The organism is Nostoc sp. FACHB-280 (genome assembly GCF_014697615.1).
In the GTDB taxonomy this organism is placed as follows: domain Bacteria; phylum Cyanobacteriota; class Cyanobacteriia; order Cyanobacteriales; family Nostocaceae; genus Nostoc_B.
On record NZ_JACJSD010000049.1, the window covers coordinates 1 to 50,733 of the forward strand.

Here is a 50,733-nt window from a genome sequence, read left to right on the forward strand (position 1 = left end):
GGTGTTTTTATGTCCATTCGAGTCAACAGTGATTTCTTGCTTTATCTGTTCGATGATTTGAGCGATTTCAATCTGTGACATAGTTTTATTTGTGTGATGAGTACAAAGTGTTGAGTGTGGACTTAGACATTCACTCGCACTAAGTCTTCTTCCCGCACCAAAGAAAAGCGATTGGTGGTGATGAGTGGTTGTTCAAAAGTGGGTAATGCCAACTCGACTAAATAGAACCAGGACTTCTCGATTAACTCAATCCCCAGAATTAACCTTTGCTTTGTACCGTGATTGGGAATTTTCAACAGTACGCGCTCTCCCAACACGAAAGAAGGTTTTTTCACAGTTCTGGGTTGTATATTACCAGTGGCAATAATTTGATGTTTGGTTGCATAGATGAAATCATTTTTGACCTCAATAATGTAATTCCAGCAATCGCCATACCACTGCACACCCAAGCAGTAGCCGAATGTCCGATTGGGTTTGAGGTAAACTTTCTCTAACACATTGACTTCTACAGCTGGTATGGCTTGTTCCCAAGGTGGGGATAAAAACCAACATCTTTCTAAATCTGTGATTTGTTCTGTCATACTGTTTTACCCAACAAATAATTAATAGCTTCGGAATCTAAAGATGCAATTCGTTTTCTAATTTGATGTGGATGATTTTCTAGAAATTGTTTGAGGTGTCCAATCCCGATTTCATAATGCTTGGGAGTATGTTTGTTAGCTTTCAGCCAACCACGCTGAATCCAAAAGCGAACTATTGATAAATTCAGAGATAGAATACTAGCGATTTGATGACAGGTATAGTTGTCTGAATCAATCAAGACTTTAGCCATAAATACCTCTCTTAAATTTGATGCCCCTTAAGATTTAGAAATAGAAGAAAGTGGTCAGAAGAAACTTTGAGATTCTTTGTCTACTTCCAGCCCCTGACTTATTTCCTTAGTCAAGCCACTCCTGCTTTTACTCCTTGTAACTGCTGCATCCATGAACGAATTGCCGTCACTTCATCAACCTCACTTGCAATCGCGTCAAGAACTTGCTTTTGATACGAAGATTCAGCATCATTGGGGTTTTCAAACTTATCAACAGCCCATCCCAAGCACATAGTTTTTACCAGTGAATCAATCTTGTTAACAGGCAGTAAACTTGGGCGGTCAACATCTTGAAATTGCAAATACTCTTTGACCAAATCCAGAGGATAATTCAACAAAGTCCGAATCTGTTTCACTCGTAAATCTTGGGGATGTGGTTGTTCTGTTGTTAAGGGAACAGATGAAGATGTTCCAAGCCGTGATTGAATTTCAGTGATGAGTGATGCCCAGTCAGCATTAGGATTCCATTCCCTGCGGATTCTGACTTTGGTAGCTGCATCATATAATCGACAGAACACCGTATTTTCTTCACCAGCAGTAACAGCAATAATCAAGGGTTTGGAAAAGTCTTGTACAAGTGATGCTGATAATAAAAATGTCTTAGCAAAGTTCGTGTCTATGCCAGTTCGGATGACATAAACCTCATCAGCCGCAACAACAATATCTAATTTAATATTGTCCTTGCCCTTGAATTCTTTGGCTGTGACTCGTAGTTCGGATAAATAACCTATTAATCCACGTTGTTGAACTGGAATGGTTTTATCTTGGTCAATGATGAAGTGATACCAAAGATATGATTCACCGTTTGATTCACCATTTTTGACATAAAGATAAACTGGTTCTGGTGGATTGCAAAAGCCTAGTTTGATTTCATTACTCATCCTTAACCTCTGCATTTATTGAGTGTGCAATAATAATTTTTCTGTGACACATACCTGAAATAATTGGCGAACACCTGAAAAGGCTGGTTCAGGTGTTCGTCTTTTTATGATGAAGTCTCTAAGTTAATAGAAAGCTGTTGATTTACTTCTAGTTCACATTTCAAGTAAGAAAGTGCTGTTCGAGCATCCCCAATTGTTAGATCAGGATGATAATCAAGTGCTTGGTAATCAGGATGTTTTTCGATTTGAGTTATCAAGTATTGGGCAGATTCAACTAATAGCAATAAATCTGGTAAATCCATTTTGATTTGCTCCTTCTATCTGCAACTAAAACTGCTTAATAACTGACAGTACAAATCCATGTCCGGTGTTCTTGATTTGTGCCTGTTTTTTGTCCAACAAATGTTGAATAATCGTCTGTGAAAACTGAACACGATGTAGGGGCATAGAACCACCAGAACCTTTGAGAGAACGCAACAATCTAGCAGCAGTTCTTTCAACGTAAGGATCGAAAACTTTAAGCATCTGTTGAACCTCCAATTGCCTTCAACTGCTGTTGAAGTGCTTTGATTTGCTGTTGATGTTCGTCAATCTCGGCTTGCAATTGCTCTTGTATTTCTGCAATGGAAAGCGTTTGAATCTGGTCATCAGAGTAATGCCGAACTTCATCTGAATGCTTGTCAGGAAGTACTGTATAACGCCAACCGTGACCGTATTGATATGCGAATTGGGTATTAGCAGGCTTATACTCCATGCCAATGATTAAACCCTGCTGTGTCTGTTGTCCAAATGTGAATCTGGGGTATTTCCAATCTTTTGGAATGCTGATGGTGGGTTGCATAAATTTGCTGATGAATGAGGGGATTGGTGAGCAATTGGGACAGAATCACAGAGGTCTTTCCCAATTGCAGGCGGTTATATTTGGGCAATTGAACAAGAGAAATCTAGGGTGGGCATCAAGCCCACTTTTTCCTAAGCCGCGACCAGTTCTCGCACTGGCTCAAATTCCATCAAAAGCCGCCATTCCTGTTTACTGAGTTGGTCGAACGGCTTATCTAACAAGTCATCCCAATCCCCAGCTTTTACTACCAACAGCATTCGCACGGCTTCATCGGGTGAACCACACGCCATCTTGTGCTGTCCTGAAGCAGCGCGGATGACCCACCAGTGGCCATCAGTACAGCCAACTTCGCCTAATTTCACATCATCCTGGTAGATTCCATCGTCAAGCAGTTCCAAACCGTGCTGTTCACAAGCATTGAAAATCTGCGCCATGATTTCATTTCCGGTTGCGGGAGAAGAAACAGAGCAAGAATTTTTCTCCCCTGCCCCCTTGCTCCCTTGCCCCCCTGCTTCTTCCTGCACTGGTAATGTGCCGTCCTTGTAATGTATACGAATGTAGCGATCGCACATCATTGGGGTGGCAGCACGAAATACTTCTGCGTTGTTGATCATGATTACCCACCGTTGCGTTACAAAATCGTCATCATCGTGGGTTACGGTGGCAATCAGCTTGTCGTCTGCGTAATATTCTTTGTCGAAGAAAGATATGTCAACTATTCTCAGTTCTTCCGGTGCTACCGCCTGGGCTTGGTCTGTGATGTGGCGGTTGAGTTCGGCTTGGGCTTGGGTTTTCTGGTCAACTTTCTTAAGCTGGGCAGACTGGTGGGCAGTGATTGCGTTGATCCAGGATTTTTTGTAGCGTTTATCTGTTACTTCAACGGCAGAGGCAAGCTGACTATAAATGACTTTGAGTTGGCTGAGAGATTTACGTTGCAGCTGTTGTGCTGTGTAAATGTTGTGCGTCATAATGGAAATTCCTGTAATAGGGTCAAAGGGTGATCGCAGAGCCTAGGAAACTTGCGCGGTCGCCTTTTGTTTTATGTCCCTATTTTACCGTTGTTAACGGTAAAATGTCAAGCAACAACAGTAACTATTTTAGCTGTGTCAAAGAAATCAGTTATGTCAGCATTAAGTGCTTGGCATAAAACATTAACAACTTCCGTTGATACCGTAAGGGTTCCACTTTTGAGGCGAGTAGCGTAATAATCTGGTTGCTCTAATTGCTGAATATATTGATGTGCAACCTTTTGTCCAAGCTCTACAGTTTTTTGCTCAAGCTGACGGCGAGACATATTACCTCTTAATTGAGCTAGTTTTTCAGCTTGAAAATTTCCCCATTTAAATGTGGCAATATGTTCAATATCTATCATAGTAATAATTTTTCTACCGTTGTTACTTGCCAGCATAGCATTTTAGGTTTATTGTTGTAAGCAGTAATAACGTAGCTTACAGAGGGGTGATATGAGCAGTCATACCATCAAAATTGTGCTGCTGGACAGTAACTATAGTGAGCGATATATCTGCAAAGATTTAGGAACTCATAGAGTTTGTTAAGCATGGTGGCAGTCCACAAGCTCTACAAAAGCGATCACAGGCATAGCTAATGCCCACAGTGGAAAGCATCAAGCCATTCTTGAACTGAAGTATTGTTTTACGGCGATCGCAGGCACACCCAATGCCCACACTCTGAATCACCAAGCCGTTTTTGAACTGAAGCATGGTTTTACAGACAGCGATCGCAGGGGGGCTAATGCTGGCAGTGGGTTGCATTAGGCTGTCTATCAATTGAGGCATAGTTTAGTACAGAAGTAAAACAACTGATAGGGCAGCACAGGTGGACTGGTGAATATGCTGATGTTGCTGTAGGGGCGCAAATATAGCAGGATGATCGAGAACGCTGTGAGTTAGGTTGTCGTTTTCCTTGCTGTGAATAATACGGTCTTCAATGTTCAAAAATAGAATCAAATATTGTCTTTTCTTAAGTCCAAAGATTTAAAATAATAAGTAGCATCACTGAGTCCTTTATCTAGAATTTAAGTTACATATAGTACGTGACATAGCAACTGCTACTTATTCACGGACACTCTTTAAGTATTAAAGATTAAATTGGTAACTTATGAATAATGATTAAAAAAACCTTGGCAAGAAATCAGCCAGAGGTTGGAAACTTCCTACGGGAACTAAGAATTTTGGCTGGATTAACACAAGAGCAATTAGCTTCCTCTATTGGGGTAACATACAGCACAATCAATCGTTGGGAAAATGGACATACAAGGCCAATGCCTTTAGCCATGCAAAAAATTGAAGAAATGGCAAAAGATATGGGCGAACTTGGAGAAAGATTATTAGCAAAATATTATAATAAATGAAACAAGTCGTTATTGAAAATCCTATTATTAATTCTGCCTTTTCTGAGCCTCAAAAACATTTTCGCTTTGATGATGATGGCATTACTAGCGATATTATAAATACTAGGCGCAAAAGTCATTACTTCATCCCTATAGCTAAACCGAAAAAGCAAGAAAAACAGCTTGAGCTTGATTTAGGTTTATGGACGCAAGACAGAATAGAAGAAAATAAGTTTATTAATGATATTCGAGAAAAGGTTTCATGGTGGAGGCGAGGTGGCTATCGTAGCCCAGTTAATATTACACCCATAACACGACGACTATTAGAACACTGGACAAATCCAGAAAGAGAAAGAAGACTCTTCTTTTGCCAGATTGAAGCTTTAGAAACAATTATTTATATAACTGAGGTTGCGGAGAAAGCTGGAAATACTTGGATTAAAAATCTGTTAAATAATTTTAAAGATGATGCTAACCCATTGCTATTTCGTCAAGCATTAAAGATGGCTACGGGTAGCGGTAAAACCGTTGTAATGTCAATGCTAATTGCTTGGCATTCCCTAAATAAAATTGCTAATCCCCAACGTCGAGAGTTTAGTGATGCTTTTTTAGTGGTTGCACCAGGGATCACAGTTCGTGATCGCTTGCGCGTACTATTACCTAATGACCCAGAAAACTATTACAAAAAATTGGATTTAGTCCCCTCAGATTTATTAGCAGAATTAGAGAAAGCCAAAATAGTTGTCACCAATTATCATGCTTTCAAACTCAAGGAGCATACTAATGCTGCTGCACTAACCAAAAGTATTTTAACTCAAGGTAAAGAAAATATATTTACTGAAACCCCATCTCAGATGGTAAATCGGATATGTCGGGGGCTGGGAACTAAGAAAAATATCATTGTTATTAATGATGAGGCACACCACTGTTATCGCCGTCGTGTTGGTGGTGATGAAGAAAAATATAAAGGCGATGATCTAAAAGAGGCCAAAAAGAACGAAGAGGAAGCGCGAGTTTGGATTTCTGGTTTAGAAGCTATCCAACAAAAATTAGGAGTAAAGGTAGTTTATGACCTTTCTGCTACACCATTTTTCTTAAAAGGTTCAGGCTATAAAGAAGGTACTTTGTTTCCTTGGGTAGTATCAGATTTTTCTCTAATTGATGCCATTGAATCGGGCATTGTCAAAATCCCTCGTGTACCTGTATCTGATGACAGTATGAAGGGAGAACTGCCTACTTATCGCAACATTTGGACGTTAATTCGTGATCATCTGCCCACAAAAGGTAGAGGTGCTAAAGATAACACTCCTTCAACTTCAGAACCCAAGTTACCCAAAGAATTAGAAGGTGCGTTGCGGACGCTCTATGGTAACTATGAGAAGGCTTACAGATCGTGGGAACAAAACTTTGATGCTCAAACTAAAGGGCTAACACCGCCAGTTTTTATTGTAGTTTGCAATAATACCAGCGTCTCGAAGATAGTTTATGACTACATCTGCGGTTGGGATACTGGCAAAACTTACCCTGATGGCAGACCTGTTTTAGCCCCTGGTCAGTTACCAGTATTTAGCAATGTTAAAGATGGTAACTGGATAGCTCGACCTAACACCATTCTGGTTGACAGTGAGCAGTTAGAGACTGGGGAAAGTATGACTGCTGAGTTTAAGCAGTTAGCAGCACGGGAAATAGAAGAGTTTAAAGCTGAGTACCGCAATAGATATCCAGGTCAAGACCCAGACAAAATTACTAACGAAGACTTATTACGTGAGGTATTAAACACTGTAGGTAAAGCTGGCAAGCTGGGTGAACATATCCGTTGTGTTGTTTCAGTTTCTATGCTAACTGAAGGTTGGGATGCTAATACCGTTACCCATATTTTAGGAGTAAGGGCATTTGGTACTCAGCTTTTGTGCGAACAAGTAGTAGGGAGAGGATTAAGACGAATTAGCTATACCAGCAATGACCAAGGGATGTTTGAGCCAGAGTATGCTGAAGTTTATGGTATTCCCTTTGCCTTTATACCTTGTGCTGGTTCTAACAAAGCACCAAAACCAGGCCCTCTACCTACTCGTGTTCGCGCTCTACCTGAGCGAATTGATTGTGAAATTACTTTCCCGAAGTTGTTAGGTTATCGCTACGAAGTCAGCAGCAAGAAACTGACACCAGACTTTAATAAGCCTGGGTGTCATTATCCTTTATCCACATCTGACTTACCCACTATCACAGTCAATGCACCTATCATTGGTCAGTCTAGTATTCATACCCTCGATGATCTGAAATTGCACCGCGAACAAGAGGTAGTTTTTTTACTAGCAAAATTTACCTTAGAAAAATATTTTCGCTGTAGTGAGTTTGAGTCAGAAGTCCAAGCTTGGTTATTTCCCCAGGTACTGCAAATAGCAAAGCAGTGGATAAGAGAATGCGTTACCTACAAATCTGGAACATATCCTCAACTGCTGCTACTCAATGAATTGGCTCATCATGCCTCTGATTGCATTTATCAGGCAATAGTTGCTGGCGAAAGCGAAACATCTCTCAAACCTATATTACGACCTTATGATCCAATGGGTTCAACGCAATACATAGACTTCAGTACTGCTCGTCCTGTTTATGTAACTAACCCAAACAAATGTCATATTTCCCATGTGGTTGCTGACACCAATAGTTGGGAGCAAAAGATGGCACAAGTTTTAGAAGGCATGGATGAAGTGGTCTGCTATGTCAAAAATCAAGGACTTGGTTTTTTAATTCCCTATACCTTCAACGGGCAACAAAAAAATTATATGCCAGACTTCATTGTGAGAATAAAAGATGGGCAGACTGATTTATTGAACTTGATTGTTGAGGTATCAGGAGAAGCAAGAGTAGATAAAGCAGTAAAAGTATCCACTACACACAATCTTTGGATACCAGCAATCAACCAACACGGTGGTTTTGGCAGATGGAATTTTATCGAAATTACTGATCCGTGGGATGGAGAGGATATTATTCGAGCTTTTATTAACAGTGGTTGCGGTAAGCAATACAATCTCAGCAATCTTCAATCTGCTTAATAATGATTGCTGAAAATTTATTTACTAGTTTTGTAATTAATAATTAGGTAATTAATGATGGCTAAGAGAACAGCAATTAATACTGTTAAGCACAAGGATAAAAGAGCAAATATCCCTACAGAAGAGCTGCGGGATTTTTTGTCTGATGAAGAGAAACAACCACAACCTTTACTTTATCCTCGTGATACAGCTTTAGACCCTCAGCTAGTTTGGAAAGATAAAGATCAACAAAACAATGCAGATTTAGAAGTTCACGCACTGCCAATTTATATTCAAGAAAAAATTCATCCTCAAGCCATCATTGAAGACTTTCGTACTCATGCTAAAAAAGAACAATTTGATCAGTTAAGTTTATTTAGCGACTTCAATGGATTGGTATTTGAGAAATTAATTGATTTTTATCAACATAAAGAAGGGGTGAGTTGGACTAATCGCATGATTCTTGGTGATTCCTTGCTCGTTATGGGTTCTTTAGCTGAGAAGGAAGGATTAAAAGGTAAAGTCCAAATGATTTACATTGATCCGCCTTATGGTATTAAATTTGGTTCAAATTGGCAGGTATCAACTAGAAAGCGAGATGTTAAGGATGGTAAACTTGAAGAAGTTACAAGGCAACCAGAACAGGTAAAAGCCTTTCGGGATACCTGGGAATTAGGCATACATTCTTATCTAGCTTATCTACGCGATCGTTTGATGGTAGCGAGGGAGTTATTGACTGAAACTGGTAGTATATTTGTACAGATTGGTGATGAGAATGTTCATTTAATTAGGTGTTTAATGGATGAGGTGTTTGGCAGTGGTAACTTTATAGGTCAGATCACTTTTAGAACAGGAAGTGGCTTTGTAGCGCGTTATATCAAAACAACAAACGATTATCTCATCTGGTATTCTAAGGATGCAAGTCAAGCAAAGTTTCGTCGTTTATTCGTAGAAAAGAACACAGGAAATGAAACATATTTCGATAAAATACAACTAATAGATGGTCAATTATTTAACTTTGAAGAATTCGATGATATGCCTACAGGTGCTACGCCTATTGCCTTGAGACCATTAGTATCAGCTTACTCAGAAAATACAAATTATACATATAATTTTGAGGGGAAAAACTATTACTGTGGAACTAATAGATGTTGGAAGACAACTTCTGAGGGAATGAATCGCTTGGCGGCTAATAATCGTATAAATGCTAGTAAGAACACTCTGAAATGGATAGCTCGCCACAGTGATTTTCCCTGTAGTGAAGTAACTCATGTTTGGGACGACACAATGGAATTACTTTCTAAAAATTATGTTGTTCAAACATCTACTAAAGTAATTGAGCGTTGTATTTTAATGACCACAGATCCTGGCGATTTAATTTTAGATCCCACCTGTGGAAGTGGTACTACAGCCTATATTGCCGAACAATGGGGAAGACGCTGGATTACCATTGATACCAGCCGCGTTGCCTTAGCACTAGCAAGAACCCGTCTCATGTCAGCCCAATTCCCCTACTACCTTCTAGCTGACTCCCCTGAAGGTATCAATAAAGAAGCAGAAATTGCCGGACAATTGCTACCCACTAGCCCCAAAACTGAAGGTGACATCAAAAAAGGCTTTGTCTACAAGCGTATCCCTCACATTACTCTAAAAGCGATCGCCAACAATCCCGAAATCGATACTATCCATGATAAGTGGCAGCAAAAACTAGAACCCATTCGCACCCAGTTAAATCAACTCCTCAAACAATCCTGGGAAGAATGGGAAATCCCCCGCGAACCTCAAGATAAATGGTTACAAAAAGGCAAAGACCTATTACAAGAGTGGTGGAAGCTCAGACAGCAACGGCAGCAGGAAATTGACGCATCCATTGCCCGTAACGCAGATTATGAAACACTCTATGACCAACCTTATGAAGATAAAAAACGTTTGCGGGTCACTGGCCCCTTTACTGTGGAAAGTCTCTCTCCTCACCGTGTTCTTGCCGCCGATAATGAACAGCCAGCCTCAGAAGTTGAAGGTACTCAACACGCTTCTGACCAATTTGAAATCAGAATGATTGAGAATTTGAGGAAAGCGGGAGTTCAAAACACTAAAAAAGATGAACGCCTTAAATTTGACTCCCTTGAACCTCATCCTGGCACTTGGATACAAGCTCAGGGAGAGTACACTGATAAAGATGGCAATGTAAAACGAGTTGCAGTTTCTATTGGCCCTGAATATGGCACTGTTGGTTCAGACCAAATTAAAGAAGCTGCTAAAGAAGCTGTGCAAGGTTTAGGGTATGACTTATTGATTGTTTGCGGTTTTACCTTTGACCCTGGTGTTTCAGAAGAGTCTAAACGCTACGGAAAGCTTCAAGTTTTGATAACACGGATGAATACTGATCTACTTCTGGGTGATGAACTGCTCAAAAAAACTGGAGCGGGCAACTTGTTTATGGTGTTTGGGGAGCCAGATATTGAGATTAAACAAGCCCAAGGTAAAGTTACTGTCACCTTGCATGGCTTAGACATTTATGACCCCACCACTGGCGAAATTCGCAGTAGTTCAACTAATGATATCGCCTGTTGGTTTATTGACACCAAATATAACGGCGAAAGCTTCTTTGTACGTCATGCTTATTTTACTGGAGCAGATCATCCCTACGACAAACTCAAGAAAACTTTGAAGGCTGAAATTGATGAAGATGCTTGGTCAGACTTCTACTCTACCACTAGCCGTCCCTTTGACCTGCCGCAAACTAAAGATGGTAAGCCTGGGAAGATTGCGGTTAAGGTGATTAATCACTATGGCGATGAAGTTTTGAAGGTTTATCAAATGTAGTAATGGGTGAATTACAACCATCTGAAAATATTGAAGCTCATACAGCAATCCTATTTTGTTTACAAACTCTTGTGGGTACAGAGAACAAGTAATAAGCAAGAGATTTGTTTAGATCTAATTTATGGTTGCTGTATCCTTAGTTAATTTAAAAGTCCTTCAGCTATCTAGTTCATACCTAATATGAAAAAGTCTTTGGAGATATTAAATGCCTAAAAAGATTCTACCCGATAAAAAAATCTATGTAGCAGTAGAAATGTTAGGTGAGTATATAAATGGAAAAGCTGTAGTTAAAGATGAAAGGAATAATGAACTATTAGATCCAACTATTATAGATAATAAAATTAAAATATATGAAAGAGAAGTAAAAGAATGGTTTTTGAAGCCAGCTAAAAATTTATTGTCTCAAGATAGTTTTGTTAATGCTTTTATTGCATTAATGGTTTGTATGTCATATTTTGAGGGTGTAGAACAGTATAAAACTGGAATGATAAGCAATGGTAGAAGTAAAGACTATTTTAAAAACTCTATTAAACGGATATATCCAGATAAAAGCTTTCAAAATTCAGATTTAAATAAACTTTATTCTAAAACAAGATGTGGTTTATTCCACAATGGAATGGTAAAAGGTGGCGTTATTTTTAATAATAATTATCCTGAGCCAATAGAATTTATTAATGATGGAGAATTAATCAAAGTTAATCCAACACAATTATTGCAAGATATACAAAATGATTTTGAAAATTATATCAATGAGTTAAAGAGTACAGATAGTGATAAATCTCAGATTGCAAGGCAAAATTTTGCTCAAATGTTTTCTGTGTTGTAAACAAGTTAGGATGCTTGTGAAGCACTATTACATACTGCTATCTGTGAGCATACTTGTAAGCTATTTGAGTATCTGCTGGATAGTAATCGAGTAATCGAGCAGTTCCAATCCGTGTTTTTCAAACGTATGGAAAATCTGTCCCATGATTTTATTTCCAGGTGCAGGAGAAGAAACAGGGCAAGAATTTTCCTCCCCTGCCCCCCTTGCTTCCCCTGCTTCCCCTGCCTGCCTCCATGCAGAGTTGTCTTGGTAAATCAGAGCTTGTTCGTCGGGGGCAGCAATTTTTTTGAGGTGCGGTAGGGCGCAACGGACGGGCGGTTGCTGGGCAGGGGTGATCTGTGGCATGATGGGAATCTCCATGAATATGTGGGACAAAAGGCGATCTCTGAGTTTGCGAGACTAGGGCGGTCGCCTTTTGCTTTTGTGTTTGTGTTTGTGTTTAGATAAACGTTGTGGTTTAGCACAACGTTCTCAATCAGATTAAGCGTAGCTTTATATTCCTTGCTCAAAGCTACTGGCTAGGAGCGTAAATTGTGAAGAAAGAGTTTAAGCAGCCACTTTTATTGTCGAAATTTTCAGAATTGAGCGTTTTTCAGTTATTAGTAATTCTTCTCTTGCTTCACAATTAATATACTAGTCTACCTTGGTTGCCACGGTCAACCATTGTAGACAGAAAAAGCATAGATTTTTACTAGTTCCTTGACAGGTATAGATAAAGTTTCACTAATACCACGAGCTATCTCTAAAGAAATAATTGAGTATTTACCGTTTAAAAGCTTACTAAGATTCTGATGACTACAGGAAATATTCATTGCCTGTAAAGCTTGCGCCAACTCTCGTACAGACATACTATTATGTTCTTGCATTGCAGCTTTGACTGTGGCAATTTTTTCGGAATTCCACCGGACGTAAGCCACATCATCAATATCTACGGCCATTATTTGGATTTCCTTACTGCCTACCACGGTTGACAAACCTATTCTAAATGTCTACCATAGTTTACGTCAATGTAGGTAAGTGATCGCTAGAGTAGCGATTGCTCGTTTGCCATGCCCAAGAAAGTTAGTTGTGAAAGAGCCACAAGTTTGTTTAAAAGCGATCGCAAGTATGGTTAAATTCCTTAATTTTCTGATAAATATCTGCAAAGTTTAGTAATGCCCTAATTAGGAATATAAGATCAAACAACAAGACCCACAGTTCTACAAACAGTGATCGCAGACGCAACTAATGGCCCACTCTGGATTGCACCAAGCCATTATTGAACTGAATCATGGTTTTACAGGTGGCGATCGCAGGGGGGCTAATACTCGCAGTGGAAAGTATTAATCTATTTAATAATTGTATAATCTGGTTTGATAACGAACGGAAAATTTCTAATAAACAGAGAAGGATTTTTAAATTTTACTGATAATGAGGTGAAATGTTTTAATCCAGCAAAGTTAATTGGTTAGACTGTTAATCTTTTCGCTCTTGAGACTTTTGATTAGTTATATTAGCAGGCACTTCATTATGTTCAATGTATTCAGTGATTAGTCGTGCTACCACATTCGTCATGTCCTCTCCTCTCAACTTACAAGCGATTTCGAGTTTATTAATGAGTAACTTACTAATTTTGAGTCGCTGTTGCCTCTGCAACGCCAATTGGGATACTGCTAGACTTACAATTGTACCTACCAATGACAATGCTGCCGGAATTAAAGGTATCCAACCGGCCTGTAGCATGAATATTGAGCAGCTTGAAATTAAACATACGAGCAAAAATCCTCCTGTGACTACCACGATAAAAAGACGTTTCAGCCGCCATGCTAGTACACTGCCTATTAAAGACCAACACCATATCCATAAAAATACGCCCCATTCAGGCCAATACCAAATCAATGGTCTGCCATCCAGAACTGTACTGAGAATTTGGCTGGCTATCTGTGCATGAATAAACACAGTTGACATTCTTGCTGGTTGATTTTGGGAAGCACTGTATGGCGTATACACACCAGGATGAACACTAGCAGCAGTAGTGCCAATAATTACTAACTTATCTTTGACCCAGTTGGGATTAACTTGATTGTTGAGGACTTGTGAAAGAGTAACTGCTTGAGCCAGGCGATCGGGAGGACGATAATTTAATAATATTTGATAACCAGCAGCATCTAAGCTAATATAACTCCCAGAATTAGCCGTAAGGATAGGAAAAGTTATATTACCGAGATGAAAACTATATTTATTAGTAAAATCTACATTGATACCTTGTTGTTCTAAATAACTAATAGCAACTAAAGCAGCAAAGGAAAAGTTTGTGTTACATTTACTATCATTGCTAGGTTCGGCAAATAATAAAGCACGGCGAACAATTTGGTCTACCTGATTATCAGAAAGTAAATTGTTATAACCAACATTATCTATAGAAAAATTCGACGGTGGCGGAGTTTCTGGTATACCTGTGCTGCTGAATAAACAAGTGGTAATGATATTATTTTTATTAGCAATCCCAGCCGCCAGATTTTTTTGATTTTGTCGATAAATATTTAGACCAATAACACGGGGTTGATAAGACTCCAGTTTTGTTAATAACTGATTGATTGTGGCATCAGATAACTGCCATTTGAATTTTGCTAAATCTTCTTCCGTAATTGTAACTATTAATAGCCGCGGGTCTGGTGGTTCTGGAGGACGCGATCGCAACATTTGGTCATAAGCTTTTAACTCCCAAGATTGTAGTACGCCCAACTGTCGCATTACAAGACTCAAAAGAGTTATAACCAAGCTTGTCAAAACCACTGTTTGTGCTTTCAATTCCTTAAAACTTGAAGGCAAATTTTCTTTCAGCCACTTATAATTAAAAACTTTGCTGTATATGAGGTTGCTTACAAATAATCTACCTTTATGAGTGCGTACAATACCAGTTAGCTTCAAGTGAGACTTAATTAATGATTGTTCTTCATCATAAATAATATCTTCTTCAAGAAGAATCTCTTTGTAAGTACTCAAAACAGCGAATAGATTAGGCGACCTTTTAATTAGCATATCGCGTACAAACTGTAAGTTGCTATCTTGCTTACTTGCTAAATCAAAAAATATGTTGTGTACTACGCGATCTACTTCGGATTCAGACCATTTACTCTTGCCTATATCTTTTATACTGCGGCAAAGACGCTGTGTTAAGTAAGGATGTCCCCCTGTCCACTTCAAAACCCACCGCAACACTTCCTGTGCTTCATCCTTCTCTACACCCAACCCATTTGCTAAGGGTAGGGCTTCCTCAAAAGTAAAATCAGTCAAATCTACACGTTGTCCAATATTAAATGGTGTACGTTTGGCATCCCGAATTAAATCCCCAGGAGTTGCTACCCCTAATAACACAAATGAGAGGCGTTGAAGCTCAGGATTTGTTGCTCTTGAAGTATAGAGATAGCGAATTGCGATAAAAAAATCATCAGTAAAGTTTAAGCTGAGTGTGGAGTCGATTTCATCGACAAAAATCACTACTTGTCCCTCTACCTCAGCCAGCAAAACTTGCTCGAAAAACAAGGTTAGCCTTTGTGAGACTCCAAGATGTGTGTGTGTTTGCCACCAACTGACCACATCTGTATCTAGCATGAGTTTGTCTTCCAAGTTCACCAAGAAGCCGAAATACCATTGTTCGGCTGTAACTTGCGTCCCCAACTCTTGCAGGTCAACAATGACTGAAGTAACTCCTTCTTGGACAAGGCTTTCTGCCGTACGTACCATTAAACTAGACTTGCCCATCTGACGCGGTGTGAGAACATAGGCAAAAGTTCCTGTTCGGCATAAATTCAACAACTCTATATCTGCCTGACGCGGAATATAAATCCCGCCACCAGCCTGCACAGTTCCGCCAACAGTGTAAACGTTTGGTTCAGTCACGCAGGTTCTCCCGGAAATACTTTGCATAAAGTTGACAACGAGGCATCACTACTCGCCCTTGACGATGCACCAGACCTGCACCCCGCAGACGAAAGAAAACTCGCTCATCCTCACAGGTGTTCTGGTGAATCACTTGCAGCATCCCTTTAATTAATTCAGTTTTGTTATGCAACCTAAAAAGATGATTACGCAAATGATTACCAAACGGGCCATTATCCGCAGTAGCACTAGCAAAAAGCTCATCATTTGATAGTCGCCTACTTGCAACCCAGTAAAGTGCCAGTCTAATTAAATAAGGATGTCCACTCAGTAATGCTATTAATTGCTGTTCTTCGTTGAAGTTTAGGGGTGAACCATGACGATGGTTGAGATCGGCAACCTGCTGGGCTGTAAAATCTTCTAAATCAATAACCACCCCCACATTAAAAGGTGATTGGTTGAGATTATCAATTAACTGATAGGGTTCAGTGGATGTTACCAAAGCTAAATCTAGCTTTTTCCAGATGGGAGTCGTTGCACGGCTATTGTGCCAACTTCGCAGCATTCCAAAGAAATCTGAACGAAATTCGCTATCGAAAACACTTTCCACTTCATCCATTGCTAACACTAAAGGCTGACCCAACTCTTTTAGCAGATAGCGACCTACATAGCGAGTACAACGTTGGCTATTACCCAAAGGCATCTGCCAATACTCATCTACTTTATCTGCCATTTCTAGTTCATCAGTTAGCCAAGAGCAAAACTGCTTAAAAAAGCTGTCAGCATTATTTAAAGTGGATTTGTCAAATAATTGAAAATCAAGAAACGCGACCTGCTTACCTGCTGTGACAGCAGCATTAGTAGTACGAATTAATAACGAACTTTTGCCCATCTGCCGGGGGCCTTTAATAGTAATAGTCACCCCCTGCCGCTTAATTGCGTCTAGAGTAATTGCATCTGATGAGCGTTCGACGTAAAATTTAGATTCACAATCCATTGTCCCTTCTGGCATTTCCAGCGAAACTGGTTGTGCTGAAGGAAAAGGTCGGGGCAGTGGTGTGGGTTGATTTTGGAGAATGTCTGCTTTTGCTTGTACTGCACCTATACTCAACTGACCGCCAGAGATAGCCTGATTCAACTCTGCAATCAGATGTGGTGTATCTTCCATCCCCTGCCAAAATGCCCAGTTAATATTATTTAAATAAGCACTCAAAGGATACTGAAATGGCTCCCGATATGCTATCCGCACTGGAAGAATTACAGGTTTGCCTCCTTGGAATTGCGCTAAATTATGCGCCATTTTAATTTCTGACTCCACCATCTCGCTATGAACTGACTGTGCTGACAAGAAGGTGATCAGAAAATCTGCTTGGCGGATTTCTGTTTCAATACGTTCGACCCAATGTGTACCTACTAGCATCGTTTGGTCAATAAATACTTGATGCTGTCGTGTTAGTGCTTGGAAAACTTGCAGGGCTATTAGTTCATCGGGAGCTACATTACGCTTATAACTGATGAAGACACGTTTAGCCTGTGCTGCTGGCTCAGTATTAACTGGATTATCCCGATACTTGAGAACTGGGGTTACTGATTCTGGGATATTTTCTAAAGCAATAGATACACAACCAAATTTGTAAGCATCCTGATATGATCTTCCCGCACCAAGGGCATCATAAAATCCCAATGCAAACTTAATAGCCGCCCGATCTCCTATTGCTTGATTCATGCCCACAACATAATTAATATGCTGGGAAATTGCTTCTGCTTGCGCCTGACTATAACAGGCATTTAATAATACACACTCAATCCCGTGAAATAAAGAAAATAGCGTTGATAGTGCCTCGCTACTCACTAGTTGCATATTCCCGGCATTATCTTCTAGAGCTAAACCTTGATCTCCTCCTCCATGTCCAGAAAAATGAATAATCTCAGGATTGTGATCTAGGAGGGCGCGACGTAAATCGTCAGGACGCACTGCCCACTTAGTGATAATTTCAAACTGCTCTCTAATTTTGGCACGTTCTAATCCTGCCTGGATTTCTCTAGCTTCTTCATCCAGGCGTAGTCTACTCGAATCTTTAGAATTAGCCGACAAAATCAGGATTTTTTTCACAGTGTATGAATTAATTTAAGTTTGGGATAGGTTAAGTTGAGCAGCTTTAGGTGTATTAGTCATAAATATCATTAAGGGTTACTGAATACAGTGATATTAATTTTCATTTGGACTCAGTTTCATTACTATGCACTTTAAAATTTTAGTTAAAGTATACTACCAACAATTTATAATAGTGTTAACTAGCTTGCAATAATAGTTAATTATGAATATTAAGTAGTAACACTGCAAGTATGCCCATGAGAAACCGGATTAAGGAATTTGTAGACAGTAAGGGAATAAGCGTTTACCAGTTCTGGCAGGAAACTGGTATTAGCCGAACTACTGCATATAACCTGTACAACAATTCCGCTCAGTATCCTGCTAGAGATGTGATGGATGCGATTTGTAGTCGCTACGGAATACAGCCAGATATTTTGTTGAAATGGATACCAGATGAGGAATGAAAGAATGGCAATTAATCCTGCGACTATAGATCCTCTTGCTTTACCTTCAGTATCTCTTCACGAGCGATCGCAGCTACCAACAACGCCTTGTATTTACTTTGCCATTGACTCCCAAGGCGTTATTCAATATGTGGGCAAAGCTAAAAATCTTAGAACAAGATGGAGAGCGCACGATAAAGGTATTGAGTTGAGCATGATGGATAGCGTCACTATTGCTTATCTAGAGGTTGATGCTGAGTTATTGGTTGAGATTGAAAATGCCTTAATCGAGTGGTTTATGCCATCTCTGAATACTCGAAAAAGTATTAAATCGCTACAGAAAAGACCTTTTTGTTTACAAATAGAACGGGTTATACGGGTTGATGCCCCTGGCATTGGGGCAAAAATTAAATACGCCAGAGAGCGAGACCCACGATCAGTTGAGGAATTGGCAAAGGCCGCTGATATGACTCGTGCTAATTGGTATCGAATTGAGCGTGAAGAAAATGATGTTTTGCCAGAACCAACTCTCCGCAAAATCGAGGAAGTTTTGGGTGTAGACTTTGGCGTAACTTTTGATAATTGACCTCGCTAGTACCAATTTTCTGGTTGTGTCAGTCTCTCCTCAAGAGCGATCGCAGCGAAACTCTATTCTTTGAGCAAATACCAATGAACCTAAAGAGGTGGAAGTCACTATGAACAACCCACCCCGTAAGCGTAAAAAATCCCTCTCTGCCCAATCTACCGACAAAATCACATCAAGTAATTCTGAGAAAGATACCTTTGATCCAGAACATCCTGCCACTGCAACTATTACTGTCACATCTGTTGAAGTTCCTGAGCTAACAGAAGATGAACAGCGCGATCGCCTACACTTGGAAAGAAAGGTAGAGCGTGCGTTTTTTGAGGCTGGCAAGGCATTGGCAGAACTCCGCAATCGCAGATTATATCGCTCCACGCATAAAACCTTTGAGGAGTATTGCAGAGACAGGTTTAGTTATACTCACCGCAATGTGAATTATCTAATAGCTGCTTCTTTGATAGTTGACAACATAAAAATGGGAACTAATAGTTCCCAAAATGAAAAAGCAGATGAAATGGGAACTAATAGTTCCCAAATTTTGCCCACATCAGAAGTGCAAGTGCGCCCTCTGGCAAAGCTTGAACCCGAACAGCAGCAAGAAGCATGGCAGGCTGCTGTGAAAGAAGCAGGCGGCAAAATCCCATCCGGTCGCATCGTTAAAGATGTGGTGCAGCGCATCATGGAACGGACTAAAGTACCGAATACTTACCGTGTTGGCGAAGTCTGCCAAATTCTCGCAAAGGATAACCCAGACCTCAGAGGCAAAGGTGGTTGCTGGTGCATCGTTACTCATGTGGGGGAGTTTAGCTGTACGCTGAAAACTTGGGATGGCGAGTTGACGGTTGGGGTGCAGCATTTGAAGTCGTTCGATTATTTGCCTGATGAATGTCAGCAGATGCAGATGATATGCGATCGCATCACGCGGTTGCGGGAGAGTGAAAACTTGGAAGAAGCTGCAAAAGCTGTGTTGAAGTATTTGGGGGAAGTGAAGCGACCGTATTTGACTGATGTAGAGAAGAAGCTGTTGAGTGTGATTGAGCAAGAGTACTGGGTTGCGGATTGATCTAAAGTGTAAAAAAACTCGACAATAGATGGATACTCATCTTATGATTGGGTAATCAGCTTGATAATTGTCGAGTCAAAGCGAGGTCAAAAACCCTGGAGACTCGTCAAAATCGCCAGAACCTTGACAACATAATAATTACAGCGTTTCACCAATCAGGAAAGTTGAGAATGAGTTGCAATAATAGCGGCTGAAATCGACTCTTTTTTGAGGTTCGTCAAATCGCTTAAGAGGAAGCTTGCTCTGTAACAGTTTCAGCTCCGAGCAGTTTCCAAACCCAACTACCCCGCAAGGGGACTGAAACCTCTACCTCTTAAAGTGCTTGCCTTCCCCTAATTCCAAGTTTCCAAACCCAACTACCCCGCAAGGGGACTGAAACCGTTAGATATTGCATAAATTCCTCCGATTGAAAAACAGTTTCCAAACCTGATTACCCCGCAAGGGGACTGAAACCGTAATAGTAAACATTTACCAGTAGAAGCATATTCTAATAGTTTCCAAACCTGATTACCCCGCAAGGGAACTGAAACACTGACATACATGAGCGAAAGGGAAACAAAACGCAGGGGTTCCAAATCTCTTTACTCCCCAAAGGGCTGAAACTATTAACTCTTGCGATCGCCATTAAGTTTTCGCTGATAACTGACAAAAAAGCAGAAACTACTCGTTAGTATTTCTAGTAGGAGAATGAAGTCGTGGTGTTCAAACCATAGAGGTGAAGCAGTCATGTTCATCTTCAAGATTTTGACCGCACTTATCTGGAATATAGTCATCTTCGGTGGTTTACTATTCTTGCCAGCCGGGACATTGAACTGGTGGCGTGCCTGGGTGTTTCTTGGTGTTGTCGTTGTTGGGACTGTAGCGACGATGATTGGTGTGTTTCGAGAGGATGACGAGTTATACAAGGAACGACTCAAACCACCGATTCAAGAGTCACAACCCCTGACTGACAAAATTCTCGCCAGCTTATTAATCGCGTCATTCTTGGGGATAATTACGTTCATTCCCTTAGATGTGTTCCGATTTCACTTGCTGTCCCAACCAAGTGCGATCGCTTCGGCACTGGGATTAGTCGTTTATGTCACTGGTTGGTGGATTATTTCGCTGTCGTTTAAGGTCAATACCTTTGCGGCAACTGCGGTTAAGCATCAGGCAGACCGACAACAAACAGTGATTGATACAGGAGTTTACGGCGTTGTGCGGCATCCGATGTATGCCGGTGCGGTTCTGGTAATGGTTGGTATGTCCTTGTGGTTAGAATCCGTAGCAGCAGCTTTACTGGCGATCATCCCAATTGCAATCCTGGTTGTACGGATTCAATTTGAGGAGCAATTTTTACGGCAAGAACTCCAGGGATACGACACATACACCCAAAAAGTCAGGTATAAGTTGTTGCCATATTTTTGGTAAAAATTGTACAAGGATTGTTAGCAGTGCTGAAAGAAGAAGATCCTTGGGTACGTCTTGATGCAGCTAAAGTTCTAGTAAACTTAGGAAATTTATCAAAAGTTGTACAAACACTGCAAGCATTATTGGATGATGAAGATTCTAAAGTGTGTGAAGAAGCAGCTAAAGTTTTAGAATTGCAGAGTTTACCTTTCGATTCACAAAACTAAAAGTGGCTGTTGGGCGATTGTCGCTCAAGTGAATGACTTTAGTTGCACCGTAAAAACTTGGGATGGAGAATGTACTGTTGGGGTGCAGCATCTCAAGTCATTCAATTACCTGCCCCAGGAATGCCAGCAGATGCAGGAGATGTGCGATCGCCTTGCTCGAATATATTCTGATTCTCTGGAGGATACAGTCAAAAATCTGTTGCAGTCGTTGGGGAAGCCCAAGCGTTCTTATCTTACGGTGGTTGAGGAGAAGCTGTTGAGCTTGATTGAAAAAGAATACGGCAAAATTATGATTTCTACAGATAAACAGCCAAAAACAAATAGTAGAAGATGGAAGGCTATTTGTTTATCTGCTTACTTCTTGCTATCGTTAGTATCGACATTCATTTTTGTGACTGTTCCACCTATTGTCACAGTATCTTATGCAGTTGAACTTAATCCAGAAGTCCGTTTAAAAGATTTATTAGAACAGGGAAAAGCATTGTATGAAGCAGGAAGATTAGTAGAAGCACAAGATATTTTGCAGAAAGTCTTGGAAAAGTATAAGGCTTTAGGAAACAAGTTGCGGCAAGCTTTAACGTTGAGTAACCTCGCTTTAGTTTATCAACAGCAGGGAATGTTTGCTCAAGCGAACACAACCATTAATCAGAGTTTGCAATTGTTAGGTAATCATAATTCTCAACAATACTTGCACGTTCTGGCTCAAACGTTAAAAATTCAAGGAAGTATAAAATTGGAGCAAGGGCAATCTCAACAAGCATTACAAATTTGGCAACAAGCTGAAGCAATATATACTAAAATTAGCGATCGCACTGGCATCACTCATACTCGCATTAATCAAGCACAAGCATTGCAAGTATTAGGATTTTACCGTCGTGCTTTGAATATTTTGACAGCAGTCAATGAAGATTTACAATCTCAACCAGATTCTTTGATTAAAGCCATAGAGTTGCGCTCACTTGGTGATGCACTCCAACTAACTGGAGATTTAGCCCAATCACGCCAAGTTCTGCAAGACAGCCTGAAAATTGCCCAAAAATTGCAGTCTAGTCCAGAAATTAGCGCCACGTTCCTCAGTTTGGGAAACACTGCTAGAATTGCCCAAGATGATCAAAATGCTATCACCTTTTATCAACAAGCAATTGCTCAAGCTACTTCACCCCTCACTAAAGTTCAAGCACAAATTAATCTTTTAACTATCCTATTAAATACACAACAATGGGCAACTGCCAAACCTTTATTAACACAAATTACCTCGGAACTAAATAATTTACCCCTATCTCAAATAGCCGTTTATGCCAGAATTAATTTTACTCAAAGTTTGATTAAAAGTGCTGATTTGAAAGACCAACATCTTATCAAAGAGACTGCAAAAATATTAGTTACAGCAGTCAAACTAGCACAAGACCTTGGTGACAAACGTGCTGAATCTTACGCCATAGGAACTCTGGGCAAGCTTTATGAATATGAAAAACAGTGGATAAACGCCCAAAAATTGACGCAACAAGCACTTACCTTAGCTCAATCAGTCAATGCACCAGATATTGCTTACAATTGGTATTGGCAATTAGGACGCTTACTCAAACAACAGGGAGATATTCAAGGCGCGATCTCCGCCTATGATGCAGCTGTAAATGAGTTGCAATCTCTAAGAAATGACCTTGTAGCAGTTAATCGAGATGTGCAATTTTCTTTTAGAGAAAGTGTAGAACCTGTTTATCGTGAATCAGTAGCTTTGCTTTTGAGTTTACCGAAAAATCAGCTAAATCAACAAATATTAGATAAAGCACGCCAGCGAATTGAAGCACTCCAGTTAGCAGATTTAGATAATTTTTTTCGAGAAGCTTGTTTAAATGTTACAAAGGTTATTTTAGACGAAATTGTAGATCAAGATAACCCTACCGCCGCCGTTATTTATCCAATTATTTTACCAGAAAAATTACAAATTATTATTAAGTTGCCTCAGCAACCTCTCCGACATTATGCAATCAATAAATCTCAAATTGAACTAGAAAAAATATTAGGAGAATTGCGGCAATATATAACTGAGCCTGACAGACTTGCAGAGGTTCAATCTCTCTCTCAACAAATATATAGTTGGCTGATTCAACCAATAGAATCTGACTTACAACGTAGCAAGATAAATACTTTAATTTTTGTCCTGGATGGTGCATTGCGAAATGTCCCAATGGCAGCACTCTATGATGGTAAACAATATTTAGTAGAAAAATATGCTGTGGCTTTAAATTTAGGACTGCAATTACAAAATCCCAAGTCTTTAGCAAAAGAAAGGTTGCAAGTTCTGGCAGGAGGTTTGATAAATCCGCCATCTCAATTCGCGCAATTTTCCCCTTTACCAGAAATTCAATCTGAGTTCGACTTGATTGCCAAAGCAGGGGCAAATACTACAAAACTTTTAGATCGAGATTTTACTAGTAAAGCCCTAGAACGACAAATTAGCTCCGTTGGGTTTAATGTAGTTCACTTAGCAACTCATGGACAATTTAGTTCTCGTTCTGAAGATACATTTATTTTGGCTACAGATGGGCCAATTAATGTTACTGACTTTGATTTGCTATTACGTCGTCGAGATGAGACAACCTCGCAAGCTTTAGAACTTTTGGTTTTGAGTGCTTGTCAAACAGCAACCGGGGATAACCGCGCCACATTGGGGTTAGCTGGGGTAGCTGTGCGGGCAGGTGCAAAAAGTACAATGGCCAGTCTGTGGAATGTAGGCGATCGCTCTACTGCTATATTAGTTGGTGAGTTTTATCGTCAGTTAATTTCTGCGAAAGTGACAAAAGCCGAAGCCTTGCGTCGCGCTCAATTAACGCTTTTACAAAAGTATCCAAACTACAGCCGTCCTGGTTATTGGGCGGCTTATGTTTTAGTCGGGAATTGGCTGTGATCACAGTGTCGTAATATATTAAGAAATTTCACAACTGCTGTTCACGTAAAAAGTCGCCTGCATAAACCTCAGTATCACACGTACTAGATAGATGTGACCTACGATTACATGAGGAAAAACTGTATGGTTACTAGATACGGTACTAATTTTAATGACAATGGCACAGTTCAAAACGGAGTATATTACCCTGCACTTGTCGGTACTGATGGCGATGATCGGATTTTTGGATTGGCAGGTAACGATATTATAGAAGGTCGTGCTGGCAATGACTTGATTCGGGGTGGTGATGGAGTCGATTATTTATCAGGTGGTGATGGCAACGATACCATAATTGGCGATCGCGGCAATGACACCTTCGTAGGTGGGTATGGTAACGACCGACTCATCTGGAACAACGGCGATGGTAGCGACAGAATCAGTGGTAATAGTGGGTACGATGTAGTTGAGGTCAATGGTGCAGGTGTAGGTGATAACTTCCGCTTGCAAGCTGATGCTCAAGGTAGAGCTATTTTTGAGCGCCTCAACTTAGTGCCGTTTACCTTAACTGTGGATACGGCGGAGAAGTTTGAAATTAATGGTCAAGGTGGCGATGACATCTTAGATGTCAACAGCTTGGCAGGAACTAGCATCACTAGTGTGCAGTTTACAGGTGGCGCAGGTCATGACTTACTTGATGGTAGAGGTACAGCTACACCATTAATAGGTTATGGCGATGAAGGTAACGACACTCTTTATGGTGGTACTGGCAATGACCGTCTTGATGGTGGTACTGGTAATGACTTAATCCGGGGTGGTGATGGAGTCGATTATTTATCAGGTGGCGATGGTAACGATACCATAATTGGCGATCGCGGCAATGATACCTTTGCAGGTGGCTACGGTAACGACCGACTCATCTGGAATAACGGCGACGGTAGCGACAGAATCAGTGGTAACAGTGGCTACGATGTAGTTGAGGTCAATGGTGCAGGTGTAGGTGATAACTTCCGCTTGCAAGCCGATGCCCAAGGCAGAGCCATTTTTGACCGCCTCAACTTAGTGGCGTTTACCTTAACTGTGGATACGGCGGAGAAGTTTGAAATCAATGGTCAAGGTGGCGATGACATCTTAGATGTCAACAGCTTGGCAGGAACTAGCATCACTAGTGTGCAGTTTACAGGCGGCGCAGGTAATGACTTACTCAATGGTCGTGACACAGCTACACCATTAGTAGGTTATGGCGATGAAGGTAACGACACACTTTATGGTGGTACTGGCAATGACTACCTTTATGGTGGTGCTGGCAACGACTACCTAGCCGGTGGTGCTGGTAACGACTACCTATCTGGTGGTTTAGGCAGTGATGTACTCAATGGTGGATATGGTGCAGATCAATTCTACTTCGCTGCGAAACCTCAGTCTCAGTGGGATGGCATAGACGCTATCAAAGACTTCAGTCGCGCCCAGGGAGATAAAGTGGTCATTAGCAAAGTTGGTTTTGGTGCTAGTAGCCTGAATCAATTTAGCTATGACAACATTACAGGTGGTTTATCTTATCAAGGCCAGGTGTTTGCAACTATCGACAATAAACCTGCTGGTTTCTCAGTTTATACAGATGTTGTTTTAGCTTAAAAAGCTTTTTGCCACCACTTCAATTCTGCATAAATCTCATACCAATTTGGATTTTAGATTTTGGATTGTAAAAAAGTTGTTTTATAAGCTTTTAAACAATTCATCTGTAGCAATCATTTTTCAAATTGGTATCATTTTCAAAAGTCTTCTCATCACTCCCATAGTCTCAAATCCTGAAATTGAATTGCAGGTGATTTTGTTTTGGGCCCAAACAAAAATTTCATCTGCTGATTTCAATTTCACCAAAACCTAATTCACACTCTAATTTAAGGAAACAAAATGTCTAATTATAATCTTGGTACCATAGGCAGCACCCCAGTCGTTAAAAACAACTTTAGTTTAAGTGAAAGCGCGCCTAATGATATCTTTCAGTTTCGGATTAATAGTACTAGCAACGTCAATTTATCTTTAACAGATATCAGTGCTGGTGATGATGCTGACATAATACTTTATCGAGACAATGGTAATGGTGTCTTTGATGCAGGCGACCTATTGAGTAGCCAAGTAGTTGGTCTTGCCAATGCCTCTGGTAATAGAGATGACGCAATTAACCGCCGATTAGATGCAGGTACTTATTTTGCCGAAGTTCGTCGCTTTGGGCTTAGAAGTTCGGGTAGTGTAAGTTACGATTTTGCTGTGTCTGCAACTGCATCTAACTCTACCGCTGGTTTTAGTAATCTCCTACCGAAAGAGTTTGAACTTGGTAATTTATCAGGTGATGTTACTCGCAGTAATAATGTCAGCAATGTTGACACCTCAGATACTTACTCTTTCTCTTTAGGATTGTTTGAAGGTGTAAACATTACACTCAGCAATCTCCTCGCTGATGCTGACATTAGACTGATTCGAGACTCTAACAACAATCGTATTGTTGATGCAGGTGAGGAAGTCGCACGCTCTACTAGGGGTGGTACTACATCAGAGTTAATTTCTAACATTAGGCAATCTGGTGATTACTTCTTGCAGGTCAATCAATTCAGTGGACAGACTGGGTATGCTTTAACGTTTGACCACTTCACTACCCCTGAAGCTTAATTTGTAATTTTGTAGTAACGCACAATCCCAAATTTGCGGTGCGTTATAGACGTTCATCCTATAACGCACCCTACCAATCTTATCAACCAAACTTGATATTACAGGCTCAAACTTTGAAATTAAATTGCAGATGATTTTATTTTCAATCTAAACAAATAATTACATCTGCTAATTTCAACTCGACTAAATTACAATCAACACTCTCATTCAAGAAGAAAACATGGCTACGTTTAATCTTGGGACACTACTAAACAGTACTCCTGTTGTTAGAAGCAACTTCACTGTAAGTGAAACCGCCCCTAATGATGTATTTCAGTTTCGCATTAATAGTACCAGAAACGTTAATCTGACTGTGACAGATATCAGTACTGGTGATGATGTTGATTTAGTGCTGTTTCGGGATAACGGCAACGGTGTGTTTGATTCAGGCGACCTTGAATTAGGCGCGTCTCCTAATCAGATCAACAGAGATGAGTCGATTAATCATCGATTAGATGCAGGTACTTATTTTGCCGAAGTTCACCGCCTTTCTTTTAGTAGTTCAGGTACTGGAATTTACGATTTTGCTGTGTCTGCAACTTTGCCCAATACAACACTTGGTTATAATAACCTTCTGCCGAGAGAATTTGAACTTGGGAACTTGTCGGGTGATGTAACTCGCTTTAATGTTATAACTAATACCAACACCTCAGATACATACTCTTTCTCTTTAGGATCGTTTGAGGGTGTAAACATTACACTTAGCAACCTATTCGCTGATGCTGACATCAGACTAATTCGAGACTCTAATAACAATCGCATTGTTGATTCAGGCGAAATAGTTGCAAGTTCTACTAATGGTGGTAATGTTTCGGATGTGATTTCTAACATTAGAGACTCTGGTAATTACTTCTTGCAAGTCAATCAATTTAGTGGCACTACTGGTTACAGATTGGCTTTTGATCACTTTACGACTCCTGAAGCGTAAATAACAAGATTATGGTGCGTTATTTGGAACGCACCATACCAATTTTGATAATTTTTACTGCACTTTCCACAATATGAATACAGCTTTACAATTAGGCGACGCGATCGCACCTCCAAATATAATTCCTTTATTAGCTAGTTACAACTTAATGCCACAATTTTTATGTGAAAGTATTATCGATGCTGCAATTGCATCAATTAGTTGTACACAAGCAGAAATCAATCATGCCCTTGAGCAATTTTATCAACATTGGGATTTAAAAACTGACAAGAAAATCCAAGATTGGTGCTTACGTTATGGTTTTCATCACCAACAGGTAAAAATTTTAGCAACTCGCAAACTCAGAATTGAGAAATTTAAACAAGCAACTTGGGGAAATCAATTAGAATCTTATTTTCTTCAACGTAAAAGACAGCTAGATAAAGTTATTTACTCTTTAATTCGGATAGAAAATAGAGGAACTGCTAACGAATTATTTTTTCGGATTGCTGAAGGTGAACAGGTTTTTGCTGAATTAGCTAAAGAATATTCTCAAGGATTGGAAGCTGATACAGGTGGAATTATTGGCCCGGTGGAATTTGGTAGTATTACTCCTAATTTTGCTCAGTTGCTTTATACAAGCCAAGTTGGTGTAGTGCAATCACCTGTACCTTGGGGCAATTTATGGGTAATTGTTCGGGTAGAAAAGATAATTCCTGCACAATTAGATGATTTTATGCGCCAAAGATTGTTGCAAGAAAATTTTGAAGCTTGGTTGCAACAGCAAATAAGTCAATTGTCGCCAGAAGAGAAGCTTTGGATGGGAGTTGGTTTGTCTCACGCAGAGACGCATACTTCGACTTCGCTCAGTAACCAGAGGCGCGGAGAGTGAGAGATTTTTCTAATTACTATTATTAAATAATGTGCCAGATATGCTTACAGATACAACAATTGACCTTCTAGAGTTCACAGCAAAGATATTTCCTTTCAATTTTTTACCCCAACATATTAGAGAAAATTTACTCAGCAAAGCACAATTTCTGCGTTATCGCATTGGGCAAGTAATAGTAACTCAACAAGCGATGCCAACTCAGATTAGTATCATCTATCAAGGGCAAGCTCGACTGTTAGGTTATAATGCTGATTCACCTAATCCTGTAACGCTAAAATTACTTTCTGCGGGTGAAGTTTTGGGTTGGATAAGTTATGTGCGGGGGATTGCTTGCGAAACGGCGATCGCCTCTACTGAAGTTATCACTCTTAATTTCCCTATTAGTGATTTTCTGGCATTACTTAAACAGGATTCAGCCTTTACTCAAACGTTACATCAACAAATCACAATCGTCGAAGTATATGAACTACTAAAAGAAGAATTCAACCGTCGGGCTGATGGTAGCAAAAATTTAGTTAAGCTTGCCCAAACTGCAACAGAATCGACAATTATTCAAACATTTCCTGTTAAAAAACTATCCCACAAACAATTAGACTCAAAATATTTGTGGTTAGTTAGCAGCAATTTTGATGTTGAATTTCCTGTTGGTAGTCGTCTAGATATTGATGATGTCGAACACTGGAAATTTAACGCTAATATGCGTTTAGTAGGTTTACCTAAATCGTTATTTCAAGAAAATCCAACACCTACACCACAAGTACCTGCTGAAATTCCTTACGCTACCGAAATTACTGTTAATGCAGAATCAACTACCCAAGGTAAACAAAAGAAATATCCTTATATTCGCGGTAGAGGCCCGTTAGATGGTTCTTTGGCTTGCTTTGCGATGTTAAGCCAGTATTTTAATATTCCTTTGCGCCGTGATGTTTTGCGTCGGGTTTTAACAAAACAACAAGAAAAAACAGGCCGGATATCTCTGCAATTTTGCGCCGCCGCAGCTGAGTTGATGGGATTAACTACACAGATGGTGCAAGTTCCTGCTGTTGCTGTCAGTCGCTTACAACTACCAGTTATGATTGGTTGGCAAGATAGTTTTGCAATTATCTACAAAAACAGTAACCAAGAGTTACTAATTGCAGTTCCAGAAATGGGAATGCTGCGTTACAAACTGCGAGACTTTGCGGAAAACTGGGGACAAACAGGCGAAGTTTTACTATTACAAACTACTAAAAATACACCCAAGGCGCGGTTTAGTTTGAGTTGGTTTGTTCCCGCACTGCGCCGTTATCGTAAGGTACTAATTGAAGTGCTGGTGGCTTCAATTGTGATTCAAGTATTTGGACTGGTAAATCCTTTAGTTACTCAGGTCATTATTGATAAAGTTTTGGTGGGTAATAGTCCTGACACTTTAGAAGTTTTTGGCATCTTTTTGCTGGTGGTTGCCGTAATTGAAGCCGTACTCACCAACATTCGCACCCATTTGTTTACAGATACAACTAATCGTATCGATTTGTCTTTGGGTTCAGAGGTAATTAATCACCTGCTGCGTCTGCCATTATCTTATTTTGAGCGTCATCCTGTAGGGGAATTAGCAACACGCATTCACGAATTAGAAAACATTCGCTCTTTTTTGACTGGTACAGCTTTAACTGTAGTGATGGATGCGGTGTTTTCTGTAGTTTACATCGTAGTTATGGCAATTTATAGCCCAATCCTCACGTTAGTAGCATTAGCAACAGTACCTTTGTTTGGCTTGCTCAACTTAATAGTATCGCCTGTGATGCGGCGACAGTTGCAAGAAAAAGCCGAACGCAACGCTGATACTCAATCCTACCTAGTAGAAGTGATGGGAGGAATGCAGACAGTCAAGGCGCAAAATTTAGAAATGCGATCGCGTTGGCAATGGCAAGAACGTTACGCAAGATACATTAGTGCAGGTTTCAAAACCGTATCTACGCAGACTACAGCCAGTTCTTTTAGCAATTTTCTCAACAAGTTTTCTAGTATGTTGGTGTTGTGGGTGGGTGCTTTCCTCGTTCTCAATCAACAACTCACTTTAGGACAACTTATAGCCTTTCGCATTCTGGCAGGTTATGTCACTAGTCCCTTATTACGCTTAATGCAACTATGGCAGAACTTCCAAGAAACCGCCTTATCTCTGCAACGTATCGCTGATATTTTGGACACTCCCCAAGAAATAGAAACTGACAGCCAAAATATCCTTATGCCGAGTATTCAAGGTAGTGTGCGCTTTGAAAATCTCAGCTTCAGCTTCCGCGAACACGGGCCTTTGCAACTATCTAATATTAATTTAGATTTCCCTGCTGGTTCATTTATCGGCATCGTTGGTCAAAGTGGTTCTGGTAAAAGCACATTGCTCAAATTATTACCTCGCCTTTACGAACCCAAATCTGGCAAAATCTTGATTGATGGCTACGATATCAGCAAAGTTGAACTGTATTCTTTACGCCGTCAAATTGGCATGGTGTTGCAAGATACCTTATTATTCGACGGTACAGTCCGCGAAAATATTGCCCTAGGAAGTTCGGAAGTCAGTGATGAAGAAGTGATTGCTGCTGCCAAGGTTGCCTTCGCCCACGACTTTATTATGAACCTGCCCAACGGTTACAATACCCGTGTTGGTGAACGGGGTTCTGGGTTATCGGGAGGACAACGCCAAAGAATTGCGATCGCTCGCACGGTGTTACAAAATCCCCAACTACTCATTCTTGATGAAGCCACCAGTGCGCTAGATTACAACGCTGAGGCTCAAGTTTGTCGCAATTTAGCCACATCCTTTCAAGATAAAACAGTATTTTTCATCACACACCGCCTCAGCACAATTCGCCACGCTGATGTCATTCTCATGATGGATAAAGGCGCAGTAGTCGAACAAGGCACTCATGAAGAATTAATGGCACGTAAAGGTTATTACTACTGCTTATATCAACAACAGGAAACGCAGATTTAGTTAATGGTCAAGAGTCAATGGTCATTTGTCATTCGTTATTTGTTATTCTTCTCCCCAACTCCCCACTCCCAACTCCCTACTCCCACCCATCATGAATATTCAATTTGATCAGCCAGTTCTTTTACAACAAACTTCTTCTTGGTCGAGAGCGATCGCTTGGACTATTATCGGAGTTAGTACCTTTACAGTAATTTGGGCTTCAGTGTTCCAAATTGAAGAATCAGTTCATGCGACTGGTAAGCTAGAACCAAAAGGTGCAGTTAAAGAAATTCAATCACCTGTTAATGGTGTTGTTAAAGAAATTTTAGTTAAAGATGGTCAACGAGTTAAAAAAGGCGAAATACTTATTAGTTTAGAACAAACTACTTCAACGGCGGAATTAACTTCATTAAAACAAAGTCGTGCGGCTCAATTACTTGCAAAGCAATCTTTGGAATTAGAAAATGAATTTTATCGTCGTCAATTGCAAGGCAATATTTCTCAACAGCAAATAGCCCAACAAACTGCTCTATTAAAAATTAAACCAGAATTAGCATTATTAACAAATAATCGTGCTGCCATCCTTGCCGAAAACCAATTATACCGCGCTCAATTAAACGGTACAACAGCAGGATTAACACTGACAACAGAACAAAGATTACGCTTGCAAAATCGTCAAACAGAATTAGCATCACGCCTAGAAACAGCTAAATTAGATACTCAACAAACACAGCAAAAATTACTCCAAACCCAGGCACAGTTAGCCAGCGCCCAAAAATTACTGGCAATTAATAGCCAAATTTACAAAAATCTCAAAAATCTAGATAAAGAAGGTGCTTACCCCAAAATTCAAACTTTAAGGCAAGAAGAAGAAGTAAATTCCAAACAAGCAGAAGTAATTCAATTAACTCAAGAACAGCAGAGGTTACAATTAGCAATTTCTCAGAATCAGAAAAAATTTATTAATACGGCAGCAGTTTCTCAAGAAGACTTATTAGCCAAAATTACAGATAACGACAAAAAAATTGCAGATATTGATAGTCAGTTAACTAAAGTAATTGTCGAAAATCAAAAACAGATTTATGAAATTAATAGCCGAATTGGCGAAATTGATAGTAAATTAACGCAAGCTCAACAAACTTTGAAATATCAAAAAATCACTTCTCCCGTAGATGGTACAGTTTTTGAACTCAAAGCCAAATCAACAGGATTTGTAGTACAGTCTAGCGAACCAATTCTCAAACTTGTGCCTAATAGTAATTTGGTTGCTAATGTTTATATCACCAACCGCGATATTGGTTTTGTCCGCGAAGGACAGCAGGTAGATGTGAGAATTGATTCCTTTCCTTTTCAAGAATATGGTGATGTCAAAGGCGAATTAATTGAAATTGGTTCTGATGCTTTACCTCCAGACCAAGTTTATAATTTCTGGCGTTTCTCGGCTAAAGTACGGCTAAATGGACAGAATTTACTAATTAATCAACGCCAAATACCCTTGCAATCAGGTATGTCTATTAACGCCAACATTAAATTACGCAAGCGCACAGTTATGAGCATTTTTACAGATTTTTTAGTGCAGAAGACTGAAAGTTTAAAATCTATTCGCTAAATAATATTATTCGTAGCCAAGATATAAGAAAGTATAGAGGATGGGTTGACGGGGGAGCATGATCAATGAGAAACAACTATTGGCTGCAAATATTGGGAATTACTCTTAGTAGCACTACCGTTTTTTGGTCAAATTGCCTACTTGCTCAAATTATCCCAGATGCGACTTTACCAATAAATTCCCGTGTCAGCACAGTAGACAACGCCACCACAATTATCAACGGCGGAACACCAGCCGGAAGCAATCTTTTTCACAGTTTTCAAGAGTTTTCTGTACCTACCAACAGCACAGCTACCTTTAATAATGCGGCAAACGTTCAGAATATCATTACTCGCGTTACAGGTAGCTCAGTTTCTCAGATTGATGGATTAATTCGTGCTAATGGTACAGCTAATCTATTTCTTATTAATCCTCAAGGTATTATCTTTCAACCTCATGCCAAGCTAAATATTGGGGGTTCTTTTTTAGCAACTACAGCTAATAGCTTAAAATTTGCTGATGGCAGAGAATTCAGAGCTAAAGTTAATCAAATTACTCCTTTACTATCGATCAGCATACCAATTGGGTTACAGTTCGCCAGCAAAACTGGACAAATTCAAGTTAATGGTATTGGAGGAATAGATTTAGATACTGATAGGTCAATTGATAGTAATCTTGGTCTACAAGTATTACCAGGAAAATCTTTAATTTTTGTAGGTGGTAATGTCAGTTTAGATGGCGGAATTTTGCAGGCTCCTGGCGGTAGAGTGGAATTAGGTGGACTAGCAGCACCAGGAATAGTAGGACTGAATTTTGATAATAATCTACAGTTGAGTTTTCCGGTTGATGTAGCACGAGCAGATATATCGTTGACTAATGCTTCTACAATCAATGTCGTTGCTGAAAATAGCGGGAGTATTGCTGTTAATGCTCACAATTTAGATTTATTCAGAAAAAGTACCCTTGTTGCTGGTATAGGTACAGAATTGGGTGAAGTTGGCTCTCAAGCAGGTGATATTACTCTTAATGCTACAGGAGCAGTTAAATTTGAAGAGCGATCGCAAATTTTTAACAGTGTTAATACTAACGCTATAGGTGATGGGGGAAACATAACTATTCAAGGTGAATCAGTCTTGTTCAATAATGTTTCTACGTTGTGGTCTGTAACCAATGGTAGAGGAAATGCAGGGAACGTAACACTCAAAGCCAAAGATTCTGTCACCTTTGAAAATAGCAGTGGTACATTCGCTTTTGTCGGAGGTGATGGAATTGGTAATGGAGCAAATATCATTATCCTAGCTCACTCCTCCTCTTTGCTCAATGGTTCTCAATTTTTTTCAGCTTCAATCGGAGAAGGAAATGCAGGGAATGTGACTTTTGATGTCAGTGGCCCTGTAACTTTTGCTGGAGTGGACATTGAGAATCTGCCTAGTGGTGTGTTTACCAACAAGGTAAGTAGTAACATTGGCAAAAGCGGAGATATAACTATTCGTGCTAGTTCATTTACCTTGCGTGATGGCGCTCAAATAGATACTAGTGTCAGCGGTTTTCAATCAGCAGGAGATATAACAATTGAAACTAGTGGTTCTGTCTCATTGACAGGAGTGAATAGCACTGGATCAGTTAGTTTTATCCGTAGCCAGGTTAATGGTGGCACTGGCTCTGGGGGAAATATTACTATCAAAGCTAGTTCACTATCTTTGCAAGGTGGCGCTCAAATCAATTCCAACACACTAGCGCAAGGAAATGCTGGCAATATAAAACTGGAAATTAGCGGTAATGTATCGTTAGCAGGTGTGGATAAAAATGGAGATGCTGGCGGTATATTCAGCAGTGTAGAATCTGAAGCAACAGGCTTGGGGGGCGATATTAACATTCAGGCTAATTCACTTTTTGTCGGTGATGGTGCAAGATTATTTGCCAGCACTTTAGGACAAAACAATGCAGGCAATATAACCGTGAATGTCAGAGATGCGATCGCTTTTGATAGTATGAATAGCATTAGCCCTAGTGGAGCATTTACTAGCGTAGAGCCTAATGCAGTAGGTGATGCAGGCAATATTAATTTAACAGCCCGTTCAATTCGGTTAGATAATCAAGCAGCTATTTCAGCAATTACGACATCGGGTAACGGCGGTGATATTAACTTGCAAGTGCAGGATATATTACTGTTACGCCGCAACAGCAAAATTTCTACCTCAGCAGGTACAGCTAGGCAAGGCGGAGATGGTGGAAACATCACTATTAATGCTCCCAATGGTTTTATCGTTACTATTCCCAACGAAAATAGTGATATTACAGCCAATGCTTTCACTGGTAACGGTGGGAGAGTAAATATTCAAGCCTTTGGGATCTTTGATATTCAACCTCGTGAAAGTTCCACTGTTTTTAATGACATCACCGCCAGTTCAGAATTAGGTGTAGACGGCACCATAGAACTAAATACCCCCAATGTCGACCCCAACCAAGGATTAGTAGAACTACCCGCCAATTTAGTTGATGCTTCGGAGCAAATTACTCAAGGCTGCACTCCTAGACGGGGACGAAGCAATAGTTTTGTCGTGACAGGGCGGGGAGGAGTACCTTTAAGTCCTAGTGAACCGTTGCGCCAAAGGGCTGTGATTACTCAATGGGTAACGCTGGATGAGGCGACGCAAAACAAACCAGACATAATAGCAAAACCAACTAAGGTAGTCGAACATCAACAGCCAATTGTTCCGGCGCAAGGATGGGTTATGGATAAACAAGGTAATGTTCATCTTGTGGCTCAGGCACTTGATGGTTTAATTCAGGACTCAGGAGTTAGGAGTAAAAATAGATTTTGTCAGACTGGCATTTGAATTAAATTGAATTTCAGATATACAACTTGAGTTTTCAGTTTGTTAATTAATAGAAGACTCAGTTTTAAGCTTGTGGGTGAAATTATTGTAATTAAAATCCGGCTATTTAAAAAACAAGATAATTAACAGGTTGTACATTACAAATGATATTTAAAACGCAGAGATTGGCTTTAACTCCTATTTTGGAGAGTGAACTTAGCACACTCCATTTAATTTTTACTGATTCGTATGTGAGAAGGTATCTATGTGACGACCAAATCTTTTCTCTACAACAGGTTAAAGAAATGCTCAAGCAGAGCATAAACTACTTTGAAGAAGAAAAGTTTGGTCTTTGGTTGATCAAGATAGATAGCAATAATGAAGTCATTGGATTTGTTGGTTTATGGTATTTCTTTGATGAAGAACAACCCCAGTTAATCTATGCCTTGTTGCCTAAAGCACTCAAAAAAGGGTACGCTACTGAAGCTGCGACCAAAATCCTAGAGTATTGTTTCGATGAACTTGGCTATAAGTATGTTGTAGCAAGCTGTGATCTGCCAAATCTTGAGTCGCAAAAAGTAGCCCAAAGACTTGGAATGAAGAAGGTGAAAGAAACAATTGTGAATGGAAATCCTATTGTGGTTTTTAGAGTTGACAAGTTTTGACATCCTTTACGGTGTAGACACAAGTTTTGTTTTACCTTGCTTGTAGCAACTTCCACTTTCGTTCCCAGAACTTCTGTCTTCGCGTTTTAGTGTTTCGCGCAAGCTGTAGAAACTTGCGCTTTCGTTGTCAGAACTTCCACAAAAATGAAAATGAGTCGTTCAACCCCAGGGAAAAATCAGTTAATCTTGAATGGCAATTACCGTATCTTCCCTTCAATATTTATTTAAAACTGTAAAATTTCTCTCTCATACCCTTCTGGTGTTGGTTCCACTTCCCAAACAATGCCTTCTCCTGGTTCCATTACTACATCAACGTAAAGTTGAGCGATCACTTCTTGGGCTGTATCCTCGTTATTAGCAAAAGGTTGTAAATCTTCGGTTAACAGTCTCAATTTAAATCCTGCGGGAATTATCTGTTGTGGGTTGGCGTTGCGTAACTCAAACCGCCAGGTATTATCTGCTAAGTCTCCGATGGGAAATACACGCAATTCATAGAAATTTCCTGCTAAGGTTAACTGTCGAGTCAACCCCCCAGACTCTTCAACTTCGCGGCTGCGGACTCCACGGGGCGCTAATTGTAATAGTGTCAAATTCCAACCAAACTGCTGTGCTAAATTTGATACTCCTGATTGCAGCCATTGGGGAATTGACCATTGTTGTAATGTTCCTTGTCTGTGTTCGTATAATTGTTGTCGCCAGCCGCCATGTGCGATGAATGCGCCCCAAATTTCCCAGGGAATTGCTAACCTAGGAAAGACTATTTCGGAATGCCTGAGTCGTTGTAGTAAGTTTTGGGCTTGCGTTAAAGGTAAGTTTGGTAAAGGTGCGACTGATTCGCGTAAAATTTCTGTGGGACAAAGTTGACGGGTAATCCACAGACCATTGATGTCTTTAATCAGGTCATCTGTGTCTAAACTATAGGTGCGATCGCTCGCATCATACACACCCTTGGTTTTTAATTGGCGATGAGTGGTATATCCATAAATCGATACCCAGCCAGCATTGGAGTTAACTTGTATTGCAATATAGTAATCAGCTATCCAATCTGGAATATCCAGCCATTCTTGGGGTACGCGCAATTCTGCTGTATCAATTGCGGTTGTGGGAATTAATACTAATCGTATATCTTGAATGGCGATCACACATCCATTAACAAATTCCCAAAAGCTGGGTAAGGCTGCTAATTGTGTTGCAACTCTCGCACTGGGATTTTGTTCTGCTTTCACCCAAGCTAAAAATGCTTCCAGGCTGATTTGATTGAGGTAAGCTCGCCAACTTGCGCCTGATGTGGAAAAAGCTGGTAATTCCCTTGTTGGTAAAATTTCTAAGGTTAGCTGCGTATCAAAAGTCATTTTTCAAACTCCGTGGGCGACGACAGAACAAGCGGGCGATAGTGAGCAATTAACCATTCTTCTAAAGAATTGCTCATACTGTCGATTACGTCAGATGTCACAGGAATATGCAGTGCTTTTTGACTCCACTGCGCTAACTCCATCAGTAAAGTCTTTTTGATTTTAGTTAACTGCCGAGAAACAGCATATTGTTTGACTCCTAGCTGTTGAGCAATCTGCTGTTGAGTCAATTCTTGCTGATAATATGTTCGCAAAATTACTTGAGATGTAGTGTCTAATTGTGCCAGTGTCTCACTTAAAATTTGACTGACTTCGCTACTCCGCAAGGCTAATGTCTCTGCTTCTTCTTGGAGAATTATTTCCTCTAAACCCGATTCTGAGAAATTATCAGTTAACAAATCAAGCAATTCCCCTGTCTCTTGTCCAGGAACAGGAACATCTAGGGAAACTGAGGTGGGATATTGAAAAAAACGCACGGCTTTGGCACAAGCAAGTAACCAACTTTTTAGACTTTCGGGAGTAGCGACTGGATGAGTAGAAGTTAACTGGCTCAAAGATTGGGTATTGTAAACCTGGGCGATCACCTGTAATTTAACATCATCTGGTTTCACCAATTTGTGAGCAGTTGCCGCATCTTGGGGCGCATAAAGTTGTAAAAAACAATTCCAAGCTAAAACATAACGTTCAATAATTTGACTGTTATAACCTGCCTGTTTGAGAGATTCTATCAATCGTTTTTGACTAACTTTGTGCAGTAATCCCCAATCAGTAGAGATATCAACTTCTTGATGCTTACGTAACAAATCTTTGATGAGATTGCTAAAAGTATATTCAGCGTAAATTTTCAAGTTTGTGCCAAATTGGGGATTAAAGTTTCGCAGAACTTTATCAATCCGCGCGATCGCAGTTTGGAAAAAATCAGCTACAGAATGTTGACTCGATACCTTCATTTTCATTTTTCTTGCTACCCAATAGCAGACTTCTTGCAAGTAGGCGGCAAAATGAGCCACAGCAATTGGGTTAGTTTGCAATTGCCAAATCCGATGCCAATAAATTATCCAAAAGCTTTCTGATTCTTCTCCCAGATTGGCAACACAGTTTTGCATACTCCGCCGCAGCTTGGGATCAGCCACCCAACGATCAAAGGTGTCGCCGTTGAACTGCACGAAGGTAGAAAAGATTTGAATAATATCTTGCCGGGAATACATGATAATTTTGCTTTTATAAAGATAGGGAATTACTTCAAACTACTGTGCGTTACTTTCACTTTACTGAAGGTACAGAGACAAAGAACTAACGAAAAATGACTAAATTGGTAGTTTTAAAATTTGGCAAAGGCAGCTTTGAGGCTGGGTTTCCAGTGACGCTGCAACTTGGTGAGGAAAACAGCCGTCCTGAAAGTGAAGTGATTGGCGAACTGCCTCCAGATATAGAATTACCACTAAATTTTAATTGTTGGCAAGCGATTTACCGGAGTTTAGACTTTTCGGCTCGTCCCAAAGGGCTACCAAAATCAAGCAAACAAATTCCTAGTGACCAAGAATGTTTAGCCGCCGCGCAAAATTTACGCGCTCGCCTTAATTATTGGTTACAATCACCATCTTTTCGCCCTATTCGCGAAAAATGGTTGGAAAAACTGCAAACTTCTGATGTAATTCGCATCATTTTACAGACTGAAGATTATCAATTACAAAAACTTCCTTGGCATCTTTGGGAATTAATCGAGCGATATCCCAATGCCGAAATTGCTTTAAGCGCCCCTAGCTATGAAAAGGTCAGTATTTTGCCCATACCCACTGCCAAGATTAAAATTTTGGCATTATTAGGTGATAGTCAGGGAGTCGATATCAACAAAGATCGTCTACTGTTAGAGCAACTACCTGATACAAAAATTCACTTTTTGGTAGAGCCATCGCGGGAAGATTTAACAGATCATCTTTGGCAACAAAATTGGGATATTCTTTTTTTCGCGGGACATAGTTCGAGTCAAAGTACAGGCGAAACAGGTCAAATTTACATTAACCCCACTGAGAGTTTACAAATTGAGCAGTTAAAGTATGCTTTAAAACAAGCTGTAGAGCGCGGTTTAAAGTTAGCCATTTTCAATTCTTGCGATGGTTTAGGGTTAGCGAGAGAATTCGCTTCTTTACAGATTCCCCAATTAATTGTCATGCGCGAACCTGTACCCGATAGAGTGGCGCAAACATTTCTCAAACATTTCTTACAAGCATACGCAGGTGGTAAATCGCTATATTTAGCAGTTCGGGAAGCGCGGGAAAGACTGCAAGGGTTAGATGGGCAATTTCCTTGTGCAAGTTGGCTACCTGTGATTTACCAAAATCTCGCAGAAATACCACCAAGTTGGCAGGATTGGTTAGGTAAAGCGGATTTGCAGCGGAATAATCTGCCAAGCAATACATCAAAACTGCCGCTTTTTTGGCTCGTTGCTTCAAGTTTAGCGATCGCTAGCTTAATTGTCGGTGTGCGATATTTGGGAATCTTCCAAGCATGGGAGTTACAAGCATTCGATCAGTTGCAGCGACTCCGTCCAGAGGAAAAACCTGATTCACGATTGTTAGTGGTGACAATCACTGAACAAGATGTGCAGTTACAATCTCCGGAACAACCTCAAGGTTCCCTCTCCGATGAATCATTGTTAAGACTGTTAAAAAAATTACAAGCTGCTCAACCAAAAGTTATTGGATTAGATATCTACCGCGATCGCGCTGTCAAACCAAACTTACCAGAACTTGCCCAATATCTAGACAAAAGTAAAAATTTAATTGCAGTCTGTCGAGTTAGCGATTCTCTCACTGAAAATCCTGGAATCAAGCCTCCCCCAGAAATACCACCGGAAAGCTTGGGTTTTAGTGATTTGGTACTCGACCCAGATAATATTGCCCGTCGCCATTTACTCGCATTCACACCACCGCCTTCTTCCCCTTGCAAGGCCCAATATGCTTTCAGCGTCAAAGTTGCATTAAGTTACTTGGCGACTCACCAGGTTTTTTTAGAATTTACCAAAGATGGTGCTTGGAAATTGGGTAAAACTATTTTTCCACCATTAACAGCCCATACCAGTGGCTACCAAGGTATCGACGCTGGGGGACACCAAATTTTGTTAAATTACCGCCAAGGGCGATCGCTACAAAAATTAGTGCCGCAAGTGACACTAACCGAGATATTAACAGGCAAAGTTAACGCTAATACTGTGAAAAATAAAATTGTTTTAATTGGGACAACAGCCCAAAGTTTCCAAGACTATTCCTCTACACCTTACATCACCAATGGAGGTGCTATTGAGAAAATTCCCGGTGTAATCTTGCAAGCGCAAATGATTAGTCAATTGGTGAGTGCGTCACTAGATGGGCGATCACTTCTTTGGACTTGGTTTTTGTGGCAAGAAATCATCTGGATTTGGGGATGCTCGTTAATCGGTAGTACTCTCGCTTGGTACATCCGACGACCGCTTTATTTAGGGTTAGTAACTTTAATGGCGATCGCTAGCCTCTACGGAATTTGTCTAGTTGTGTTAATTCAGTGGAGTGCTTGGATACCGTTAGTTCCTGCGGCGATCGCTTTTGTTAGTAGTATCATCTTTATTACTTGTTACACAGAACAATCTCTCAAAGCTAGGTAGAGCTTATATTGTAAATTGTTAATCCTTTCGTGAGTTTTGCTATAAAAGATTTTCTCCATTCTGCGAAAACTGGTCTTGTTCCAGTGATTAATAAAAATAGATATGACTAAACACCTGTTAGGAGCAATGACAGATGAAAACATTTTTTCAACGACTAGCTACACTAACGGCACTCAGTGTGATTGTCATAAGTTGTCTTGAAGGTTTGCCAGCACTCGGACAAAAATCAGTAACAATTCAATTCAAATTACCTCCACCACCGCCTGATCGCGGCGCACCAGGAAATCGAGGCGAAGGAGCTTCGCGGGGAGATTGTGCTGTATCTAGCTTGCCTTTAACTGCTCTTGTACCCAGTTATGAACAAAAAAAACATAGTACTGATGAAGGCAACATTACCCAAGTTTGGGGTTTAACTAGTGTAGAACAGCCCAGCTTTTGGTTTTATGTGCCTTATCACCAATCTTCTATTCAAGCAATTGAATTTGTTTTGCAAACCGAGCAAAATAAAACCATCCAACGCACAAATGTTTCAGTACCCACAATACCTGGAATTGTGCGAGTGCAATTGCAAAATTCTCAAATTTTATTAAAAACTAACAAGCCATATCACTGGTTTTTAAAAGTGAAAGTCGTTTGCCCTTCTCAACAACTAGTTACATTAAATTATGTAGAAGGCTGGGTGCAACGGGTGAATTTAGATGTATTACTACGAGAGCGTATTCAACAGTCTTCCCCATTAGAACAAGCAGCAATTTATGCAGCTAATGGCATTTGGTATGATGCTTTCACCACGTTAGCAGAACTGCGGTTGACAAATTCCCAAGATCCACAAATCATTGAAGGCTGGAACAATTTACTAAAAGTTATTCAACTAGAGAAACTGGCTACAAAACCTTTGATTAATTAAACTTGTCCATTGACTCTCCCTTGATGGGCTGGGGCTGTGCGGATGACACACCAGTTGCCGTTAGTAAAACCGACTTTGCCTAATTTCACATCATTACGGTAAATCCCATCATCAAGCAGTTCCAAGCCGTGTTGTCCACAGGCATCGAAAATCTGGGACATGATTTCGCTGCCAGTGGTACAAGGTGTTTCTTTAACATTTTGCTCTTGCTTGGGCAGTGAACCATCCTTAATATCCTTACCTTCTGGCATCCCAATCATTTGACTTTTCAAAGTATGCTGTCTTTTCTTACCAGAAAAATATTTTTGTTGTTCTTTTTGGTCAAAATGTCTATATATTGGCTGTTCCAGGCTATCGACCAATAGCCTGAAATTCATTAAGACTTCCTGAACAAATAGTAAATTGCTCTCATTATTTGAGACTTGCTCTAATAAACTAGCTGGTAAAACATCTCGCAGTATTGGTATCCAATAATGAAAAGCATCGTTAGCTTCAGTTTTAGAAATACCAAATAACATTCCTAATACTTGAAATGTTGGCATCTGCCTCAAATAAAACAGACATAAACAGATTTGTTCTTGAATTTATAACAATTCTTTACGACCACCGCCAGCCGCATTAATTCTTATTTTCTGGCTTTGGAGTTTTGTTTTAATTTCTTGGTGCCGTTTTATCGCGCAATTCCACAGTGATTTTAATTGTTCGTAACTAATCCCTAAAATTTGTTTTGTCCGGTGGTGATATTTTTGGATATAATCAAAAACCATAACTAATACTGGAAAATGGTAAACACCCATTTCAACATTTTACCATTTTTCTTTTCCTAAGTTAATATTTCGGACAAGTCTACTGTACGATATCATTTTCAAAGGTTAATGAAAGCCCAAACCAAGGAAATTATAAAACCCGTACACGAATGGACTTTCAAACCTGCTTACTGTTTACTGCTACAAGTAGATTAGCGCACCTCAATGCCGATGTAAGTGGCGTTGTTGTCTTCGCGCATCTCGCTCAGTTGACGCGCACCATCTAGCAAGACACCAATGTAGTATTTGCCTGGCGTTAGATTGTTAGGAATAGATACGCTATAGGGAAATGTGTTAACATTTCCCCGATCAATAGTCGGGAAATACTGCGTCAGCCAGGTATCTGTTCTAGAGATATAGTCATTGGTAGAGACATAAAGGTCAGCCGTTGTGTTTTGCTTGTTAGTTCCATTGTTTTCGTAAGTGAACTCAACCTGCACCGTTTGACCTCGATTGACAATGTAGCGCGGTTCTCCAGTATCAATGTAAGAACTGAGAAGATTTCCATTACTATCAAGTATCCGGGTGCGGTCATGGACACTGTACCCATCACTAGCATAGTTAGCGTATTTCCAATGCGTTACAGAAATATCTTCGTAAGAACCAGGATAGTAGCCGTAGATTTGGGCAATTCCATAAGCAGCATCCTCTCCTAAATAAGCTGTCGCTTTCGTACCATTGGCATAGATGTGTGTGAAGTCAAAGCCCATGACATTGTATTCATCACCTTCATGCTCTAACCCCACTGTATGACCAAGTTCATGGATAGCAGTAGTTTGGAAAGGACGAAACCCACCGCCATAAGGCCAGAGAGATCGCTTATCATTAGTAGAAGAAGTGTAGCTTTCGCCGTTATAGAAGACCGCATCCGCTTCATAAATTGAAGCAGAACTACAATTATACTGAGTAAATGCACGCGCTGTGTTTGTCAAATTAGGATCGCCAGTCCACCAAGCCTCTGTCTCTCCATTACCAACTCCAACCAATGGATCATCATAGGTAAGTGTGTACCAAAAATTGCTGGGATTTTGATAAAAAAGATTAATGGCTTCTGTTAAAGCCTCTCTATAGCCATTGCCTACGGGAAAACCGACTTGACTGGCTCGCATTGTGACTGGAGAATTGGGCCATTTGACTCTTTTACCATCACATTTCAAGGAGACGTACGCTAGAGCATCTGAAGTGTAACCTACGATGGTGCTAAATAGAGCAAGACCGAGTAGAGTTGTTAGAAGTTTTTTCATGATTATTTTCCTGAGTGATTGATGGTGAAGGTTAGAGGTTAGTGGTCTGTCCCATTAGTTTTGCTGGGTTCCAAGATCCCCGACTTCTTAAAGAAGTCGGGGATCTGACCACTCTCACTTATTACAATTAATGCGATGAACCACTAGTTAGTTCATAGTTTCTGTGATGGGAAGCTGCGATAAACTGACTAAGTTTTTCAAAATTAATTTTGAGGCTGTTTGATTACAGGCTGCTGACGTATTTCTGTTGTGATTTCCTGACGTTCTGATTCACCAACAGACAGTTGGCTATCAGATGGTACTTGTGGTGGACGGGCTGGTTGTACTAAGGGCGCAGAGAGGGGTTCTTGAATATCCACACTAACAATAGGCTGAACTTGGAGTTCTCTGGACTGAATTAGTCGTTGTATCTGATTTTGAATTAAACCTTCAAATTGCACCTCATTTAAAGATGGTAAATTTAGCTGCTGTTTTGTGTTCTGTGTGGGTAATTCTGTTTTTTCCTGGTTGTCGGAGACATCGTACTCCACCACATGAGAACCTATACGGTTAACAAGGACTTCTTGCATCTGTACTCGCCGGCCTAATACTAATTCTTCTTGATTAAGCAAAAGCGGTTTTCCAAAGTTATCAAATACCTGCTGATTGATTAGCCGGAAACGACCTTTTTCACATTCCACTAGTGGACAAACAGACTGGCCATTTCTGCTGACAAAGAGAATGTCTCGATCGCCTACATCAAACAAAGGGACATCCGACACTTGCAAAATGTTACCATTACGGTCAGTCCCACCGAGGAATCGTAAGGTGACAAATTCTTGCTGATTTTGCCCTTTGACTAGTTTCTCAATTTTATAGGTAACAAAGGTGTATGGTAGTTGAGGAGTACCTTTGGAAGAAGCATCTGACATCCGATACTCAACTTTCGTCACAACACCTTGAAAGATGAAATCAGAACTTTTGACAGCCGATTTGAATGTTTGATCTAGCTCAGATTTTTGTGTAGCTTGGTTTAGAGTAATTAGACTTTCACTGTTGCTATTTGCATAAGCTACTGCAATTCCAGAAACAAGTGTAACTATTAGGATAGGTACAACAAATTTAATTTTCATATTGATATCACCTGATATGGATTGTGAGTTGGTGTGTAATAGGTTATATGGAAACCGAGAAACGAGCTTGAAGATTTGAAAGATGGTTTTCTACTTCCGCGTAATTCTCTGCATTGGGAATTAGCCGTAAATAAGTTTGGAGGTCATAAATAGCATCGTTTAAACTACTCATTGCAGCCAAGACGACTGCTCGATTTTGATACAAATCTGGATTGGTTGGTGATAGAGCGATCGCCTGATTTAAATTGCTTAAAGCTTCCTGATAGTGTCCGGAACTATAATTTAGAACAGCACAATTTGCTAGTAATAAAGGTTGGTTGGGGTTGAGAATTAGGGCGGCGCTATAGTCTGCCAAAGCTGCCTCGAACTGCTCTAAAGATTCATACGCTTGGGCGCGACCTATCAAAGCCAAATCTTGATTAGGGTTAAGATCCAAAGCGGTAGAATAGACATGAATTGCTGCCGTCATTTGACCCATCTGACGATAGCATTGGCCTAAATTTGTCCAAACTTCTGAATAAGGTGGACTTAACTCAATTGCTTTGAAGTAGTCGCTGATAGCAGCTTCCCAGCGCCCCATTTTTAAATATATATTTCCCCGATCATTATAGTATTCTGAGTAATTGGAGTCGATCGCAATGGCAGATGAAAAATAAGCGATCGCTTGCTCATAAATACCTAAAGAAGCGTAAACCTGAGCAATGTTATGAACTAAGACAGCCCGTTGCAAAAGGTGCTGATTCGGCGCAAAGTGATCGTTAATTCGTTGATAACATGAGCGACACAATTCTATCGCTTTCTGGGCTTGTCCTTGGCGTAGCCGGATCAGTGCTAATCCATTGCGGTTAAAAGCGACATGAAACATTTTGAGATGTTCTGATAAATTAGCTCGCTGCAATTGGGTTAAACCTTTTTCTAGATATGCTTCAGCTTTAACTAGATCACGTTCTGGAAGATAGCGAGTATAAAGCATTGCCATTCTGTAGTAGCAATGAAACAGGTACTCTGGCTCTACTATTTTGACTGTTGCTTCTGTCATTAATTGCAGACATTGCTGATATTTGCCTAAATTGACATAACAAGTCGATAATTTCGCATATATAAACCAAAGCTCGTTGTCTTTCTGGCAGTTCTGATTTAACAGCGCCAACGCAGATTCACCGTAGTTTGCAGCATCTTCATAAAGACCTTGTTCTGTATAAATTGATAGAGCTTTTAGTTGATATTGCAGTGCTTTTTCTGGTTGATTGCTCAGTAGCGAATAATGAATTAATTGAGGTAGATGAATCTCTAGCTTAATAGCGTCTTGCTCTGTTTGCTGTACCAAATTTTGCAACAACTGAGCTACGTTCTGTTGACCAGAGGTAGAAGGCTGAGATGGCAAAAGTAGTTGTACAGGTTGAATTTGATATTGAGGCTCAAACTGCTTCGCTATGATTTCACCACATCCAGGATCGGTAGCGATTAGGAGAGTTAAATTTAGTTGCTGACCCCGACGACGCATCAATTCTGCAAAGAAGCGGTGTACTAAATGACCAGCGCGATTGAAATCATCACACACAATCACCCAAGCAGAACTATGATCACGCTGATACCAATCAGTTAATAAATTAATTAATCCATGCAGAATCCGAAATACTCGATCGCCTGGATGATTGAGAGCTTTTTCTTCTGAGGGAGCTATGTCTGCTAAAATGGGATAGCGGATTAATATTACCCCACGCCAAGCAGGCAAAACATTAAATAGCTCGTAATCGTGTTCACAAATCAAATCAGGTGCGAGGCGTTGCATCTGGGGAATTAAACTGCTCAACCAGTCATTTAAACCAGCCCAAGGGCCGCCCAAGTTGCGATCACACGTTAATAGCCAGGTAGTTGCACCACTATTTTTAGCTTCATCTAGCCACTCTTCTAGATACGCACGACGAGAACTAGATTCAGCTTCTACTAGAATGACCTGACTTGCTGACAAGGAATATTTGGGCATATCCATATCAATTCACCTCAGCGATTTGTACAAACTCCGAACAAATAGCAAAACGCCAGCACCTTGAGTAATCAAAGATAACCAAGTCAATAACAACGCATCTATAAAAGCGTAAGGATGAGCTTGGAATCCAGCGCCAAAGATCGAGAAAATGACCAAGCCGTAATGCCACGTTAAAGGTAAACTAATAAATATCAAGACAGCGATCGCTGCAACTCGACCTAAAACCCACAACCAGGCATAACAAGTGATCGCTCGCATTTCTCTGGGTGGAATGTGGGACTGATCTACATGATTTACCGAGCGCAAAATGCGAGCTACTTGATTATGCAAAAACACTTCTGTATCTTTGATCAAGTTCTTGCAGCGAAAAATATTAGCAACGACAAAATAAAAGTCTGTGCGGACAAACAAGTAACATTGCCAGAGTAAGCGTAATAGATAAGTCAGCAACATGGCTCGACTTAGCTGCACAATGATTGCCGGGAATACCAGCCAGTTGTGGCTTTCAGCAAACAACAGCAAAATTAAGACAGAAGCCGAGGTGGCATCAAGCAGTGAACCTGCTAGCAACGGTAAGTAACGTTGGCTTCTAGGGATACCCCAAACACCAGTCATATCAGTTTCTACTACTAATACCCACAACCGATGACCAATCCCCAACCGGGAAGAGACACCAACAGATCGCGCCGCTATTAAATGTGCCATCTCGTGGAGAAAAACTGTAAAGTAGCCCATTGTTAGCACTAGCAAACGCATCAGTGTCAAATTTTGCGGAAAAAAGTGAGCATTCCATCCAGGTATAAGGGAAGGTTCAACAGCAAACGCTATCAAAGCCAAGCCAATTAGTACACTGCAACTCACAAGAACTCTGTAACTGAATAATTTTTGAGCTAGCGATCGCGGAAAGTTGGCGAAATGAAACTTTAATGATGAGTTATTTTTGTTGATAGCAACATAGGATTGGTTAGTTCTATTTTTGACTAGGCGTTGCACAAATCCTTTACTTTCTAGAACTTCTAATAATTCCTCTAAAGCGGGAACTTTACCATACTTTTGTTGATAAAGAAATTTCGCTTCTCCAACGGTCTTACCATTGCTCAAATGATCTAATAATTCCACTGCATCAAAAGGCAGAACTAAGAAGACAGAAGTATCGGGACGACCAATAACTATTTCTTCACCTTCAGATTGCCTTGTAAACGGATAGACTGCAACTTGAGTATTAGTTGTGTAGTTCATTTTTATTGCAGGTAATCGAACCCGTCATCTACTGACAACGGGTTCAAGTCGAACACTTAATGTAGACAAACAGCAATTAGTGTTCAGATTTCCAAAGAATTAGGGGTTGTGGCTAGGAATGGTTGTTCTAACAGTTTCAGCTTCGCGCACAACAAATTTCTTCATAGATAACTGCTCTGATTTGGACGCTTGTTGGTTACTGGGTTTGATAGAATTCATGAGTTTGATTTTCCTTTTTTGTGGTTTGGTGATTGGTTCGACTGCAAAACTAAATTTGCTGTTAAACCGTGATTCAGCTCGATCTACAAATTACAAAATCCGTAGTTTCAAGCCCTTCATTATTACTTACGGTTGCATTTACGTTTTATGCAAGATATAGCAAAAATAAAAAGTAAAAAGTGAAATGCTTACAGTGAATTGGTTTTAGCGTTTTAAAATTAGGACTTCTACCAATTTCCTTTGAATCTGAAACACATCTTTTTGTAGAGGCGTAGCATTGCTACGTCTCTACAATGATTTGATAATTTGTGTGTACACCGCAGCCCTTGAAAAGGGGGAAATTTTTCTTTAAGTCCCCCTTTTTAAGGCTACGGTGTACACACAAGTCCGATAAAGTTGCCTAACAGCCTTTTGATCCCCCCTAGCCCTCCTTTTTAAGAGCAGGGCTGTTTCATTCCCTAAAAGGACTGAAAATGCAAGGGTTCAGGAGATGAAAAATCAGCAAGGCATTCAATATTAACGTGAGTTCGACGGATAGAACAGCCCAAAAAGCTTGCTAGATAAGAATCTGCTTAACTGGATAGACGAAGTGCGTTGGCGTAGCCCGCCGCAGGCATCGCTAAGATTGATTGAGAATGAGTAAAAAAGGCACAAAAAAACGCGCCCGTCTAAAAATATCTAAGAAAAATGAGGGTCTCGGCTATGTCTACTCCAAAAAACGAACGATAGCAGAGTCAGAATATATACAAATCTTAAGATTTTGTTAAATGACTACCTAGGGGAAAATGAGTAAACAATGGGTAGTTTCCCGACTATCTTTAACTAAGCAATTCAGGGATGATTAATTGTATAGAAAACTGCTGGCAAAGATTTTATAGCTGGCATTTAATAAACTGTGTACAAAACTAAGCCCTGAATTTTATCAGGGCTTTTTAAATATAAAAAGATGTGGCTGTTTGTGATAGGGTCTGGAAAGGAAAGCTGGCAAGCAAGGATTTATGCGATCGCATCTCCTAAACGTAATATTCCATTAACAGAGTCCGATCTATTGTCCTAGAAGAACTGCTGTTCAATGCCGAAGAAGTCGAAAGCCGGGAGAGATTTGAAGAAGTCTGCGGGAAGAACCTCAACCTCAAGCTATTCATTCGCCAGTTGGTTGGGTTAGACAGAAATGCAGCGAAACAAGCATTTGGTAGATATTTGGAGGGCAGTAGTTTCAATGCTACTCAAATCCGCTTTGTGGAAACTATCATTGATTACCTGACGCAAAACGGGGTTATGGATGCGGGATTGCTCTATGAACCGCCATTCACCGAGTTGCACTACGAGGGATTAGACGGAGTTTTTGGGGTTGATGATGCTGATGGGATTGTTTCTATTGTGCAGTCTTTCAGTGAAACTGTTGGGGTCGCGGGAGAGGTGATGGTGTGCGATAGCTTACTAAAAAAGAAATTCAGACCTTTGTGTATAAATTCCGAAAGCAAAGAAACGTAGCTATAAATTATTCAAGAAACTCATAACT

General features: G+C 40.2%; 43 protein-coding genes. 21 read left to right on the top strand and 22 right to left on the bottom strand.

The genetic code is table 11. The features are described 5' to 3' along the window. Positions 1-122 precede the first annotated feature (122 nt). From H6G75_RS26740 to H6G75_RS26780, 9 genes are all read right to left on the bottom strand, one after another. Positions 123-581, bottom strand: coding sequence for a DUF1392 domain-containing protein (locus H6G75_RS26740; protein ID WP_190982939.1), 459 nt, complete (start codon positions 579-581; stop codon positions 123-125). Further along, on the bottom strand, positions 578-832 hold the full coding sequence (locus tag H6G75_RS26745) for a hypothetical protein (protein WP_190982940.1): 255 nt from the start codon (positions 830-832) through the stop codon (positions 578-580). Before H6G75_RS26745 ends, H6G75_RS26740 begins: the two co-directional genes overlap by 4 nt. A gap of 110 nt (positions 833-942) precedes the next feature. Continuing rightward, positions 943-1,752 carry a hypothetical protein gene (locus H6G75_RS26750; RefSeq protein ID WP_190982941.1) on the bottom strand — a complete coding sequence of 270 codons (810 nt, stop codon included), beginning with the start codon at positions 1,750-1,752 and terminating at the stop codon, positions 943-945. A gap of 104 nt (positions 1,753-1,856) precedes the next feature. After that, a complete protein-coding gene (locus tag H6G75_RS26755) occupies positions 1,857-2,054 on the bottom strand; it encodes a hypothetical protein (RefSeq protein WP_190982942.1) in 198 nt (65 codons plus the stop codon). Between the two features lie 25 nt (positions 2,055-2,079). Next, positions 2,080-2,277, bottom strand: a complete 198-nt coding sequence (locus tag H6G75_RS26760; RefSeq protein WP_190982943.1) for a hypothetical protein — start codon at positions 2,275-2,277, stop codon at positions 2,080-2,082. Further along, positions 2,270-2,593, bottom strand: coding sequence for a hypothetical protein (locus tag H6G75_RS26765; protein ID WP_190982944.1), 324 nt, complete (start codon positions 2,591-2,593; stop codon positions 2,270-2,272). Before H6G75_RS26765 ends, H6G75_RS26760 begins: the two co-directional genes overlap by 8 nt. A 131-nt stretch (positions 2,594-2,724) precedes the next feature. Then, complete coding sequence (locus H6G75_RS26770) at positions 2,725-3,561, bottom strand: hypothetical protein (protein ID WP_190982945.1); 837 nt, start codon at positions 3,559-3,561, stop codon at positions 2,725-2,727. Between the two features lie 107 nt (positions 3,562-3,668). After that, entirely contained in the window at positions 3,669-4,001 is a 333-nt protein-coding gene (locus H6G75_RS26775; RefSeq protein ID WP_190982946.1) for an XRE family transcriptional regulator, read from the bottom strand. Between the two features lie 124 nt (positions 4,002-4,125). Continuing rightward, a complete protein-coding gene (locus tag H6G75_RS26780) occupies positions 4,126-4,389 on the bottom strand; it encodes a hypothetical protein (RefSeq protein WP_190982947.1) in 264 nt (87 codons plus the stop codon). A 329-nt stretch (positions 4,390-4,718) separates the two neighbouring features. Between H6G75_RS26780 and H6G75_RS26785 the strand changes: the two genes are divergently transcribed. The 4 genes from H6G75_RS26785 (at position 4,719) to H6G75_RS26800 (ending at position 11,627) form a co-directional block, all read left to right on the top strand. After that, positions 4,719-4,964 carry a helix-turn-helix transcriptional regulator gene (locus H6G75_RS26785; RefSeq protein ID WP_190982948.1) on the top strand — a complete coding sequence of 82 codons (246 nt, stop codon included), beginning with the start codon at positions 4,719-4,721 and terminating at the stop codon, positions 4,962-4,964. Continuing rightward, positions 4,961-7,996, top strand: coding sequence for a BPTD_3080 family restriction endonuclease (locus H6G75_RS26790; RefSeq protein WP_190982949.1), 3,036 nt, complete (start codon positions 4,961-4,963; stop codon positions 7,994-7,996). Before H6G75_RS26785 ends, H6G75_RS26790 begins: the two co-directional genes overlap by 4 nt. A gap of 54 nt (positions 7,997-8,050) precedes the next feature. Beyond that, positions 8,051-10,801: a site-specific DNA-methyltransferase gene (locus tag H6G75_RS26795; RefSeq protein WP_242051654.1), complete on the top strand. Its 2,751-nt coding sequence runs from the start codon at positions 8,051-8,053 to the stop codon at positions 10,799-10,801. 205 nt (positions 10,802-11,006) lie between these two features. After that, entirely contained in the window at positions 11,007-11,627 is a 621-nt protein-coding gene (locus H6G75_RS26800; protein ID WP_190982951.1) for a hypothetical protein, read from the top strand. A 60-nt stretch (positions 11,628-11,687) separates the two neighbouring features. Here the strand turns inward: H6G75_RS26800 and H6G75_RS26805 are convergent, their stop codons facing one another. The 4 genes from H6G75_RS26805 to H6G75_RS26825 form a co-directional block, all read right to left on the bottom strand. Continuing rightward, a complete protein-coding gene (locus H6G75_RS26805) occupies positions 11,688-11,972 on the bottom strand; it encodes a hypothetical protein (protein ID WP_190982952.1) in 285 nt (94 codons plus the stop codon). 311 nt (positions 11,973-12,283) lie between these two features. Continuing rightward, on the bottom strand, positions 12,284-12,565 hold the full coding sequence (locus H6G75_RS26810; protein WP_190982953.1) for a helix-turn-helix transcriptional regulator: 282 nt from the start codon (positions 12,563-12,565) through the stop codon (positions 12,284-12,286). Positions 12,566-13,082: 517 nt separating this feature from the next. Then, positions 13,083-15,509 (bottom strand): CHASE2 domain-containing protein, encoded by a 2,427-nt coding sequence (locus H6G75_RS33205; RefSeq protein WP_313934913.1) that lies wholly within the window; start codon positions 15,507-15,509, stop codon positions 13,083-13,085. Next, positions 15,502-17,601 carry an AAA-like domain-containing protein gene (locus H6G75_RS26825; protein WP_190982954.1) on the bottom strand — a complete coding sequence of 700 codons (2,100 nt, stop codon included), beginning with the start codon at positions 17,599-17,601 and terminating at the stop codon, positions 15,502-15,504. Before H6G75_RS26825 ends, H6G75_RS33205 begins: the two co-directional genes overlap by 8 nt. A 239-nt stretch (positions 17,602-17,840) precedes the next feature. Between H6G75_RS26825 and H6G75_RS26830 the strand changes: the two genes are divergently transcribed. From H6G75_RS26830 to H6G75_RS26840, 3 genes are all read left to right on the top strand, one after another. Next, entirely contained in the window at positions 17,841-18,047 is a 207-nt protein-coding gene (locus tag H6G75_RS26830) for a helix-turn-helix transcriptional regulator (RefSeq protein WP_199338041.1), read from the top strand. A gap of 4 nt (positions 18,048-18,051) precedes the next feature. After that, positions 18,052-18,612 carry a helix-turn-helix transcriptional regulator gene (locus H6G75_RS33805; RefSeq protein ID WP_190982956.1) on the top strand — a complete coding sequence of 187 codons (561 nt, stop codon included), beginning with the start codon at positions 18,052-18,054 and terminating at the stop codon, positions 18,610-18,612. Between the two features lie 109 nt (positions 18,613-18,721). Beyond that, positions 18,722-19,672 carry a hypothetical protein gene (locus tag H6G75_RS26840; protein WP_190982957.1) on the top strand — a complete coding sequence of 317 codons (951 nt, stop codon included), beginning with the start codon at positions 18,722-18,724 and terminating at the stop codon, positions 19,670-19,672. A gap of 605 nt (positions 19,673-20,277) precedes the next feature. On the opposite strand, the gene H6G75_RS33620 is transcribed toward H6G75_RS26840, so the two are convergent. Further along, entirely contained in the window at positions 20,278-20,400 is a 123-nt protein-coding gene (locus H6G75_RS33620) for a hypothetical protein (protein WP_277884110.1), read from the bottom strand. Here H6G75_RS33620 and H6G75_RS26845 point away from each other — a divergent pair. The 11 genes from H6G75_RS26845 (at position 20,399) to H6G75_RS26895 (ending at position 36,702) form a co-directional block, all read left to right on the top strand. After that, complete coding sequence (locus H6G75_RS26845; RefSeq protein ID WP_190982958.1) at positions 20,399-21,082, top strand: isoprenylcysteine carboxylmethyltransferase family protein; 684 nt, start codon at positions 20,399-20,401, stop codon at positions 21,080-21,082. The two genes, H6G75_RS33620 and H6G75_RS26845, sit on opposite strands and share 2 nt — an antisense overlap. Beyond that, positions 21,076-21,288, top strand: coding sequence for a HEAT repeat domain-containing protein (locus tag H6G75_RS26850; RefSeq protein ID WP_190982959.1), 213 nt, complete (start codon positions 21,076-21,078; stop codon positions 21,286-21,288). Before H6G75_RS26845 ends, H6G75_RS26850 begins: the two co-directional genes overlap by 7 nt. 289 nt (positions 21,289-21,577) lie before the next feature. Further along, positions 21,578-24,196, top strand: coding sequence for a CHAT domain-containing protein (locus tag H6G75_RS26855; RefSeq protein WP_190982977.1), 2,619 nt, complete (start codon positions 21,578-21,580; stop codon positions 24,194-24,196). A 123-nt stretch (positions 24,197-24,319) separates the two neighbouring features. Beyond that, positions 24,320-25,807 carry a calcium-binding protein gene (locus tag H6G75_RS33625; protein WP_190982960.1) on the top strand — a complete coding sequence of 496 codons (1,488 nt, stop codon included), beginning with the start codon at positions 24,320-24,322 and terminating at the stop codon, positions 25,805-25,807. A gap of 279 nt (positions 25,808-26,086) precedes the next feature. Then, the gene (locus H6G75_RS26865; protein WP_190982961.1) at positions 26,087-26,842 is read left to right on the top strand and encodes a PPC domain-containing protein; all 756 of its coding nucleotides are present in this window, start codon (positions 26,087-26,089) and stop codon (positions 26,840-26,842) included. A 220-nt stretch (positions 26,843-27,062) separates the two neighbouring features. Further along, positions 27,063-27,809, top strand: coding sequence for a PPC domain-containing protein (locus tag H6G75_RS26870; RefSeq protein WP_190982962.1), 747 nt, complete (start codon positions 27,063-27,065; stop codon positions 27,807-27,809). Between the two features lie 73 nt (positions 27,810-27,882). Continuing rightward, entirely contained in the window at positions 27,883-28,680 is a 798-nt protein-coding gene (locus H6G75_RS26875; protein ID WP_190982963.1) for a peptidylprolyl isomerase, read from the top strand. 40 nt (positions 28,681-28,720) lie between these two features. Then, positions 28,721-31,651, top strand: a complete 2,931-nt coding sequence (locus H6G75_RS26880) for a peptidase domain-containing ABC transporter (protein WP_190982964.1) — start codon at positions 28,721-28,723, stop codon at positions 31,649-31,651. Between the two features lie 91 nt (positions 31,652-31,742). After that, positions 31,743-33,239 carry an HlyD family efflux transporter periplasmic adaptor subunit gene (locus H6G75_RS26885; RefSeq protein WP_190982965.1) on the top strand — a complete coding sequence of 499 codons (1,497 nt, stop codon included), beginning with the start codon at positions 31,743-31,745 and terminating at the stop codon, positions 33,237-33,239. Positions 33,240-33,304: 65 nt separating this feature from the next. Beyond that, on the top strand, positions 33,305-36,058 hold the full coding sequence (locus tag H6G75_RS26890) for an S-layer family protein (protein WP_190982966.1): 2,754 nt from the start codon (positions 33,305-33,307) through the stop codon (positions 36,056-36,058). 164 nt (positions 36,059-36,222) lie between these two features. After that, complete coding sequence (locus H6G75_RS26895) at positions 36,223-36,702, top strand: GNAT family N-acetyltransferase (RefSeq protein WP_242051656.1); 480 nt, start codon at positions 36,223-36,225, stop codon at positions 36,700-36,702. 224 nt (positions 36,703-36,926) lie between these two features. On the opposite strand, the gene H6G75_RS26900 is transcribed toward H6G75_RS26895, so the two are convergent. Both H6G75_RS26900 and H6G75_RS26905 read right to left on the bottom strand, forming a co-directional pair. Beyond that, positions 36,927-38,054: a DUF1822 family protein gene (locus tag H6G75_RS26900; RefSeq protein WP_190982968.1), complete on the bottom strand. Its 1,128-nt coding sequence runs from the start codon at positions 38,052-38,054 to the stop codon at positions 36,927-36,929. Beyond that, positions 38,051-39,262 carry a sigma-70 family RNA polymerase sigma factor gene (locus tag H6G75_RS26905; protein WP_190982969.1) on the bottom strand — a complete coding sequence of 404 codons (1,212 nt, stop codon included), beginning with the start codon at positions 39,260-39,262 and terminating at the stop codon, positions 38,051-38,053. The genes H6G75_RS26900 and H6G75_RS26905 overlap by 4 nt, the downstream gene beginning before the upstream one ends. 95 nt (positions 39,263-39,357) lie before the next feature. On the opposite strand from H6G75_RS26905, the gene H6G75_RS26910 reads away from it, so the two are divergent. Both H6G75_RS26910 and H6G75_RS26915 read left to right on the top strand, forming a co-directional pair. Further along, entirely contained in the window at positions 39,358-41,694 is a 2,337-nt protein-coding gene (locus tag H6G75_RS26910; RefSeq protein WP_190982970.1) for a CHASE2 domain-containing protein, read from the top strand. Positions 41,695-41,827: 133 nt separating this feature from the next. Continuing rightward, positions 41,828-42,601, top strand: a complete 774-nt coding sequence (locus tag H6G75_RS26915) for a DUF928 domain-containing protein (RefSeq protein ID WP_190982971.1) — start codon at positions 41,828-41,830, stop codon at positions 42,599-42,601. Here the strand turns inward: H6G75_RS26915 and H6G75_RS32795 are convergent. The 6 genes from H6G75_RS32795 to H6G75_RS26940 all read right to left on the bottom strand — a co-directional run bounded on the left by H6G75_RS32795 (position 42,598) and on the right by H6G75_RS26940 (position 48,992). After that, complete coding sequence (locus tag H6G75_RS32795) at positions 42,598-43,185, bottom strand: transposase family protein (protein ID WP_397332809.1); 588 nt, start codon at positions 43,183-43,185, stop codon at positions 42,598-42,600. The two genes, H6G75_RS26915 and H6G75_RS32795, sit on opposite strands and share 4 nt — an antisense overlap. Further along, positions 43,186-43,368 (bottom strand): hypothetical protein, encoded by a 183-nt coding sequence (locus tag H6G75_RS32800; protein WP_206757380.1) that lies wholly within the window; start codon positions 43,366-43,368, stop codon positions 43,186-43,188. 191 nt (positions 43,369-43,559) lie between these two features. Then, positions 43,560-44,651 carry a matrixin family metalloprotease gene (locus H6G75_RS26925; protein WP_190982972.1) on the bottom strand — a complete coding sequence of 364 codons (1,092 nt, stop codon included), beginning with the start codon at positions 44,649-44,651 and terminating at the stop codon, positions 43,560-43,562. A 203-nt stretch (positions 44,652-44,854) separates the two neighbouring features. Then, complete coding sequence (locus H6G75_RS26930) at positions 44,855-45,763, bottom strand: hypothetical protein (RefSeq protein WP_190982973.1); 909 nt, start codon at positions 45,761-45,763, stop codon at positions 44,855-44,857. A gap of 43 nt (positions 45,764-45,806) precedes the next feature. Beyond that, the gene (locus tag H6G75_RS26935; RefSeq protein ID WP_190982974.1) at positions 45,807-47,756 is read right to left on the bottom strand and encodes a tetratricopeptide repeat protein; all 1,950 of its coding nucleotides are present in this window, start codon (positions 47,754-47,756) and stop codon (positions 45,807-45,809) included. 6 nt (positions 47,757-47,762) lie between these two features. Next, positions 47,763-48,992, bottom strand: coding sequence for a hypothetical protein (locus tag H6G75_RS26940; protein WP_190982975.1), 1,230 nt, complete (start codon positions 48,990-48,992; stop codon positions 47,763-47,765). Between the two features lie 1,284 nt (positions 48,993-50,276). On the opposite strand from H6G75_RS26940, the gene H6G75_RS26945 reads away from it, so the two are divergent. After that, positions 50,277-50,705 (top strand): type I restriction-modification enzyme R subunit C-terminal domain-containing protein, encoded by a 429-nt coding sequence (locus H6G75_RS26945; protein ID WP_277884111.1) that lies wholly within the window; start codon positions 50,277-50,279, stop codon positions 50,703-50,705. Positions 50,706-50,733: the final 28 nt, after the last annotated feature.

Coding starts and splice junctions, on each gene's coding strand:
- H6G75_RS26740 (WP_190982939.1), bottom strand. CDS start 581: ATGACAGAACAAATCACAGATTTAGAAAGATGTTGGTTTTTATCCCCA.
- H6G75_RS26745 (WP_190982940.1), bottom strand. CDS start 832: ATGGCTAAAGTCTTGATTGATTCAGACAACTATACCTGTCATCAAATC.
- H6G75_RS26750 (WP_190982941.1), bottom strand. CDS start 1,752: ATGAGTAATGAAATCAAACTAGGCTTTTGCAATCCACCAGAACCAGTT.
- H6G75_RS26755 (WP_190982942.1), bottom strand. CDS start 2,054: ATGGATTTACCAGATTTATTGCTATTAGTTGAATCTGCCCAATACTTG.
- H6G75_RS26760 (WP_190982943.1), bottom strand. CDS start 2,277: ATGCTTAAAGTTTTCGATCCTTACGTTGAAAGAACTGCTGCTAGATTG.
- H6G75_RS26765 (WP_190982944.1), bottom strand. CDS start 2,593: ATGCAACCCACCATCAGCATTCCAAAAGATTGGAAATACCCCAGATTC.
- H6G75_RS26770 (WP_190982945.1), bottom strand. CDS start 3,561: ATGACGCACAACATTTACACAGCACAACAGCTGCAACGTAAATCTCTC.
- H6G75_RS26775 (WP_190982946.1), bottom strand. CDS start 4,001: ATGCTGGCAAGTAACAACGGTAGAAAAATTATTACTATGATAGATATT.
- H6G75_RS26780 (WP_190982947.1), bottom strand. CDS start 4,389: ATGCCTCAATTGATAGACAGCCTAATGCAACCCACTGCCAGCATTAGC.
- H6G75_RS26785 (WP_190982948.1), top strand. CDS start 4,719: ATGATTAAAAAAACCTTGGCAAGAAATCAGCCAGAGGTTGGAAACTTC.
- H6G75_RS26790 (WP_190982949.1), top strand. CDS start 4,961: ATGAAACAAGTCGTTATTGAAAATCCTATTATTAATTCTGCCTTTTCT.
- H6G75_RS26795 (WP_242051654.1), top strand. CDS start 8,051: ATGATGGCTAAGAGAACAGCAATTAATACTGTTAAGCACAAGGATAAA.
- H6G75_RS26800 (WP_190982951.1), top strand. CDS start 11,007: ATGCCTAAAAAGATTCTACCCGATAAAAAAATCTATGTAGCAGTAGAA.
- H6G75_RS26805 (WP_190982952.1), bottom strand. CDS start 11,972: ATGCCACAGATCACCCCTGCCCAGCAACCGCCCGTCCGTTGCGCCCTA.
- H6G75_RS26810 (WP_190982953.1), bottom strand. CDS start 12,565: ATGGCCGTAGATATTGATGATGTGGCTTACGTCCGGTGGAATTCCGAA.
- H6G75_RS26830 (WP_199338041.1), top strand. CDS start 17,841: ATGAGAAACCGGATTAAGGAATTTGTAGACAGTAAGGGAATAAGCGTT.
- H6G75_RS33805 (WP_190982956.1), top strand. CDS start 18,052: ATGGCAATTAATCCTGCGACTATAGATCCTCTTGCTTTACCTTCAGTA.
- H6G75_RS26840 (WP_190982957.1), top strand. CDS start 18,722: ATGAACAACCCACCCCGTAAGCGTAAAAAATCCCTCTCTGCCCAATCT.
- H6G75_RS26845 (WP_190982958.1), top strand. CDS start 20,399: ATGTTCATCTTCAAGATTTTGACCGCACTTATCTGGAATATAGTCATC.
- H6G75_RS33620 (WP_277884110.1), bottom strand. CDS start 20,400: ATGACTGCTTCACCTCTATGGTTTGAACACCACGACTTCATTCTCCTA.
- H6G75_RS26855 (WP_190982977.1), top strand. CDS start 21,578: ATGATTTCTACAGATAAACAGCCAAAAACAAATAGTAGAAGATGGAAG.
- H6G75_RS33625 (WP_190982960.1), top strand. CDS start 24,320: ATGGTTACTAGATACGGTACTAATTTTAATGACAATGGCACAGTTCAA.
- H6G75_RS26865 (WP_190982961.1), top strand. CDS start 26,087: ATGTCTAATTATAATCTTGGTACCATAGGCAGCACCCCAGTCGTTAAA.
- H6G75_RS26870 (WP_190982962.1), top strand. CDS start 27,063: ATGGCTACGTTTAATCTTGGGACACTACTAAACAGTACTCCTGTTGTT.
- H6G75_RS26875 (WP_190982963.1), top strand. CDS start 27,883: ATGAATACAGCTTTACAATTAGGCGACGCGATCGCACCTCCAAATATA.
- H6G75_RS26880 (WP_190982964.1), top strand. CDS start 28,721: ATGCTTACAGATACAACAATTGACCTTCTAGAGTTCACAGCAAAGATA.
- H6G75_RS26885 (WP_190982965.1), top strand. CDS start 31,743: ATGAATATTCAATTTGATCAGCCAGTTCTTTTACAACAAACTTCTTCT.
- H6G75_RS26890 (WP_190982966.1), top strand. CDS start 33,305: ATGAGAAACAACTATTGGCTGCAAATATTGGGAATTACTCTTAGTAGC.
- H6G75_RS26900 (WP_190982968.1), bottom strand. CDS start 38,054: ATGACTTTTGATACGCAGCTAACCTTAGAAATTTTACCAACAAGGGAA.
- H6G75_RS26905 (WP_190982969.1), bottom strand. CDS start 39,262: ATGTATTCCCGGCAAGATATTATTCAAATCTTTTCTACCTTCGTGCAG.
- H6G75_RS26910 (WP_190982970.1), top strand. CDS start 39,358: ATGACTAAATTGGTAGTTTTAAAATTTGGCAAAGGCAGCTTTGAGGCT.
- H6G75_RS26915 (WP_190982971.1), top strand. CDS start 41,828: ATGAAAACATTTTTTCAACGACTAGCTACACTAACGGCACTCAGTGTG.
- H6G75_RS32800 (WP_206757380.1), bottom strand. CDS start 43,368: ATGGTTTTTGATTATATCCAAAAATATCACCACCGGACAAAACAAATT.
- H6G75_RS26925 (WP_190982972.1), bottom strand. CDS start 44,651: ATGAAAAAACTTCTAACAACTCTACTCGGTCTTGCTCTATTTAGCACC.
- H6G75_RS26930 (WP_190982973.1), bottom strand. CDS start 45,763: ATGAAAATTAAATTTGTTGTACCTATCCTAATAGTTACACTTGTTTCT.
- H6G75_RS26935 (WP_190982974.1), bottom strand. CDS start 47,756: ATGGATATGCCCAAATATTCCTTGTCAGCAAGTCAGGTCATTCTAGTA.
- H6G75_RS26940 (WP_190982975.1), bottom strand. CDS start 48,992: ATGAACTACACAACTAATACTCAAGTTGCAGTCTATCCGTTTACAAGG.